Origin of the sequence: Halorubrum saccharovorum DSM 1137, from assembly GCF_000337915.1 — an archaeon.
GTDB lineage: Archaea > Halobacteriota > Halobacteria > Halobacteriales > Haloferacaceae > Halorubrum > Halorubrum saccharovorum.
Map to the genome: position 1 here is coordinate 110,741 of NZ_AOJE01000021.1, position 57,671 is coordinate 168,411.

General features: G+C 67.9%; 39 protein-coding genes and 1 tRNA gene (2 of these 40 running past the window's edge). 25 read left to right on the top strand and 15 right to left on the bottom strand.

Annotated elements, in window-relative coordinates:
- Positions 1–518 carry the 5' portion of an ABC transporter ATP-binding protein gene (locus C471_RS07285; RefSeq protein ID WP_004047590.1) on the bottom strand. It extends 484 nt beyond the left edge of the window, so 518 of the gene's 1,002 nt are visible here — the first part of the coding sequence; the start codon lies at positions 516–518; its stop codon lies off the left edge, out of view.
- A gap of 306 nt (positions 519–824) precedes the next feature.
- On the opposite strand from C471_RS07285, the gene C471_RS07290 reads away from it, so the two are divergent.
- The gene (locus C471_RS07290) at positions 825–2,240 is read left to right on the top strand and encodes a GntP family permease (protein ID WP_049909073.1); all 1,416 of its coding nucleotides are present in this window, start codon (positions 825–827) and stop codon (positions 2,238–2,240) included.
- A gap of 95 nt (positions 2,241–2,335) precedes the next feature.
- On the opposite strand, the gene ligA is transcribed toward C471_RS07290, so the two are convergent.
- Positions 2,336–4,486: an NAD-dependent DNA ligase LigA gene (gene ligA / locus C471_RS07295; RefSeq protein WP_004047593.1), complete on the bottom strand. Its 2,151-nt coding sequence runs from the start codon at positions 4,484–4,486 to the stop codon at positions 2,336–2,338.
- Between the two features lie 123 nt (positions 4,487–4,609).
- Positions 4,610–5,785 (bottom strand): metal-dependent hydrolase family protein, encoded by a 1,176-nt coding sequence (locus C471_RS07300; protein ID WP_004047595.1) that lies wholly within the window; start codon positions 5,783–5,785, stop codon positions 4,610–4,612.
- 145 nt (positions 5,786–5,930) lie between these two features.
- Here C471_RS07300 and C471_RS07305 point away from each other — a divergent pair, with 145 nt between their 5' ends.
- Complete coding sequence (locus tag C471_RS07305; RefSeq protein ID WP_004047597.1) at positions 5,931–7,667, top strand: HVO_2922 family protein; 1,737 nt, start codon at positions 5,931–5,933, stop codon at positions 7,665–7,667.
- Between the two features lie 44 nt (positions 7,668–7,711).
- Here the strand turns inward: C471_RS07305 and C471_RS07310 are convergent, their stop codons facing one another.
- Both C471_RS07310 and mdh read right to left on the bottom strand, forming a co-directional pair.
- Entirely contained in the window at positions 7,712–7,999 is a 288-nt protein-coding gene (locus C471_RS07310; RefSeq protein WP_004047600.1) for a glutaredoxin family protein, read from the bottom strand.
- A 324-nt stretch (positions 8,000–8,323) separates the two neighbouring features.
- Complete coding sequence (mdh, locus tag C471_RS07315) at positions 8,324–9,238, bottom strand: malate dehydrogenase (protein ID WP_004047603.1); 915 nt, start codon at positions 9,236–9,238, stop codon at positions 8,324–8,326.
- A 130-nt stretch (positions 9,239–9,368) separates the two neighbouring features.
- Between mdh and C471_RS07320 the strand changes: the two genes are divergently transcribed.
- The 3 genes from C471_RS07320 to C471_RS07330 all read left to right on the top strand — a co-directional run bounded on the left by C471_RS07320 (position 9,369) and on the right by C471_RS07330 (position 13,221).
- On the top strand, positions 9,369–9,962 hold the full coding sequence (locus C471_RS07320; RefSeq protein WP_004047605.1) for a DUF7474 family protein: 594 nt from the start codon (positions 9,369–9,371) through the stop codon (positions 9,960–9,962).
- Entirely contained in the window at positions 9,959–11,296 is a 1,338-nt protein-coding gene (locus C471_RS07325; RefSeq protein WP_004047606.1) for an MFS transporter, read from the top strand. Before C471_RS07320 ends, C471_RS07325 begins: the two co-directional genes overlap by 4 nt.
- 62 nt (positions 11,297–11,358) lie before the next feature.
- On the top strand, positions 11,359–13,221 hold the full coding sequence (locus C471_RS07330; protein WP_004047609.1) for a sensor histidine kinase: 1,863 nt from the start codon (positions 11,359–11,361) through the stop codon (positions 13,219–13,221).
- A gap of 55 nt (positions 13,222–13,276) precedes the next feature.
- On the opposite strand, the gene C471_RS07335 is transcribed toward C471_RS07330, so the two are convergent.
- The 3 genes from C471_RS07335 to C471_RS07345 all read right to left on the bottom strand — a co-directional run bounded on the left by C471_RS07335 (position 13,277) and on the right by C471_RS07345 (position 15,979).
- A complete protein-coding gene (locus C471_RS07335; protein ID WP_004047613.1) occupies positions 13,277–14,020 on the bottom strand; it encodes a DNA polymerase sliding clamp in 744 nt (247 codons plus the stop codon).
- A gap of 61 nt (positions 14,021–14,081) precedes the next feature.
- Positions 14,082–14,438 carry a hypothetical protein gene (locus C471_RS17630; RefSeq protein ID WP_004047614.1) on the bottom strand — a complete coding sequence of 119 codons (357 nt, stop codon included), beginning with the start codon at positions 14,436–14,438 and terminating at the stop codon, positions 14,082–14,084.
- A 140-nt stretch (positions 14,439–14,578) separates the two neighbouring features.
- Positions 14,579–15,979, bottom strand: coding sequence for a phosphoglucomutase/phosphomannomutase family protein (locus C471_RS07345; protein WP_004047617.1), 1,401 nt, complete (start codon positions 15,977–15,979; stop codon positions 14,579–14,581).
- 109 nt (positions 15,980–16,088) lie between these two features.
- Here C471_RS07345 and C471_RS07350 point away from each other — a divergent pair, with 109 nt between their 5' ends.
- From C471_RS07350 to C471_RS07375, 6 genes are all read left to right on the top strand, one after another.
- Positions 16,089–16,637: an NADPH-dependent FMN reductase gene (locus C471_RS07350; RefSeq protein WP_004047619.1), complete on the top strand. Its 549-nt coding sequence runs from the start codon at positions 16,089–16,091 to the stop codon at positions 16,635–16,637.
- A gap of 93 nt (positions 16,638–16,730) precedes the next feature.
- Positions 16,731–17,285, top strand: coding sequence for a Holliday junction resolvase Hjc (gene hjc, locus C471_RS07355; protein WP_004047621.1), 555 nt, complete (start codon positions 16,731–16,733; stop codon positions 17,283–17,285).
- Between the two features lie 94 nt (positions 17,286–17,379).
- Positions 17,380–18,390 (top strand): serine/threonine-protein kinase Rio1, encoded by a 1,011-nt coding sequence (gene rio1, locus C471_RS07360; protein WP_004047623.1) that lies wholly within the window; start codon positions 17,380–17,382, stop codon positions 18,388–18,390.
- A gap of 103 nt (positions 18,391–18,493) precedes the next feature.
- Positions 18,494–19,036 (top strand): KH domain-containing protein, encoded by a 543-nt coding sequence (locus C471_RS07365; RefSeq protein ID WP_004047627.1) that lies wholly within the window; start codon positions 18,494–18,496, stop codon positions 19,034–19,036.
- A 279-nt stretch (positions 19,037–19,315) separates the two neighbouring features.
- On the top strand, positions 19,316–20,968 hold the full coding sequence (thsA, locus tag C471_RS07370; protein ID WP_004047629.1) for a thermosome subunit alpha: 1,653 nt from the start codon (positions 19,316–19,318) through the stop codon (positions 20,966–20,968).
- A gap of 318 nt (positions 20,969–21,286) precedes the next feature.
- Complete coding sequence (locus C471_RS07375) at positions 21,287–21,943, top strand: lactate utilization protein (RefSeq protein WP_004047632.1); 657 nt, start codon at positions 21,287–21,289, stop codon at positions 21,941–21,943.
- Between the two features lie 240 nt (positions 21,944–22,183).
- Here the strand turns inward: C471_RS07375 and C471_RS07380 are convergent.
- Positions 22,184–22,257 (bottom strand) — tRNA-Lys (locus C471_RS07380).
- Between the two features lie 113 nt (positions 22,258–22,370).
- Here C471_RS07380 and C471_RS07385 point away from each other — a divergent pair.
- Positions 22,371–23,762, top strand: a complete 1,392-nt coding sequence (locus tag C471_RS07385; protein ID WP_004047634.1) for a M20/M25/M40 family metallo-hydrolase — start codon at positions 22,371–22,373, stop codon at positions 23,760–23,762.
- On the opposite strand, the gene C471_RS07390 is transcribed toward C471_RS07385, so the two are convergent.
- Complete coding sequence (locus tag C471_RS07390) at positions 23,735–24,403, bottom strand: DUF7119 family protein (RefSeq protein WP_004047637.1); 669 nt, start codon at positions 24,401–24,403, stop codon at positions 23,735–23,737. The genes C471_RS07385 and C471_RS07390 overlap by 28 nt on opposite strands.
- 163 nt (positions 24,404–24,566) lie before the next feature.
- On the opposite strand from C471_RS07390, the gene C471_RS07395 reads away from it, so the two are divergent.
- Entirely contained in the window at positions 24,567–25,736 is a 1,170-nt protein-coding gene (locus C471_RS07395; RefSeq protein ID WP_004047640.1) for an aminopeptidase, read from the top strand.
- Positions 25,737–26,195: 459 nt separating this feature from the next.
- On the opposite strand, the gene pheT is transcribed toward C471_RS07395, so the two are convergent.
- Both pheT and pheS read right to left on the bottom strand, forming a co-directional pair.
- Positions 26,196–27,935 carry a phenylalanine--tRNA ligase subunit beta gene (gene pheT / locus C471_RS07400; protein ID WP_004047642.1) on the bottom strand — a complete coding sequence of 580 codons (1,740 nt, stop codon included), beginning with the start codon at positions 27,933–27,935 and terminating at the stop codon, positions 26,196–26,198.
- Positions 27,935–29,443 (bottom strand): phenylalanine--tRNA ligase subunit alpha, encoded by a 1,509-nt coding sequence (gene pheS, locus C471_RS07405; RefSeq protein ID WP_004047644.1) that lies wholly within the window; start codon positions 29,441–29,443, stop codon positions 27,935–27,937. Before pheS ends, pheT begins: the two co-directional genes overlap by 1 nt.
- Positions 29,444–29,779: 336 nt before the next feature.
- Here pheS and C471_RS07410 point away from each other — a divergent pair, with 336 nt between their 5' ends.
- Positions 29,780–30,085 (top strand): HalOD1 output domain-containing protein, encoded by a 306-nt coding sequence (locus C471_RS07410; protein WP_004047647.1) that lies wholly within the window; start codon positions 29,780–29,782, stop codon positions 30,083–30,085.
- A 27-nt stretch (positions 30,086–30,112) separates the two neighbouring features.
- Here the strand turns inward: C471_RS07410 and C471_RS07415 are convergent, their stop codons facing one another.
- The 3 genes from C471_RS07415 to C471_RS07425 all read right to left on the bottom strand — a co-directional run bounded on the left by C471_RS07415 (position 30,113) and on the right by C471_RS07425 (position 32,365).
- Positions 30,113–30,823 (bottom strand): hypothetical protein, encoded by a 711-nt coding sequence (locus C471_RS07415; protein WP_004047650.1) that lies wholly within the window; start codon positions 30,821–30,823, stop codon positions 30,113–30,115.
- Positions 30,824–30,908: 85 nt separating this feature from the next.
- Positions 30,909–31,559, bottom strand: a complete 651-nt coding sequence (locus C471_RS07420) for a MinD/ParA family ATP-binding protein (protein WP_004047653.1) — start codon at positions 31,557–31,559, stop codon at positions 30,909–30,911.
- Positions 31,556–32,365, bottom strand: a complete 810-nt coding sequence (locus C471_RS07425) for a DUF7857 domain-containing protein (protein WP_004047655.1) — start codon at positions 32,363–32,365, stop codon at positions 31,556–31,558. The genes C471_RS07420 and C471_RS07425 overlap by 4 nt, the downstream gene beginning before the upstream one ends.
- Before the next feature lie 127 nt (positions 32,366–32,492).
- Between C471_RS07425 and C471_RS07430 the strand changes: the two genes are divergently transcribed.
- The 11 genes from C471_RS07430 to C471_RS07480 all read left to right on the top strand — a co-directional run.
- On the top strand, positions 32,493–33,656 hold the full coding sequence (locus tag C471_RS07430) for a hypothetical protein (protein WP_004047657.1): 1,164 nt from the start codon (positions 32,493–32,495) through the stop codon (positions 33,654–33,656).
- A 166-nt stretch (positions 33,657–33,822) separates the two neighbouring features.
- On the top strand, positions 33,823–34,659 hold the full coding sequence (locus tag C471_RS07435) for a hypothetical protein (protein WP_080505550.1): 837 nt from the start codon (positions 33,823–33,825) through the stop codon (positions 34,657–34,659).
- Positions 34,659–38,408, top strand: a complete 3,750-nt coding sequence (locus C471_RS07440; protein WP_004047662.1) for a hypothetical protein — start codon at positions 34,659–34,661, stop codon at positions 38,406–38,408. The genes C471_RS07435 and C471_RS07440 overlap by 1 nt, the downstream gene beginning before the upstream one ends.
- Complete coding sequence (locus C471_RS07445) at positions 38,405–39,025, top strand: BREX protein BrxB domain-containing protein (protein WP_004047664.1); 621 nt, start codon at positions 38,405–38,407, stop codon at positions 39,023–39,025. The genes C471_RS07440 and C471_RS07445 overlap by 4 nt, the downstream gene beginning before the upstream one ends.
- The gene (locus C471_RS07450) at positions 39,022–42,852 is read left to right on the top strand and encodes a hypothetical protein (protein WP_004047666.1); all 3,831 of its coding nucleotides are present in this window, start codon (positions 39,022–39,024) and stop codon (positions 42,850–42,852) included. The genes C471_RS07445 and C471_RS07450 overlap by 4 nt, the downstream gene beginning before the upstream one ends.
- A 91-nt stretch (positions 42,853–42,943) precedes the next feature.
- Positions 42,944–43,939 carry a hypothetical protein gene (locus C471_RS07455; protein ID WP_004047668.1) on the top strand — a complete coding sequence of 332 codons (996 nt, stop codon included), beginning with the start codon at positions 42,944–42,946 and terminating at the stop codon, positions 43,937–43,939.
- 183 nt (positions 43,940–44,122) lie between these two features.
- Positions 44,123–45,490, top strand: coding sequence for a hypothetical protein (locus C471_RS07460; RefSeq protein ID WP_049909075.1), 1,368 nt, complete (start codon positions 44,123–44,125; stop codon positions 45,488–45,490).
- 75 nt (positions 45,491–45,565) lie between these two features.
- Complete coding sequence (gene pglX, locus C471_RS07465; RefSeq protein WP_004047674.1) at positions 45,566–49,774, top strand: BREX-5 system adenine-specific DNA-methyltransferase PglX; 4,209 nt, start codon at positions 45,566–45,568, stop codon at positions 49,772–49,774.
- Between the two features lie 2 nt (positions 49,775–49,776).
- Positions 49,777–51,942: a BREX-5 system phosphatase PglZ gene (pglZ, locus tag C471_RS07470; RefSeq protein ID WP_004047675.1), complete on the top strand. Its 2,166-nt coding sequence runs from the start codon at positions 49,777–49,779 to the stop codon at positions 51,940–51,942.
- Positions 51,943–52,016: 74 nt separating this feature from the next.
- Positions 52,017–56,339 (top strand): BREX-5 system adenine-specific DNA-methyltransferase PglX, encoded by a 4,323-nt coding sequence (gene pglX / locus C471_RS07475; protein WP_049909076.1) that lies wholly within the window; start codon positions 52,017–52,019, stop codon positions 56,337–56,339.
- Positions 56,340–56,433: 94 nt separating this feature from the next.
- A protein-coding gene (locus C471_RS07480; protein WP_004047678.1) for a helicase-related protein crosses the window boundary here: on the top strand, positions 56,434–57,671 show its beginning. Its footprint extends 1,678 nt past the window's final position; the window shows 1,238 of its 2,916 coding nt (coding positions 1–1,238); its start codon is at positions 56,434–56,436; the stop codon falls past the right edge of the window.

A 57,671-nucleotide genomic window follows, 5' to 3' on the forward strand; every position in this document is an offset into this window, starting at 1 on the left:
CGGACGATCTCGCGCATCTCCTTCGCGCCCGCCGGGTCCAGCCCGGAGGACGGCTCGTCGAGGATGAGCAGGTCGGGGTCGCCCGCGAGCGCCATCGCGAGGGCGAGGCGCTGGCGCATCCCCTTCGAGTAGCCGCCGGCCTTGCGGTCGGCGTCGCCGAGGAGCCCCACGCGGTCGAGGAGGTCGTCCGGGTCGTCGTCGGCCTCCTTCGATCGGACCGCGAACTCGACGTGTTGCCGCCCCGTGAGCCGGTCGTACACGGCGAATCCGTCGGGGAGCACCCCGGTCCGCTGGCGGATCGAGACGCCGTCGGCGGTGGCGTCGCGTCCGAGCACGCGCACCGTCCCCTCGGTCGGCCGGACCAGGTCGAGCACCATGTCGATGGTCGTCGACTTGCCGGCGCCGTTCGGGCCGAGGAAACCGTACACCTCACCCTCTTCGACGGTGAGATCAAGGCCGCGAACGGCCGTGACGTCGGCGAACTCCTTCGTCACGCCCCGCAGTTCGATGGCGGTCATACCGCCCCGTTGCCGCGTCGCCGGATAAAGGGTTGCGGGTCGTGACCGCGAGCTGCGAAGGGTTAGCGGGGTGGCGAAGCCGACGGTGACACGAGTCGGGCGCTCGCGGCGCCCGCCGTCTCGAGTGAACTGATTGTTCAGTTGAAGTAAAGAATACGTATTAGATATATGACTATTATGCGGATGTCGACGTCACCGCGCCGTCGAAGATCTCGCGCGTCTCGATGATGCAGAAAAACACTAGACAGAGGCCCGATTTCCCGTCTTCGAAAATTTTAATTATTTATCTACAGCATGTCAGGCAGGATGCTACCAACGCCGCTCCAAGCAACTGTTCAGTTCTCGCACAGTCCACTACTAACATTTATAATTGGGTTGATAATTGTCATCGCGATGCTCGTGTGGTTGGACCTCCCGGCGTTCCTCGGGCTGATCATCTCGGCGTTCTTAGTCGGGGTCGTGAACACGCTCTTCGTCCCAGACTTCACCGCCACGGACGCCGGGAGTCAGGTAGCGACGGCGTTCGGAAACGGAATGGCAGGGATCGGGATACCGATCCTCATGGCGGCGGTCATCGGGAAAGGGATGTTAGAGAGCGGCGCGGCACAACGGATCGTCCGCGGGTTCCAAGGCGTACTCGGCGAGAGCAACTCTGATATCGCGCTGCTCGGGAGCAGTTCGGTGCTGGCGGTCCCCGTCTTCTTCGACAGCGTATTCTACCTCATGGCGCCGCTCGCCCGGTCGATGCGCGCCCGCGTCGGCCGCGACTACACGCTGTTCATCGTCGTCGTCGGCGCGGGCGCCGCGACGACGCACGTGTTCGTCCCGCCCACGCCCGGCCCGCTCGCGGTCGCCGACCAGATCGGGAGCAACCTGTTCACGACGATCGTCATCGGGCTGGTGACCGCGATTCCGGTGGCGATCGCCTCCGGGCTCATCTACGGGCGCTGGATCAACAACCGGCTCGACATTCCGCTCCGGGACACGATGGCGACCTCGACCGAGGAGCTGCAGGAGGTCGCGGACCGGCCGACCAGCGAACTCCCGGGAGTGCTCGAGTCGCTGGCGCCGATCCTGCTGGCGGTCCTGCTGATCGCGTCGTCGACGTTCGCCAACACGTTCCAGGATCTGTTCCCGGTACTGGCCTCGGTGCAGCCGATCACCGACTTCATCGGGAACAAGAACGTCGCGCTGACGATCGCCGCGCTCGCGGCCGCCTACACGTTCTACCGCTACGACTCCATGAGCCAGAGCGAGTGGAGCGACGAGCTCACCGAGGCCCTGAAAAGCGGCGGGAACATCGCCGCGATCACGGCGGCCGGCGGGGCGTTCGGCGCGCTGCTCGCGGCCTCCGGAATCGGTGACTACCTGGCCAACGCGCTTCAGGAAGTGGGGATCGGCCTGCTCGTCACGGCCTGGCTCATCGCCGCGATCGTCCGCGTCGCGCAGGGGTCCGCCACGGCCGCGATGTTGACCGCCGCGGGGATCATGGCGCCGCTCACCGGGCAGCTGACCGTCAACCCGGCCTACCTCGTGATGGTCATCGGCGCGGGCGGGAACATCTTCTCGTGGTTCAACGACTCCGGCTTCTGGCTCGTCAGCGAGATCGGTGGACTGACCAAGCGGGAGACGCTGCAGACCTGGACCGCGCTCACAACGATCATCTCGGTGACCGGCCTCATCACCGTGCTGATCGTCTCCACGATCTTCCCGCTCGTCTGAGGCCAGCGGCTCGGTTCCTTTTTCGAACGCCGACGACAGCGGAGGGAACGACGCCGACAGTGGAGAGAACGACACCGACAGCGGGAGCCTCGGCGCTACGCGTCGCCCTCGGGCGGCCACTCGACCCCCCGCTCCGCGAGGAGGTCGGCGAACTCCGCTTCGTCGATCACGGGGACGCCCTCCGCGTCGGCGTCGTCGCGCTTCGACCGTCCCGGATTCTCGCCGGCGACGAGGTAGTCGGTGTTGCCCGAGACGCTCGACGTGGCGTCGGCGCCGTGGGCCTCCACGTGCGCCTGCGCCTCGCTCCGAGTCGTCGACAGCGACCCGGTGAACACGAACGTCAGGCCGGCGAGCGCGTCGCCGGTCTCGGCCTCGACCGGCTCGGGGTCGACTCCGCGCTCGCGGAGCCCCTCGATCGCCGCTCGGTTCTCGTCGGCGTCGAGGAACGTCCGGATCGATTCGGCCACTTCCGGTCCCACGTCGTCGACGGCGCGGAGCGCCTCCTCGTCGGCGTCGAGGATCGCGTCGAGGTCGCCGAAGTGCGCCGCCAACGCCCGGGCCGTCGTCGCGCCTACGTCGGGGATCCCGAGCCCGGCGAGGAAGTCGTCGAGCGGCGGGTCGCGGGTCGCCTCCAGCTCCGCGATCAGGTTCTCTGCGCTCGTCTCGCCCCACCCCTCCAGCGCGGCGACGTCCCCGACGGTGAGGTCGTACAGGTCGGTCAGGGACTCGACCAGATCCGCCTCGCGGAGCTGTTCGACGCGCTCGGGGCCCAACCCCTCGATATCGAGCGCGTCTCGCCGCGCCCAGTGTTCGATCGTTCGCTCTAACTGCGCCGGACAGCCGAGCCCGCCGGTACAGAACGCGAGCGGCCCGTCACGCTCGACTGGGGCGTCGCATATCGGACACGTCTCGGGGAAGGCGTACGTCCCCTCGGAGCGCTTCTCGACCACCTCGGGGACGTAGGGGATCACGTCGCCGGCGCGGTAGATCCGCACGCGGTCGCCGACGTTCACGCCGAGCGCCTCGATCTCGGCGGGGTTGTGGAGGGTCGCCCGCGAGACGGTGACGCCGCCCACGTCGACCGGACCGAGTTCGGCGACGGGAGTGAGCCGACCCGTGCGGCCCACCTGCACCGTGACGCCTTCCACCGTCGTCGTCGCGGTGCGGGGCGGGAACTTGTACGCGAACGCCCACCGCGGCGCCCGCGACGTCGACCCGAGCGCCTCGCGGTGCGCGCGGTCGTCAACCGAGATGACGACTCCGTCGATCGCGAAGTTCAGGTCCTCGCGGTCGGCCATGAGCCGGTCTCGGTACGCCAGCGCCCCCTCGATGTCGTCGACGCGCTCGACCCGGTCGGTGCGCCGGAGCCCGAACGCGTCGAAGGCGTCGAACTCGGCCCAGTGGGCGTCGGGGCGCTCTACAGATGCCCCCTCTCCGTCGTTTTCCCACCCCAACACGTCGAAGAAGAAGACCTCTAAGGGGCGCTCCGCGACGACCGACGGATCCAGTTGACGGAGGGTCCCGGCCGCGGCGTTGCGGGGGTTCGCGAACGGCTCCTCGCCGCGCTCCATCAGCTCCTCGTTGTACGCCTCGAAGGCGTCGCGTGGCATGTAGGCCTCGCCGCGGACCGAGAGCCGGCTCGGCGGGTCGCCGCGCAGTTTCCCGGGGACTGACCGGATCGTCCGGACCTGTTCGGTCACGTCGTCGCCCTCGGTCCCGTCGCCGCGGGTGGCGGCGCGGGCGTACTCGCCGTCCTCGTACACCACCTCGACGGAGAGCCCGTCGAACTTCGGCTCGCAGACGTACTCGACCGCGTCCGGGTCGAACCCCTGGGCGTCGAGTCCAGTCCGGACGCGATCATCGAACTCGCGGACCGCCTCCGCCTCGGTCGCGTTGTCGATGGAGCGCATCGGCGCGACGTGCTCGACCGTGTCCAGCTCGTCGAGCGGCTCGCCGCCGACGCGGCGCGTGGGAGAGTTCTCGGTCGAGAGGTCGAACGCGTCTTCGAGGTCCTCCAGCCGCGAGAACAGTCGGTCGTACGTCTCGTCGGAGATCAGGGGGTCGGCCTCCACGTAGTACCGGTAGTCGTGCTCGCGGACCGCCGCCCGGAGCAGTGACGCCTGCTCGGCGGCCTCGTCCTCGGAGAGATCCGCGACCGGCTCGAAGTCGGTCGGCGGCGACTCCACGTAGGGGTTCTCGTCCGGGTCCGCGTGCCGGGGCGACGACCCGGAGTGCGCGCTCGTCATCGGCCGATCCTTGCGTCGGCTCGGGTTAAAAGCGACCGTTCGGGGTCGGTCGCGGAGGCGAGCGGTCGTCGGGGTCGGTCGCGGAGGCGAGCGGTCGTCGGGGGTCGGTCGCGGCCGCGCCCACTACGCGACCTGATCGCCCGCGGCGAACACCGCGTCCGGCTCCCGCCACGCCGTCACGTCCTCGGTGGGGTCGGCGTCGAGGACGACGAGGTCGGCGCGGTACCCCCCTTCGATCCGCCCCACGTCGTCGAGCCCGAGCAGGTCGGCGGCGTTGACGGTGGCCGCCTCCAGCGCGCCCTCGGGCGAGAGTCCGTAGTCGACCATGTACTCCAGCTCCCGCGGGATGTCCCCGAAGAAGTTGAAGGGGGTGCCGGCGTCCGTGCCCATCGCGATCGGCACGTCGGCGTCCAGCGCGCGGTCCCACGCGTCGTCGAAGCGGTCGGCGGCGTCTTCGGCCTTCGCGACGGCGTCCTCGGGGATCCCCGCCTCGACGCCGTTATCGGCGATCCCGCGGAGCGCGCTTGCGGTCGGCACCCAGTACGTGCCGCGCTCGGCCATCATCTCGGCGGCCTCGCGGTCCATGAAGGTGCCGTGCTCGATGCTCGTGATCCCGGCCTCGACCGCGTTCTTGATCCCCCGCTCGCCGTGGGCGTGGGCCGCGGTGGGGGTGTCGGTCGGCGCGGCGGCGTCGGTGAACGCCGCGAGCTCGTCGGGCGTCAGCTCCGGGGCACCCGTCACCGCGCCCTCGGTGAGGACGCCGCCGGTCGCCATACACTTGAGCACGTCCGCGCCGGCCTTCAGCTGCTCGCGGGCCGCCTTCCGGACCTCTGCCGGGCCGTCGGCCTCGCGGCCGAACCAGTTGCCGTGGCCGCCGGTCATGATCACGTTGCGGCCGCACGCGAGGACGCGCGGGCCGTCGATCTCGCCGGCGGCGACCGCCTCGCCCGCGTCGAGCGCGAGCGTCCCGCGGCTCCCCAGGTCGCGGACCGTCGTGACCCCCGCTTCGAGGGCGTCTCGGAGGTTGCCGGCCGCCCGGTAGCTCGCGGTGTAGTCGCTGTCGGAGACCGCGGTGGCCACGTCTGGCCGCCCGTCCATCATGACGTGGACGTGCGCGTCGATCAGCCCCGGCGCGACCACCGAACCGCTCGCGTCGGTCTCGGAATCGACCGCGTCCTCGCCGCCGATCTCGGCGACCGCGTCCGGCCCGACCGCGATGATTTCGCCGTCCGCGACCGCCACGTCGGCCTCGCGGGTCCCGTCGACGTCGACCACTCGCCCGCCTCGAATCACGTGCATGTTCTCACGAGGGGGCGTTCGGCTCGTAAACGATCGGGTCGCGGTAGTCCGTCGGAGATCGGCTTTCGAGCCGCGGTGGTTCGCTAGACGTTAGTTCGTGTCACACACCCACACCTATAACCGGCCGGCCGGCGACTTCCGGGTCATGGCAAGTGACAAGCAATCGGGCTCGCCCGGCGGGCTGTACGCTCGACGCATCGGGGCCCCGACGACCGACGACGAAGTGAACGGGTTCTGGCTGTTCGGGTTCGGCGTGCTGCTCGGGCTATCCGGGGTCGTCCTCTTCCTCCTCACCGAACAGGCGACGACCACCCGCGGGATCGGGTACGCGCTCGCGGCGCTGGCGCCGCCGTTCATCATGCTCGGCGCGGTGATCCGCTTCCCGCTCCGTCGAGCGGGGACGTCTCTCGGGTATCTCGGGACGGCGGTCAGCGTCCTCGGCGTGGTCTGGTTCGTGAACATCTTCCCGGACGGCTGGTCCACCGCCACCGGCGAGCCGGCCGTGATCGCCGCGTACGGGCTCGGGCTCGGGCTCATCGGGCTCGCGGGGACGGTCGTCCCGCTGCTGTCCGATCCGGTGTACGAAGACTACGAACGGATGCAGACCGAAACGGCGGCCGCGACGGCCGCGCGCGACGAGACGAGCGCGGAACTGGCGGCGACCCGCGAGGAGCTGGACGAGACGAGCGCGGAGCTGGCGGCGGCCCGCGAGGAGCTGGCGGCGGCCCGATCGGACCGAGAGGCGACCGAATCGGACCTCGCGGCGAGGAGCGAGGAGCTGGCGGAGACCGAATCGGCGCTCGAAGCGGCCCGCGCTGAGACCGCGGCGCTGCGCGAGAGCAAGGCCCGGTTCGAGCTGTTCGAGGACGCGGGCGGGAAGCCGCGCTGGCGGCTCCGCCACCGCAACGGCAACGTCATCGCGACCGCCGGGCAGGGGTACAGCAGCCGCGGCAAGGCCCAGAAGGGGCTCCACAGCGTCAGGCGGAACGCGCTCGGCGCGGGGATCCTCCGGATCGAGACCCCGGTCGCGGAGGCCGAGGCGATCGCCGACGACGACGGGCCCGAGCCCGCGGACGCCGCGGACCCGGACGTGGCCGTCCCGAGCGAGGACGAGGATATCGCGAGCAAGGCGACCTTCGAACTGTTCGAGGACGCCGGCGCCGAGTGGCGCTGGCGGCTCCGCCACGACAACGGGAACGTCATCTCGGACTCCGGCGAGGGGTACGCCTCCAAGTCGAACGCGAAGCGCGCGCTCGGCCGAGTCCGCGAACACGTCGCCGCCGCGGACTACCTCCGGGTCGACCCGGCCGCCTTCGAGATGTTCCGCGACGCGGGCGGCGAGTGGCGCTGGCGGCTCATCCACGAGAACGGCAACGTGCTCGCCGACTCCGGAGAGGGGTACTCCTCCCGGTCGAAGGCCCGGCAGGGGCTCGACAGCGTGCGGTCGAACGCCGCCGACGCGGCCCTCGAAGCGGTCGGTGAAGAGGGCGGCGAAGGGGGCGAGGGCGGGGGCTCGAAGGCGACCTTCGAGCTGTTCGAGGACGCCGCCGGGGAGCACCGCTGGCGGCTCCGCCACCGCAACGGCAACATCGTCGCCGACTCCGGAGAGGGGTACGCCTCCGAGTCGGGCGCGCGGGACGCGATCGAGCGCGTCCGCGAGTACGGGCCCGACGCCGACGTGTTGGAGGTCGGCAACGCCGCCTTCGAGATCTACGAGGACGCGGGCGGCAAGTGGCGCTGGCGGCTCCGCCACCGCAACGGCAACATCGTCGCCGACTCCGGGCAGGGATACGCCTCCCGGTCGAACGCGGTCGAAGGGATCACGACGGTGAAGCGGAACGCCCCCGGCGCGGAGGCGGAGACGGGCGACGCGGGCGAGTAAGTCGACGCCGGTCGGGCGCTTTCCCGTCCTTTTCGAATAGCCGATCAGGCCGCCGCCAAGAGCTTCAGCCGCAGCTCCCGCTCGTCGACCTCGTACTTGAACGCCGGGTGGCCGTCGACGAGCACGTAGGGGACGCGCTCGCCGTACTCCTCGGCCAGTTCGGGGTCCTCGTCGACATCGACCATGTCGAGGTCGATCGCCACGTCGAGGCCGTCGGCGACCTCCTCGATGGTCTCGCGGGCGACCTCGCACAGCGAACAGTTCTCGCGGGTGTACACCGTGACGGGGACGGTCTCCGCGGCGTCCGTTTCCGAGGCGTCCGTCTCGCTCATACCCGGCGGTTGGGTCGGCGAGGCCGAGTCGCTTTCGATCGGTCGGATGCTGAGGGATCGGGGGCGCGGTGACCGCCTCCGAAGCCCCGTCCCGCACAGCGCCTCACGCCTCCCCAGCCTCGTCGAACCGGCGCGCCGCGCCGGTTCGACTCCCTCGCGCGCGCTGTTCGCGCCCGGGGGGCGCTCACAGGCGCGCGCCGCCGCACATCGTATAGAGGTTCTGTACGGTACTCACCGCCGGCACGGAGTTCGAGAGCGTCAGAAAAATCGGGGATTGAGTTCGCGTCGCCGTCGACGGCGACCGGAGCGGATCGAGTCGGTCGCTTACGCGATCTTGTCGTACTGCTCGGAGAGCTTGTCGGCGGCCTCGTCGAGCAGCTCCGACTCGTACTCGTCGAGGTCCCACTCGACGACCTCCTCGACGCCGTTCGATCCGAGCTTCGCCGGCACGCCGAGCGCGGTGTCCTCGTAGCCGAACTCGCCGTCGAGCACGACGGAGCAGGGGAGCACCTCGCCGGTGTCGTTCAGGATGGCCTCGACCGTGTGCGCGACGCCGGTGGCGGGCCCCCACTGCGTGGCGCCCTTGCGGCTGATCACGTCCATCGCCGACTCCTGGAGGTCCTCCAGGATCTCCTCCTTCTCGCCGGCGTCGAAGCTCGGGTCGCGACCGTTCACGCGCACCTTCGAGAAGACGGGGGCCTGCGCGTCGCCGTGCTCGCCGAGGATCGTCGCCTCGACGTTCTTGACGGGGGCGTCGAAGCGCTCGGAGAGGACGTACCGGAAGCGCGCGGAGTCGAGCCGCCCGCCGAAGCCGACCACCTTGTGGCGGTCGCGGTCGCCGGCCTCGTACAGGTGACGGTTGAGCAGGTCCACCGGGTTCGAGGTGGTGACGGTGACGAAGTCGTCGTTGTGCTCGGCGATAGAGGAACCGATGTCCTCCATGATCGGCGCGTTGTCGCCCGCGAGATCGATCCGGGTCTGTCCCTCCTTGCGCGGGATGCCGGCCGTGATGACGACCACGTCCGAGCCGGCGGTGTCCTCGTACTCTCCCTGCCGGACGGTCGTGTTCGAGTCGTAGGCGACGCCGTGGTTCGCGTCGGCGGCCTGTCCGATGGTCGTCTCGCGCTGGTCCGGGATGTCGACGAAGACGAGCTCGTCGACCACGTCCCGCAGCGCGAGGTTGTACCCGGCCGCGGCACCGACAGTCCCCGCCGCACCGATGACGCTCACTTTTGTCATACCGTGTGAAGTCGCGGTCGGGCGGCGAGTAAACGTTTCGGAACCTCACAAGCGTCCGTGCGATTTCCGGCGTCGATCCCGCCGGGCCGTCGCGAAAACCCTAACTCGGGGCGCGACCCACCTCCATTCAGTGCCGACGTTCCGCTACCCGTGTCCCGGCTGTCGGACGACCAACAGCCTCCACGACGCCGACTGCGACTTCGAGGGCGTGAGCTGGCCGACCATCGAGAAGGCGTACACGGACCTCCTCACCGTCCTCACCGCCGAACCCGACGGGATGGCCGAGTCCACGCTCCGCGAGGCGGTTCACGGGGAGTGGAGCGGCCTCCACAAGGCCGCGCTCGGCGCCCTGGAACGCGAACAGCGCGTCGTCGAGGACGGCGACCGGCTCCGGCTGCTCACGGCGGCGGAGTTCAAGGAGCGCGTCTCCGAACCCACCCGCGACCCCATGCGGACCGTCTACGAGCACGGATCCGTCCCCGGCTGCCACGACAACGCCGTCTTCGCGATGGTGGCGTGGTACGAGATGGTCGGGCTCTCGTGGCCCGAGACGCGCGAGAACGTGATCGAGTGGCTCCGCGAGTCCGGCGCGTGGGACCGCGGCGGCTTCGAGGAGTCGACGCCAGAGGAACTCGTCGACGCCAAGCGCCACGTGTACGACGAGGGCTACGGCTGGAAGGAGAAGGGACAGGCCGCGAAGCGCGTCATCGAGCGGCATTTGTGACACATCCGGAGGCGGGGGCCGCGTCGATCGAGGGCGTCAGCGACCCGCGGCGCGCGCTCGCCGTGGTGATCGGCGTCGTCTTCATCGATCTCGTCGGCTTCGGGATCGTGATCCCCATCCTCCCCTTCTACGTGCGGTCGTTCGGTGTCAGCGACGCCTTCATCGGCCTGCTCGCGGCGTCGTACTCGCTCGCGCAGTTCCTCGCCGCGCCCACGCTCGGCCGGCTCTCCGACCGGATCGGGCGCCGGCCGGTCCTGCTCGCGTCGCTCGCGGCCGCCGGGGTCGCGTGGACGACGTTCGGCTACGCCGGCGAGGCGGGGGCGCGCTTCGGGCCCGTCGCCGCGCTCGCGACGCTGTTCGCCTCCCGGACGCTCGCCGGGGCGATGGGCGGCAACATCGCCGCCGCGCAGGCGTACGTCGCCGACATCACGCCGCGGGACCGGCGGGCGGGCGCGCTGGGGCTCATCGGGGCCGCGTTCGGTCTCGGCTTCGCCTTCGGCCCGGCGATCGGCGGACTGCTCGCCGCCGACCCCGTGGTCGCTCGCGCCGACGCCCTGTTTCCGGCGTTCGTCCCGGCGACGGCGTACTCGCTGCCGAGCTTCGCGGCGGCGGGGATGAGCTTCCTCGCGGTCGCCGTCGGGTTCCTCTTCCTGGAGGAGCCGACCCGGACGCGGGCGACCGCAGAAGACGGCAGCCGGCGCACCACCGCCATCGGCCAGTTCCGCGACGCGCTCGCCTCGGCGGCGCTCCGACCCCTGACGGTCGCGTACTTCGTCGTCGCCGTCGCGTTCGCGGGCGTGCAGGTGATGTTCATCCCGTACGTCGCCGACGCGTTCGGCTACGACGCGACGGCCGCGGCGTTCCTGCTCACCTACGTCGGCGTCCTCGGCGCGGTGAACCAGGGCGTCCTCGTCGGGCGGCTCTCGCGGGTCGTCTCCTCGCGGACGCTCGTCGCGGCCGGGTCGGTCGTCCTCGGGATCGCTCTCGTCGCGATCCCCGCGACCGGGCTCGTCGACCGGGTGGCCGACGGCGTCGACCTCGGCGGCCCGGCGTGGCTCACGCTCCCCCTCGTCGCACTGCTCGCCGCGCTCGCGGCGCTCTCGCTCGGGAACGCCCTCGTGAACGTCTCGCTGGCGACGCTCGTCTCCTCGTCGGCCGGAGATTCGGAACAGGGGGCGGCGTTCGGGGTGACGCAGGGCGCGTCGAGCCTCGGGCGGACCGTCGGCCCGCCGCTGATGGCCGTCCTCTACACCGTCGCCGTCGCGTCGCCGTTCCTGATCGGCGCGGTCCTGCTCGTTCCCGTGGCCGTCGCGTTCGGGCGCCGAACCGAGTGACGAGGAGGCGAACCGCCGCCGCACGACACCTTTAGGATCCGGGTCCCCCACGTCACTGACACATGCTCGACGCCGTCCCCGCGTGGCCCGCCCTCGGTTCGCTCGCCGGCGGGGCGGGGGCGATCGGCCTCGCGCTGGCGATCCGCGAACACCGGGGGCGTCCCGGCGTCGACTGGTTCCTCGGCGTGTTCGCCGCGCAGGCGACGTGGTGTTGCTCCTACGGGGTCGGCCTCCTCGTCGCGGACCCGACGCTCCGGGCGGCGCTGGAGGCGACGATGTGGCTCGGCGTCGTCTGGACCGGGATCGCCTTCCTCGGCTTCGCGCTGGAGTACACGGGGCGGAGCGACGTGGTCCGGAGCCGCCTGTTCGCGGCGGTCGTCGGCTTCGGCCTCCTCTCGACCGCGCTCCTCGCCACGAACTCCCTTCACGGGGCGTTCTGGGCCGGGTTCGAGAGCGACCCCGTCTTCGGCGTCGAGACGGTCTCGTACGCGTTCGGTCCCTGGGCGTACCTCGTCGTCGCCGTCGAGACCGTGCTCGTCGCCAGCGCGGTCTTCCTGCTGGTCGACACCCTGCTCAGCTACGGCCCCCTCTATCGGCGAGAGAGCGCCGCGGTCGCGCTGAGCTCGCTTCCCCCCGGATTCGCGCTCGTCGCGTGGACGCTGGAGCTGGGGCCGGTCCCGCAGCTCCAGCTCGCGCCGCTGATGTTCGTCCCGCACATGCTGCTCGACGCGTACGCGTTCGACCGCGCGGAGATGTTCGACCGCAATCCGACGACCAGCCGCGCCGCCGAGCGCACGGCGATCGACGACCTGACCGACCCCATCGTCGCGCTCGCGCTCGACCGACGCGTCGTCCGGCTCAACCCCGCCGCCGAGACGGTGTTGGGCGTCGACGCCGAGACCGCCCGCGACCGCCCGCTCGACGACTTCCTCGACCTGCCGGTCACCGTCGGGACCGGCTCGGGGGGCGACGCCGACTCGGACGGCGACGCCCCCATCGACGCCGACGCCAACTCGGGCACCGGCGGCTCCGATCCCGACGCCGGCGGCTCCCGCGAGACGGTCGAGATCGACTCCGCGGCCGGAACCGGTCGGCGCACCTACGCGGTGTCGACCTCGCGGCTGACGGACCCGAACGGGACCCACGTCGGGTACACGGTCGTCCTCTCGGACATCACCGGGCGGGAGCGACGGCGACAGCAGCTGGAGGTGCTCAACCGGATCCTCCGCCACAACCTCCGCAACGACGCCGGCGTCGTCCGCGGCTACGGCGAGATCCTCCGCGACCGCCTCGACGACGCCGAACTGGTCCGGATGGCCGACGCGGTCGAGCGCCGCGCGGGCGCGCTGGCCGCGCTCGGCGAGAAGGCCGGCACCGTCGAGCGGCTCGTCTCCGACAGGGACGCGAGCGCCGTCGCCGTCGACGAGGTCGTCGCGTCCGCGGTCGCCGACGCCCGAGAGCGCGATCCCGAGGCGACCGTCGAGTCGGAGCTCCCCGAGGGCGACTGGACCACGCGTATCAGAGAGGACGCGCTCCGGGCGATCGTCGAGAACACCGTCGAGAACGCCCTCGACCACCACGACGGCGAGGGAACCGAACGCGAGGACGGTGGCGCGTGGGTTCGGGTGTCGCTCCGGCGGGAGGAGGACGCGGGACGGGAAGGGGAGGCGGACCCGGACGCAGACGACGCGAGCGGCGACGCCCGGTTCGCCCTCGTCGTCGAGGACGACGGTCCCGGCATCCCCGACCACGAGGTCGAGGCGGTCGAGTCCGGCCGCGAGACCGCGCTCGAACACGGGTCGGGGCTCGGCCTCTGGGTCGTCGAGTGGGGCGCCGCGGCGATCGGCGCCGAGGTCGACTACGCCGACCGCGAGCCGCGCGGGACGCGCGTGACGGTGTCGATCCCGGTCGTGGACGAGGCGTGAGTCGGGAGAAAAATCGCGATCTTCGACAGCTCCGGAAACGTCGAATTCGACCGCCTCAGTCGCTCTGAATCCTCGGCGCAAGCATGAACGTAACGTGCCCGAGCCCCTCGGCGAAGCCGTAGTGGAGCTTGACGGGGAACTCTTCGCCGAGCTCGATGGTGACCTCGGCGTCGGAGGGGATCGCCTTGTTCATGTCCTTCAGGTAGTCGAGGCTGAACAGCGAGTCGGCGGGGCCGGCGGTGAGCGCGATGAGGTCCTCGCGGGGGAGCCGGAGGTCGACGTCGTCGGTGTCGCCCTCCGCCTCGATGAAGAACGCCTCGTCGGTCTCGTCGACGCGCAGGCGGATGTGGTCGGAGACCATGTCGGCGGCCTTGATCCCGCGGTCGATCTGGGCGCCCTCGACGACGATCTCGGAGGCCAGATCGAGGTCGGGGATGTCCGGCTCCTGGCGGATGGAGTCGGGGTCGATGAGCGCGAGGGTGTACGAGAGCCCGTCGATCTCGATGTGGAGCTTGCGGGTCTCCTCGTCGAGTTCGAGGTGGATCAGGTCGCCGGAGTTGGCCATGCCGGCGATGTCTTCGAGGCGGGCGAGGTTGACGCCGATGACGCCGCCGTCGGCCTCGTAGGACTCGAACGCCGCGGCTTCGAGGGTGAGGTCGACCATGCCGACGTTGGCGGGGTCGACGGCACGGATGGAGAACTCCTCTTCGTTGAGGCGGATCTTGCACTCGTCGACCAACACGCTCACCGAATCGAGCGCGTCCTGTAGCGTCGACGCGCCCACGATGGCCTTGAACATATACGTTCGGCTAGGGCGGTATCACCTAAAAAGGCACCCGATCGGACCGGCACGGAAACGCTCAAAGTGACCGGATCAGCCGGGCGACGACGACCGCGAGCGTGACGACGATCCGCACCAGTCGGAGACGTTCGATTCGGTATTCGACCGGTTCGGAATCGCGCTCTTCGTCGCTCTCGGACCGGTCGCGTTTCGGCCGATCGCGTCCCGTCTCCTCGGGGGGATCGACGCCGTCGCCGGGGCGGTCGGGTTCGGCTCGATTGGACTCGGCTCGATCGGGTTCGATCTGGTCGGCGTCCCGGTCGGGGTCGTTCTGGTCGGGGTCAGTCCGGTCGGGATCGGTCCGATCGGGATCGGTCGCGCTCGATTCGTCACCCGAGCCGTTCGGTGTCGAGGGTGCGGGGATCTCGTCGTGCATGGAACCACTCGCGGTCGACTCGGCGACCGCACACGACGGTTCGGCGTTAATTTATAAATATTCGAGCCGAACGCAAGGCGGAGCTGAAAGTCGTCAGAAAGGGGGTGCTCTCGGATCTCACGAGGCGAGTCCGCGGGCGCTCAGATCAGTGGGTCGACGATCTCGCGGCCCTCGGCGAGGAGGTCGTCGACCGCCGCTTCGGAGTCGGCCTCGGCGTACACCCGGAGCTTCGGCTCCGTGCCGGAGGGGCGGACGAGCAGCCACGAGCCGTTCTCCAAGAGGAGCTTGAAGCCGTCGAGGGTGACCACCTTCGCGACGCCGTGGCCGGCGACCGAGTCGGGGATGTGCTCTTCGAGTTCGTCGAGGACCGCCTCCTTGCGGTCGTCGGGGCAGTCGAGCGACACCCGCCCGGAGGCGATCGCCCCGTGCTCGTCGAGCAGGCGATCGACCCGGTCGTCGAACGGCTCCGCGGCGTGGGTGCCCGCGGCCAAGAGCGCCATCAGCACGCCGTCCTTCTCGCGGACGTGGCCGCGGAGGGTGAACCCGCCCGACTCCTCGCCGCCGAACAGCGCGTCGCAGTCGCCCATCGCCTCGGCGACCCACTTGAAGCCGACCGGCGTCTCGTACACCTTCTCACCGTGGGCCTCGGCGATGCGGTCGACGAGGAACGTCGTGGAGACGGTCCTGACCGCGGGTCCGGAGTCGTGCTCCAAGAGCCGGTCGTAGCAGGCGGCGTAGAAGAGGTTCGCGTTGAGCACGCCGCGCTCGGGCGTGACGACCGCGATCCGGTCCGCGTCGCCGTCGTTGGCGATCCCCAGGTCCACGTCGCTGTCGGGATCGGTGACGCGGGCGGTCAGTTCCTCGAGGTGCGCGGCCGAGGGCTCGGGCGAGTCGCCGCCGAACGTCACGTCGCGCTCGCAGCGCAGCCTGACGACCTCGGCGCCGGCGGACTCGAGGAGCGCGTCGGTGACGCCGCGCCCGCTCCCGTGCATCGCGTCGTACGCGACCGTCACCCCGTCGAGGTCGACGCCGTCGCCGCCGGTCGCGGCGCCGACGACCTCGCGGGCCGCGTCGGCGTGGTCGCTCACGAGGTCGACGCGAGTGATCTCGCCCCGCTCGCCCTCGGGGAGCAGGTCGGGCTCCGCGAGACGGGCGACGATGTCCTCGGTGTCCTCGGGGAGCGCGGGCGCGCCGTCGTGCGGGATGAACTTCACGCCGTTGTACTCGGGCGGGTTGTGTGAGGCGGTAACCATGCACGCGCCGGCGAGTCCGCGGTCGACGATGGCGTACGCGATCACGGGCGTCGGCGCGTCGCGCTCGGGGAGGAGCACGTCGAAGCCGTTGCCGGCGAGCACCTCGGCGAGGCTCTCGGCGAACCCCTCCGAGGTCTCGCGGGCGTCGTACCCCACCGCGACCGGTTCGTCGCGGCCCGCCGCCGCGAGGTGGTCGGCGACCGCCTGTCCCACGATCCGCACCCGTTCGTCGGTGAAGGTGTCGAGGGTGGCTCGCCACCCGTCCGTGCCGAAGGCAATCTGGTCCATGTCGGCTACCTCGGCGGCGGGGACAATAATGCCCGGTGTCCGCTCTCCGGTCCGATCCGGGCGGCGGCGGGCTCGCCGCGCTTTTGCGCCCGGCACGCGAAGCGAGACCATGACCCGAATCGTCGCGGTGTCCGGCAGCCGTCGGGAGGCGAGCACCACGCGGGCCGCGCTGGCGGTCGCGCTCGACGCCGCGGCGGCCGCCGGCGCCGAGACAGACCTGATCGATCTGGGCGCGGTCGATCTCCCGCTGTACCACCCGGACGAGGACGTGCAGGGCGACAGCGAGGCGCTGAAACGGCGCGTTCGCGAGGCCGACGGCGTGCTCGCCGGCACTCCCGTCTACCGCGGGTCCTACTCCTCGACGTTCAAGAACTTCCACGACTTCTGCGGCTCCGACGAGTACGCGAACACCGCCGTGGGGCTGCTCGCGACCGCCGGCGGCGGCTCGTACGGGGGAACGCTCGAACACCTCCGGTCGACGTTCCGGAACGTCCACGCGTGGACGGTCCCTCACGAGGTCGGGATCGAGGGCGCGTCGAGGGTCGTCGAGACCGGCGACGCCGACGCCGGCCCGCGGATCACCGACGACGAACTCCGGGAGCGCACCGAGCGGCTGGGTCGGGTCGTCGTCGAGCACGCGGAGCGGCTGCGAGGGTGAGGGGATCGGAGCGCCCGCTGGAGGCGGCGGCGGCCACGACGACCCGCCGGGCTTTTGACCGGCTCGCGTCTACGACGGGCATGACCGAACCGGGTGACGACGACCGTGTCCGCTAACCGGAAGGGCGACCGCCGCGAGCGGGAGCTGGTGAACGCCCTCGACGAGGCGGGGTTCGCCGTGATGCGCGCCCCGGCCAGCGGCGCCGCCACGGAGCGGGAGCTGCCGGACGTGCTCGCAGGCGACGGCGAGACGTTCTACGCGATCGAGGCGAAGTCGAGCGCGGGCGACCCGATCTACCTCACCGGCGAGGAGGTGGAGGCGCTGCTGTTCTTCGCGCGGAACTTCGGCGCGAAGGCGCGGATCGCGGTGCGGTTCGACCGCGAGGACTGGTACTTCTTTCACCCCGGCGACCTGTACACCACCGACGCCGGGTCGTACCGCGTCAAGAAGGAGAAAGCGCTGGCCGACGGCACCGACTTCCCCGAGTTCGTCGGCGAGACGGAGAAGGTGACGCTCGGCGAGATCGGCGGCGACGGCGGCGGGGGCGCCGAGGGCGGGCCCGACCCGGAGGCGGAGGAGCGGCGATCGATTCTGGAGGCGGTTCGGGACGGGCACATGCCGGTCGAGGACGCGCTCGACGTGTTGTGACACGCGATCGACGGCTGGCCCGGCGCGGTCGGGGCGGTCGCCGCGCTCCGCGGACCCCCTCGCTTATCCCTCGCGGCGTCGAACGTCGAGGCGAATGAGCGAGGAGTTCGTCCTGCTCGAGCCCGACGATCAGCCCGGCGACGAGTGGGAACAGCTGGACGTCTCCGACACGGAGGCGGACCGGATCGCCCGCCGACAGGACCGGGAGTTCGACGAGTTCCGCAAGCGGATCAAAGACACCGAGCAGTTCAAGCTCCAGGAGTCGGTGTTCGACGACGCGACGCTGGCGGCCATCTACAAGCTCGTGCAGGACGGCTACGTCGACGCCTTCGGGGGACCGGTATCGACCGGGAAGGAGGCGAGCGTCTTCGAGGCGCTCGGCGGGCAGGCGGGCGAGCGTCCGGAACCGGGATCGGCCGCGGCCGGAGGCGGCCCCGAGGGCGTCACGCCCGAGCGCGAGGTCGCCGTGAAGGTGTACCGGATCAACTCATCGAACTTCCGGCACATGCGCGAGTACCTGGAGGGCGACCCGCGGTTCGAGGGCATCGCGAGCGACAAGAAGGCGGTCGTGCTGGCGTGGACCCGCAAGGAGTTGGCGAACCTCGAACGCGCGCGCAAGGCCGGCGTGCGGGTGCCCGAACCCATCGCGGTCCAACGGAACGTCCTCGTGATGGAGCTGGTCGGGCACGCCGAAGACCGGGCACGGCGGCTCAGCGAGGTCGACGTGGAGAACCCCGAGACCGCCTACGAGGTCGTCCGCGAGTACATGCGCCGGCTCTACCGCGCCGGGCTGATCCACGGCGACCTCTCGGAGTACAACATGATCATCCACGAGGGCGAACTGGTGATCATCGACATGGGACAGGCCGTGACGGTGCACCATCCGAACGCCGGCGAGTTCCTCGACCGGGACTGCGAGAACGTGGCGGCCTTCTTCACTCGGGAGGGGATCGACGTCGACCCCGACGACCTCCGCGGGTACGTGACCGAGCCGGAGCCGGAGCCGAGCGGGGAGCCAGAGCCGAGCGGGGAGCCGGAGCCGAGCGGGGAGCCGGTATCGGAGTCGGGCGGGGAGCCGGAATCGGGCGAAGAGTCCGACGAGTAGCTTCGGATATTTCGTCCTCAAGCGCCCGAAGAACACCGTCACACGCCCACACACTCGGTTCCGGCGGAACATATTTAAAAGGCTTCGCCGGGTACTTCCTCGTATGCAACACGTGACGGTTCCGCAGGACCGTATCGGCGTCGTCATCGGCGCCGGCGGCGAGACGATGCGGGAGATCGAAGAGCGGGCGAACGTGCGGCTCGACATCGACTCCGAATCGGGCAGCGTCGCCATCGAGGAGCGCGACGACCCGGTCGCCGCGCTGGTGGCCCCGGACATCATCAAGGCGATCGGTCGCGGCTTCAAGCCGGAGACGGCGCTGTCGATCCTCGACCACGACCTCCGGACGCTCGATCTGATCGATCTGTCCGAGCACACCCGCAACGACAACGACCTCCAGCGCAAGAAGGGACGGATCATCGGGGAGAACGGTCGCACGCGGGAACTGTTGGAGGAGCTGTCGGGCGCGAACGTCGTCGTCTACGGCTCGACCGTGGGCGCGGTGGGACAGCCCGAGGAGCTGGAAGTGGTGCGGCGGGCGGTCGGGATGCTGCTCGACGGGGCGCCGCACGGCGCGGTGTACTCGTACTTGGAGCGGATGTCGAACGAGCTCGACGACGACGTGAGTTTCAACGCGCCGCAGTGAGCGGGTTGGGCGTCGGCGTCGCCGGAGTTCGGTTACAGTCGACTGCCGCTGACAGCTGAGTGGACACCTCCGAGGCCCCAGCCGACCCCGAGCATAGGCGGTCCGCGTCCCAGCGCTCGATCTGGAGTTCTATAAAAAGGCCTGTGTGAACGTACCCCATACAGATTGGTACTCCCCCACAGTGTTGCGTTTTCGCACGACCCGAGCAAAGGATTTATATAGAATCACAATCAATCAATGGTTGTAATGTCACAGCGCCAGCGGATGGGCAATCAGCCCATGATCGTACTTTCCGAGGAGTCGCAGCGTACCTCCGGAAAGGACGCTCAGAACATGAACATCACGGCCGGCAAGGCGGTCGCGGAGTCCGTCCGCACCACGCTCGGCCCGAAAGGGATGGACAAGATGCTCGTCGACTCCGGCGGGTCCGTCGTCGTCACGAACGACGGCGTCACCATCCTGAAGGAGATGGACATCGACCACCCGGCGGCCAACATGATCGTCGAGGTAAGCGAGACGCAGGAGGAGGAAGTCGGTGACGGCACCACCTCCGCCGTCGTCGTCGCCGGTGAGCTCCTCGATCAGGCCGAGGAGCTCCTCGACCAGGACATCCACGCGACCACGCTCGCGCAGGGGTACCGTCAGGCCTCCGAGAAGGCCAAGGAGATCCTCGAAGAGGAGGCCATCGACGTCTCCGAGGACGACTACGACACGCTCGTCGAGATCGCCGAGACGGCGATGACGGGCAAGGGCGCCGAGAACTCCAAGGACCTGCTCGCCGAGCTCGTCGTCGACTCCGTGCTCGCTGTCAAGGACGACGACGGCATCGACACGGAGAACGTCTCCGTCGAGAAGGTCGTCGGCAGCTCCATCGACCAGTCCGAGCTCGTCGAGGGCGTCATCGTCGACAAGGAGCGCGTCGACGAGAACATGCCCTTCGCGGTCGAGGACGCCGACGTGGCGCTGTTCGACGGCGCCATCGAAGTGAAGGAGACGGAGATCGACGCCGAGGTCAACGTCACGGACCCCGACCAGCTCCAGCAGTTCCTCGACCAGGAGGAGGAGCAGCTCCGCGAGATGGTCGACCACCTGACGGAGATCGGCGCCGACGTCGTCTTCGTCGGTGACGGCATCGACGACATGGCCCAGCACTACCTCGCGCAGGAGGGCATCCTCGCCGTCCGCCGCGCGAAGTCCGACGACCTCAAGCGCCTCGCCCGCGCGACCGGCGGCCGCGTCGTCTCCAACCTCGACGACATCGAGACGGACGACCTCGGCTTCGCCGGCTCCGTCGCCCAGAAGGACATCGGCGGCGACGAGCGCATCTTCGTCGAGGACGTCGAAGAGGCGAAGTCCGTCACGCTCATCCTCCGCGGCGGCACCGAGCACGTCGTCGACGAGGTCGAGCGCGCCATCGACGACTCGCTCGGCGTCGTCCGCACGACGCTGCTCGACGGGAAGGTGCTGCCCGGCGGCGGCGCCCCCGAGGCCGAGCTCGCGCTGCAGCTCCGCGACTTCGCCGACTCCGTCGGCGGCCGCGAGCAGCTCGCCGTCGAGGCGTTCGCCGACGCGCTGGAAGTCATCCCGCGCACCCTCGCCGAGAACGCCGGTCTCGACCCCATCGACTCGCTGGTCGACCTCCGCTCCCGCCACGACGGCGGCGAGTTCGGCGCCGGTCTCGACGCCTACACGGGCGACGTGATCGACATGGAGGCCGAGGGCGTCGTGGAGCCGCTCCGCGTCAAGACCCAGGCCATCGAGTCCGCGACCGAGGCGGCCGTCATGATCCTCCGCATCGACGACGTCATCGCGGCCGGCGACCTGAAGGGCGGCGGCTCCGACGACGGCGGCGACGAGGGCGGCCCCGGCGGCGCGCCCGGCGGCATGGGCGGCGGCATGGGCGGCATGGGCGGCATGGGCGGTGCGATGTGACGTTCGGATAGGACACACACTCACCCCCGCGCCAACCGCAACCGCTTCGCTGGACCGACCCGCCGACCGACCGTCGCGCGCCCCTTCGGGCCCGACGACACGCGACTTTTATCGACGACCGACGACGCCCGCGGAGCCGTCGGCTCGTCGCCCGACGGACGGCGATCAGTCGCTCCGGCGACACGAAGATAACACCGGTGTAACCACCCGACACGGGTGTTCGCGAGCCGTTAAGTGTCGTCCGCGCATTCGATCGATCACGAGACGGGCCCGCCGCGAGCGCGCGTGCCGCGGCGCGGTCCGTTCAATTTCCATACAATGTCACAGCAGAAAGCGGACTACGCAGACGACGCCGAGATCGACGAGACGCTGGACCAGCCCGCCGACGACGCGACCGTCGAGGAGACGGTGGCGAACCTCGAAGAGCGCGGTTTCGACGTGATCGTCGTCGACGACGCCGACGAGGCGCTCGACGCGGTGCAGTCGCAGATCCCCGCGGGCGCGTCCGTGATGAACGGTCACTCGACGACGCTCGAGGAGATCGGGTTCGACGACTTCCTCAGCGGGGGCGACCACGAGTGGGAGAGCCTCCCCGATCAGATATGGAGCATCGACGACGACGCCGAGCGACAGACCGCGCGCCGGGAGTCGCAGACGGCCGACTACTTCCTCGGGGGCATCAACGCTATCGCGCAGACGGGCGAGCTCGTCGCCGCCGACCTCTCCGGCAGCCGGATCGGTGCGTACCCGTTCGCCGCCGGCAACGTGGTCATCGTCACGGGCACCAACAAGATCGTCCCGACGCTCGACGACGCGCTCGATCGGCTGGAGTCGGTCGCGTACCCGCTGGAGAACGAGCGCGCGCAGGAGGCGTACGGGGTCGAGTCGGCGGTCGCCAAACAGCTCATCTACCGCCGCGAGACCGAGGAGGGCCGGACGACGATCGTCCTCGTGCGCGAACGACTCGGGTACTGAACCCGGATCACGCGTCGCCGCGCCGGCGGTGACGCGCCACGCGTTCTCCTCTTTCCCCCGGTTTTCACGCCCGTGAGCCGTGGCGCTGTCGCTCGTGGCGTTGATCGCGGCGGTGGCAATGAGATTCGAACCACGCCCAGACGTGCTCGTTCGCTTCGCTCACTGCGCGCGGCTGGTCTCGTTCGAAGCCCTCCCGGCCGGTTCCCTCACCGCCTCGCTGTCGCTCGGCGGTTCGGTGCACGGGCCGGGAGGGATTCGAACCCCCGACCGTCCGGTTAAAAGCCGGACGCTCTCCCTAACTGAGCTACCGGCCCAGACACGAATCCGTACGGCGAGACCACGGATAAACGTTTAGAAACCGCGTGCGGCTGGGGGGGATCGCCCGCCGATCCGAAACGGTTTCTGAGCCGCCGCCGTCCCCGCGAGCATGGACTTCGACATGCGCGCGTTCGCCGCCGACCTCTGTCGGTTCGCCTCGACGGCCGGCGCGGAGGCGGCCGCCGCCGACTTCGTCGAGGGCGAGCTCGACGCGCTGGGGTTCGAGACGTACGCGTGGGACGCCGACCCGGACCTGCTCGCCGATCATCCCTCGTTCCCGGACGACCTCGACGAGTCGGACGTGGCGGGCCGACGGAGCGTCGGGGGCGTGCTCGCGCTCGGCGGGGCCGACGCGGCGACGGACAGCGCCGGCGACGACGACGCCAACGACGCCAACGACGCCGGCGACGACACCCCCACGGTCGTCTTGAACGGCCACATCGACGTGGTCCCCGCCGAGCCCGCCGAGTGGTCGAGCGACCCGTTCGAGCCGGTGTGGAGCGAGGGCGGCGGCGAGGACGAGGGGACCGACGCCCGCGAGACGCTCACCGCCCGCGGCGCCGCGGACATGAAGTCGGGGGTCGCGGCGTGCGTCGGCGCGGCGCTCGACGTGCGAGAGCGCGTGGCCGCCGGCGCGGTCGACCTCCCGGACGCGGGGCTCCGGGTCGTCGTCGAGGCGGTCGCCGGCGAGGAGGACGGCGGGTACGGCGCCGCGACCGCGGCGCTCGCGAACCCGTACCCCTTCGAGCGCGACGCCGCGATCGTCGCGGAGCCGACCGAGCTACGCCCCGTGGTCGCCTGCGAGGGGTCGCTGATGGCGCGGCTGGAGCTGACCGGGCGGAGCGCTCACGCCGCCACGCGCTGGCGCGGCGAGGACGTGCTCCCGCGGTTCGAGGCGATCCGGGAGGCGTTCATGGAGTTGGAGACGGAGCGCGGCGAAACGGTCGATCACCCCCTGTACGGCGAGTTCCCGGTCCCGTGGCCGGTCGTGTGCGGGACGGTCGAGTCCGGCTCGTGGGCGTCGACGGTGCCGGCGACGCTGACCGCCGAGTTCCGGATCGGCGTGGCGCCCGGCGAGACGGTCGACGAGGTGGAGGAGACGTTCCGCGAGCGGCTGGCGGAGGTGGTCGACGAGGACCCGTGGCTCCGCGAGCACCCGCCGACGTTCGAGCGGTTCTCGGTGCAGTTCGAGGCGATCGAGGTCGCCGTCGACGAGCCGATCGTGGAGGCCGCGCGGGCGGGGCTCGTCGAGGCCGGACTGCCGGACGCGGAGCCGACGGGCGCGACCTACGGCGCGGACTCCCGGCATTACGTCGCCGCGGGGATTCCGACGGTCCTGCTCGGGCCGGGGACCATTACGGAGGCACACTACCCGGACGAGACGATCGCGTGGGACGAGGTCGAACGCGGGCGAGAAGCGATCGCGGCGGCGGTCGCGCGGTTCGCGGCGGGGGACGCGCCGGGCTCGCCGAGTTACTCGGCGTCCGACTCGGCGAAGTAGTCGTCGAGCGCCTCGGCGACGAGGTCGCCGGGGTCGAGGTTCCGGTTCGAGGCGCGGCGCCTGAGCTCCACGTAGGCGTCGAGCGGGAGCCCGATCCCGACGTGGCCGAGCTCGACGCCCGCCTCGCGGACCGCGGTCTCGACGTCGCTCCCGTCGTTGACCGCGGAGGCGATCGAGCGCACCTCGCGGACCGTGAGGTCGCCGTCGATGGTCGCCCACGCCAGCAGGTAGCGGTCGGTGCCACCGAGTCGCGCGACGTGTTTCGCCGCGCTCGGCGCGATCCGCCCGCTCGCGACCTGTCTGCGGATCGCCTGCGGGAGGTCGTGGACGCGGGCCCACTTGCGGATGAACGCCACCGAGACGCCGTCGCCGGCGCGTTCGGCGGCCGCCTTGTACGAGCCGACGCCGCGGACGAGCGCGGCGCAGGCGGCCGCCCCCCGCAGCATCAGCACGTGGTCGTCGTCGCCGACGTCGCCGGCCGCGAAGCGCGCGACCGTCTCGGCCGCCTCGGCGACGCTGTCGGGATCGCCGGGGTCGAACCCCACCGCTTCGGCGGCGCGCTCGCCCGTCACCGCCGGATCGGACCGGACCACCGGCTCGCCGACGGGGGAGCGTCTGTCCGCGGGTGACTCCTCGTTCATACCCTTCTCTTCGGGTGCGCGCACATAAGCGACCGGCACCGGGGCAGGTTTCGCTGGCGACGGCGACGGCGGAAACGCCGGGAGCAGCGACGCGCCGGTCCCGCATACCCGCGCGTGCGGCCGACGAGCAGGCCTTTTTACCCGCCGGCCGAGACCCCACGGCATGGACGAACGCGTACGCGAGCACGCCGCCGTGCTCGTCGACTGGAGCGCGCGGGTCGAGGCCGGCGACGACGTCGTCGTGAGCGTCGCCGAGGACGCCCACGAACTCGGCGTCGCGGTCGCCGAGGCGCTCGGCGAGCGGGGCGCGAACGTGACGACGCTGTACGGATCGGCGGAGGTCTCGCGGGCGTATCTGAAAGGCGCCGAGGCGGGATCGGAGGGGGGTGACGGCGACGGCGACGACGGCGACGACGGCGACGGCGCGCCGAGCTTCGACGACGACCCCGCCGTCGAGCGCGCGCTGTTCGAGGCCGCGGACGCCTACCTCCGGATCGGCGGCGGTCGCAACACCACCGCGAGCGCGGACGTGGCGAGCGAGACGCGACAGGCGTACGCGAAAGCGCGGCAGGGCGTGCGCGAGGCGCGGATGGACACGGACTGGGTGTCGACGGTCCACCCCACGCGCTCGCTGGCCCAGCAGGCCGGGATGGCCTACGAGGAGTACCGAGAGTTCGTCTACGACGCCGTGCTCCGCGACTGGGAGGCGCTCGCCGACGAGATGGCGGCGATGAAAGACGCCCTCGATCGCGGCGACGAGGTCCGGATCGTCACCGAGCGCGACGACGCCCCCGACACCGATATCTCGATGTCGATCGCGGGCCGCACCGCGGTCAACTCCGCCGCCTCCGTGGCGTACGACTCTCACAACCTCCCGAGCGGCGAGGTGTTCACCGCGCCTTACGACACCGAGGGCGAGGCCTTTTTCGACGTGCCGATGACGATCGACGCGACCCGCGTCCGGGACGTGCACCTCGTCTTCGAGGACGGTGAGGTCGTCGACTTCTCTGCGGGCGCCGGCGAGGGCGCGCTCGCGAGCGTGCTCGACACCGACGCGGGCGCCCGCCGGCTCGGCGAGCTCGGGATCGGGATGAACCGCGGCATCGATCGCTTCACCGACTCGATCCTCTTCGACGAGAAGATGGGCGACACGGTTCACCTCGCCGTGGGGCGCGCCTACGACGCCTGCCTGCCCGAGGGCGAGTCCGGTAACGACAGCGCGGTCCACGTCGACATGATCAGCGACGTGAGCGAGGACTCCCGACTGGAGATCGACGGCGAGGTCGTCCAGCGCAACGGGACGTTCCGGTGGGAAGACGGGTTCGAGGGCTGATCGAGAGGTGGCGGCGGCAGCAGCGATACGATATTTAAACGACCGCAGGCGGTGCGGTGGCGCGCGCCTGCGAGCGGCCGCCCCCGGCGGCCGCGAGGAGCGCCGCGCGAGGNCTGGAGTCGGCCGACCGGAGCGAAGCGACGGGAGGCCGACGAGGCTGGGGAGGTGTGAGGTGCGGGCGGTGCGGTCGGTGCGGTCGGTGCGGTCGGGTAGGACTCAAAGGGGCAGTCGCGAGGACGACGCTCGGCGACGCAAGCACTGGAAGGAGCGAGCGTAGCGAGCGACTGAAGCGCGTGGTTCGAGAGAGCGAAGCTCTCTCGTCATCACGAAAGGCGCTCTGCGCCTTTCGAACGACAGCGAGCCGCGCGAGTCGTCGCGGCTGGGGCTTTGGAGGTCTTCACCGTCGATCCAGTATCAACGACCTATAAACGCCCGACGGGAAACTTCGAGATCGAGTCCCTATTGGCCTAAAGCGTCGAGGTGGAACTCGAAGGCGGCGACGGGCACCTCCAGGTCGTGTTCGACGAGGACGGCGGGGTGGACCTCGCCGATCACGCCGACCGGCTCGCCGTCGATCACGACTTCGGCGGTCCGACCGTCGATGAAGGAGGGGTGCTCCGTGCGCGGCGTCTCCAGTTCCGCGCCGAAGTCGTCGCACACCGCCTGGAGGCGCCCCTTCGCGGTCTCGTAGGAGGCGTCGCGTCGGGCGACCGCGCCGGCGACGTGACGGCGCTCGGCGACGTTCGTGTCCTCGCGATCGTCGCGCTCGGCCGCGAAGCCGACCTCCGCGATGTCCTGCGGGTACGCGTTGTGGGTGTTGCGTTCGAGCAGCATCAGAAGCGACGGGAGCGCCCACGTCCGGAGCTGGGTGTACTCCTCGCTGTACGGCTCCGTGATCTCGACCGGCTCGCCGGCGCCGAAGGCGTCGGCTCCCGCCCCCAGGTTCATCCGGTCGTAGTTCTCGGTCCCGCTCGTCATGTGGAAGTTGAGCAGGTCCTCGAAGCCGAGCCCGACGAGGCTGGTCCGGACCGCGTCCTCCAGCCGCGAGCGCTCGTGGCGCCCGCCGACTGTCCCCACGTCGGGGTAGCGCGGCTCCAAGTTGTCGAAGCCGTACGCGCGTCCCACGTCGTCGACGAGGTCGAGCGGGTGGAGCACGTCGACGCGGTACGGCGGGATCTCCACCTCGTAGGTCACGTCCTCGTCGAGCGTGTAGGAGGCGTCGAGGCCGGCGCGCTCGAAGCAGTCGACGACCTCCTCGGGCTCGAAGTCGACGCCGAGGAGGGTCTCGATCCGGTCGTGGCTCACCGACTTCTCGTCGGTGTCGAGGTTCGGGCGGACGAGCTCCGCGCCGTACTCGCTCGGGGCGGTCGCGCCGTCGGCGTAGTGCACCTCGACCTCCTCGATCGTCGCGCCGCGGGCGGAGAGCGCGTAACAGATGATGTTGCACATCCGGTCGATCGTCCACTGGTCGGTGCCGGTGAGCTCGACGAACAGCTCGCGCGAGCCCGTCGTCACCTCGGTGCGCTTCCCGTTGATGACCGGCGGGAACGAGAAGAGACCGAGCTCGTCGTAGATCGCGGGGTACCGCTCTAAGTCGTCGACGAGGTCGGCGTACGTCCGCCCCGTGTCGTGTTCGGCGAGCACCTCGTCCGGCGTCAGCTCGTCGTTCGAATCGAGCGGGACGAACGCGTCGCCGTCGGGGTCGACGCCGCGGTAGGTGATCGACGGCTCCGCGCCCTCCTGGAGCGGCGCGCCCTTGACCATCGCCAGGTCGTGGATCCCGATGGCGCCCTTCGCGCGGCCGCGCCCCATCGTCGCGTGGAGCTTCTCCTGCAGCTGGATCAGCGAGTCGAGCGCGCCCTCGTCGAGGTCGACGCCGCGGACCACGGCGCCGGTGACGTACGGGCGCTCGTCCGGGACCGACTCGGCGACCTCGATCGTCCACTCGGGGTCGTTGGTCTCGGGGACGTAGACGCCGCGGTCGTCGCCGTAGTGGTAGCGCAGCGAGCGCGCGACGCCCTCGACGGAGAGCCGGTCGAGCCGGTCGGGCGCGAACTCGAACTGGAGGAGCCCGTCGTCGGTCTCCCCTTCGAACTCCAGGCCGAGCCCGAACAGGTCCTGCTTGAACTCGTCGTCGCTCGTGTCGGTGCGGCCGGTGAGCCCGCGCAGCTCGTCGGTGTCGATGTCGACGACGGGCATCAGTAGCTCACCTCCGCGTCCCGCAGGAACTCGATGTCGGCCAGCGTCCCGTGGAGGTCGCGGATGTCCTCCGCACCGGTGGTGAGCATGGCGAGTCGCTCTAAGGCGAGCCCCCACGCCATCACGTCGCAGTCGACGCCGAGCGGGCCGGTGACCTCCTCGCGGAAGACGCCGGAGTTGCCGATCTCGATCTCCTCGCCCGTCTCGGGGTGTTCCCCGAACAGCTCGAAGGACGGCTCCGTGTACGGGTTGTAGTGCGGTTTAAACCGGATGTCCGTAATTCCGAACTGCCGGTAGAACTCCTCGAAGGTACCCATCAGGTCACGCACCGAGAGGTCCTCGGCCATCACCCACCCCTCGATCTGGAAGAACTCAAGGAGGTGCGTCGGGTCGAGGGTGTCGTTGCGGTACACCTTCTCGACGGAGAAGTAGCGCTGCGGCGGCTCCAGTTCGGCGCCCGCGATCCCGGAGAGATAGCGCATCGACAGCGAGGTGGTGTGGCCCCGCAGGGCGACCTCGCGGGCGAACTCCTGGGACCACGGCGAGTGGTAGCCGTCGCCGTCCTCGCCCCAGCCGTCGCGGTGGGCCGCCTCGACGCGGGCCATCAGTTCGTCCGGAATCCCCTCCATCGGCGGCACGTCCAGCGCGAACCGGTCCCAGTGGGTCCGGGCCGGGTGGTCCTGCGGCATGAACAGGCAGTCGTTGATCCAGAAGTCGCTGTCGGCGTGGGGTCCCTCCATCTCCTGAAACCCCATCCCGACCAGCACGTCCTTCACGCGGTCCGCAGTCCGGCGGAGGACGTGTTTCCGACCGCCCCGCGTCGTCGGCGCGTCGGCCTCGACGTTGTACTCGGAGAACTCCACGTCGCGCCACTCGCCGCTGGCGAGCAGCTCCGGGGTGACCTGTGAGACCGTCTCCGTCGTCTCGACGGCCGTCATCAGGGCGTCGACGCCGTCGTCGGTGAGGGTGACCGCCCGGGTCACCGACTCGCCGCGGTCGACGAGCCCGCGGGAGTCGAGCTGATCGAGCACCGCCTCGTCGACTGCGGGGTCGTCGCCGTCGGCGAGCGCCGCGAGCGCGGCGGCCTCGGGGTCGGCGTCCGGGTCCGCGTCCGGGTCGACGGTTAGCTCGCCGGAGTCGATCGTCCCGAACCCCTTGCGCGCGAAGTTCGAGAGCGCGATGTCGACCTCGGGACCGTCGAGGCCGGCCTCGCCGATGACCCGTCCCATCGAGACCGCGGCCTCGTCCGCGTCGAGCGCGAGCCCGGCGCGGTAGAGCCGCGTTTCGGGGAGTGCGTCGTCGACGTACCGCCGACCCTCGTCGGTGAGGCCGAGGGTCTCGGCGGCGGTCTCGACGACGGACAGGAGCCCCTCGTCGCGGAGATCGAACGCGGCACCGGTGACCGTCTCGGGTTTCAGGCCGGTCTCCGCCGCGATCTCGTCTATCGTCCGTTCGTCCGTCGCGCTCGCGGCCTCGAGGACCGCGAGCTGTCGTTCCGGGAGTCGCATTCGAGTTGTGTGTATAGGCGTCTGGCTGGTTGGTAACGGTTCCGGCACGTCGCCGTCGCAGGGCGACGAACGGGGAGTTCCCGTCGCCGTCGCCGCGACGCCCGCCGATCGGCCCGGTTTCATCGCCCCGACGCGGGGCGGATCCGCCGCGCGCGACTCACGCGAAAACGAACCCGAACGCGTCACCGTCGGCTCCGCGAGCGATACCCGGTCCGGCGCGTTCGAGTGCCATGCAACCGCATGGCGATCGATCGGATATAGGCGTCTCGCCCTCCGAGATATCAGATCAGATAAACGCAAGGATAGGTTTATACATGTATTCGACGCCTAATCAGTATGAGCAGCGCAACGGCGGACTCTCAGAGCCACGATCCGGTCCCGGAGTCGGTTCGCGTCGAGCACGGTGACCCCGGCCGGTCGCCGAGCCGCGCCGTCGTCGAGGCCGTCGCCGGGGCCGCAGGCGTCGAGCCGGTCGAGCTCGCCGACGAGGCCGGGATCGTTCTCTACGATCACTTCGACTTGGACGCGCTGGACAGGCTCGTGGCCAGCCATCCCGGAACCACCATCGACATCTCGCTGTCCGTCCCCGGCTACGAGATCAGCGTCGACGCGACGGCGGTCGTCGCCGAGCCCGCCCGATAGCCCATCGAAGGGGCTCCGAACGGCGTGTCACGCCGCCTCCGACCCTTCTCTCTCCCGCAGTGTCGCGATCCGATCGCCGAGCGGCGGCTGCACCTCGAACCACGTCGACCAGTCGCCGGTCTCCGGTTCGACTCCGCGGATCGCCGCCACGCGCTCGAACGCGTCGGCGACGCGACCCGCGCCGACCGCGTCCGCGGCCCGGTCGTCGGCCGCGTACTGCACCCGCCGCCCGACCCAGAACGCCGCGAGCCCGACCGCGACCAGCGACGCGAACCCCGCGTCGAACGGCACCGTCGCGGTGACGATCGCCGCCAACACGCCGACCACCGCCGCGACCGCGACGGCTCGGAACTCTCCGTAGTACGTCTCGACGCGGCCGGCTTCGGCCGCGAGGAGACCGATCGCGACGTCGTCGTCGATGTCGTCGAGCACCGCCTCCGAGAGGAACAGCACGCGCCGACGGGGCGGACCGCGGACGGCGACATCGATGGGACCGACGCCGTCGCTTCCGGGCTCGCGCCCCGATTCGCCCCCGCCGGCCTCGTCCGCACCGCGGCGCTCGATCGCGATCCGGTCCACGTCGAGCCCGGCCGTCTCTCGGAGGTAGTCGAGGCGGCCGCGCTCGGCGTCGGTCGGCTCCCGGAGGTCGCGGAACCGGTCGGCCGCGTACAGCGGACCGACCTCGACGGCGAGGACCGTCAGAACGGCGACGCCGACGAGCAGGACGGCCGTAAGCATCGTCAGCGAGTCCGTCCCGGAGCGGTAAAAAGGCGCGATTTCGCGGGCCGTCGGGAGAGCGCGGGGCGCCGCGGGCTCGGCCCCGTCAGTCGGGCACCCGCTGGGCGAGTTCGCGGATCGCTTCCGCCGCGGCGCTGTCGGGGGCGGTCTCGACGACCGGTCGCTCCTCGGCGACGGAACGACCGACTCGGGGGTCGGCGGGGACCACCGACGCGGGCGCGCCGAGCGCGTCGGCGATCGCGTCGACCGGCGGCTCCTCGGTCACGCGGTTGACCGCGCAGCCGACGAGTCCGGCGTCGAGCTCGCGGGCGAGCGCTCGGGTCCGGATCGCGTCGGCCAGCGCGAACGCCCGCGGCGACACGACGAGCAGGCAGGCGTCCGCGACCGCGAGCGGGACGCCGGCGTCCGCGCGCCGCCCCGCGGGACAGTCGAGGACGACGGTGCCGCGCTCCCGTTCGAGCGCCGCCACCGCGGCGTCGAGCCGCCGGAGGTCCGCCGCTCGCGCGCCGGCGAGGGTCCGACCGCAGGGAACGATGTCGACCGCGCCGACGCGCAGCGTTTCGATCGGGTCGGCCGCGCCGGCGAGCGCGTCGTGGAGGTCCGGACCGCGGCCGCCTGGGAGGTCGGCCATCCCGAGGTCGGCGTCGACGACGACCGCGTCGAGCGCGGCGGCGACGTTGTACGCGAGCGTCGTCTTCCCGACGCCGCCCTTCCCGCCGGCGACCGCGAGGATCACGCGAGCCGCTCCAGCGCCGCGACCGGCGCGTCGGTCGCCTCCGCGCGCGCCGCGAGCGCTGACGCGCGCTCGCTCAGCTCCCGGAGCCGCGCCGCGTCCGCGGCGACGCGCTCGTCGAGCCCGGAGAGTCCCTCGACGCCGTCGGCCTCCGCGACCGCCTCCGTCGCGGTTGCCAAGTCGGCGTCGGTTAACCGCTCCGCCCGGTCGATCCGTTCCTCGACCGTGTTCAGTCGGGCGTCCACCGCGTCGGACCAGTTCGTCGGTTCCCCCGGCGGCGGTCCGAGAGCGGCAGAGTCGACGGGCGGTTCGTCCGCGTCGACCGCATCGACGACGTCAGCACCGCTTCCGCCGGTGTGGGCCGAATCATCCGAGTCGTCCTCCGGGTCCGGATCGCCGAACCCGATCGCCTCGCCCGCGACCGCGTCCCTCGGCGGGCGGTGGTCGCCGAGCCGCCGAAGGGCCTCGGCCGTCGCCGACGCCGCTCCGTCGTCCCTCCCGCCGAGTCCCGCGTCTCCCGACTCCGCCGTCGGATCGACCGCCGCCACCTCGGCGACCTCGACCGGCGGATCGGCCGGCGGAGCGCGGGCCGCGAAGCCGAACGCCCGCCGTTCCCCGGGGTCGAGACGCAGCGTCACGCCCGATTCGTCCCACCCGTCCTCCGGAACGCCGCCTCGCCGCGGCGGGAGTACGGGGGCGCCGAGCCGGCTCTCGATCCGGACGCGTCGCGGGACGGCGTCGTCGTTGCGCGCGCGACACCGAACCAGCGACACGCCCCCTTCCCGGTCGACGTTCCACCCGAAGTCCATACGCCGGGTGCCGCGGTATCGCACTTAAACTGCGGGCGAGGTGCGAGTGAAATGCGAGGCGGTGACCGGGCGAGCCCGCGAGCGCGGTGGGAGAATCGCTTATTGTCCGCGAGGGTGTGCCACCCGTATGAACGAGCCGGCGGTGTTCGACCGCGTGGTGACCGCGCTCGACGAGCGGAACTACGAGCCGCTGGTCCACGTTCCGGAGGCGCACAGCGACGCGTACGCGGACGTGCTCGACCGCTGTCGCCGCCACGAGATCGCGATTCGCGGGCGGTACCCCGACGTGCTCGGCTTCACCGACGCGAACCGCGTGTTCGCGATCGAGGTGAAGGGGTCGACGAACCTCCTGCGGGGCATCGGACAGGCGCTGACCTACCAGCAGGGCGCGCACGTGTCGTACCTCGCCGGCCACGGCGACGCCGTGCGGCCGCACGCCGATCTGCTCCGCTCGAAGGGGATCGGTGTCATCGGCGTCGACGAGGACGGGGCGACCGCGTGGCGCTCGCCCCCGAGCGCGGAGTCGACCGCGGAGGCCGCGGACATCGAGGGGCAGCTGTCCCTCCGGCTCCGCGGCAACGAGTTCGGCGGCGACATCACGACGCTGAGCCTCGCGCAGCCCTTGAACTACTTCGCGCCGGTCGTCGCCCTCGACCGGTACGGCCCCCTCGCACGCGACGAGATCGTCGACGCGATCGCCGACGAGTACGGGTTCGGCGCCGGCGGCGAGACCGTCGCGAGCGCGCGCACCCTCGGACTGGTCTCGGCGGGGTCGCCCCACGAACTGACCGATCAGGGGGAGCTGGCCGCGACGGTGCTTCGCGGGCACGGGATCGAGGACCTCGACGACCTGCGCCTGACGAAGGAGGACGTCGGTCGGCGCACCGTCGCCGAGGTCCACCCGCCGCTCGCGGTCCTCCTCCGGAACTCCTTCGTCAGACACCCCGAGTTCGGGCTGCTGCTCGACGCGCTCCGGAAGGAGGGACCGCGAGTCCACTTCCTCGATCTCGTCGAGCGGCTGGTCCGCGAGTACCCGAACGTCTTCCTGAGCGCGTTCTGCACGACTCGCGGCGCGGCCCGCGCCCGAGAGCTGATCGAGCGCGGTGAGACGGCCCGACTCTACCGGGAACGAGGCGTCTGGACGGACGTGATCCGCACCAACGTCCTGTTCAACTTCGTCCAGCAGCTGAAACACGTCGGCGTCCTCGCACCCGACACGCGCAGCCACAGCGGCGCGATCGCCGAGTACGACCCCGACGCGAAGCCGTGGATCGTCGCGGCCGTGGAGTGACGGCCCCGACATCGGAGCGGGGCTCTGAATCGGTCCAAACGGCCGGTACATCTCACTCCACGCCAGGAATCGGAATGTCGCCAGACGGCTCTCGAGTCGCATACCCGCCGAGAACGCGGTTGGTCAATGACAAATAGTAAAGTGGGTCGGTTGAATCCACCATCGTATGAACGCTCTCCCGGACGGCGGAGAGGGACCGTCATCCCTCGCCCACACATTCTCTCCGGAGGAAGTCGATATGGATCTGACCATGTGTGGACTCTTGCCCGCTCGCGCAGAGGAGATCGCCCGGTTATACCGGGAGTATGGAACCTGGAACCAGGTCAAGGACGTCTGGTTCGACGAACGGCGCGGGAACCGAAGTACGAAGGGGAGCTCGCGGAAGATATATCGTATCCTCTCCTCACGGTTCAAAAATGCACCACCGAGCCTCCCCAACCCGAGCGATCTTCCCGCAGCGTTGGACGCCTGTACATCAGCCCGCGACAAAGCCCAAGTGCTCTATCCGTATCTCGTCGCCGACGATGCGCTCGTCCGATACGCCGTCCACGAATACGTCCAACGCCTTTCGGCCGACGGTCCCGGTGCGCTTGACTTCTCGGACGAGACGCTCACGACCGTCCTAAACGAGTTCGAGTACGCCGACGGGACGGCGTTCGACTACGCCGACTCGACGACGGAGCGGTGGTGCAGGGGCTTCCGTTCGGTCATGCGTGAGATCGGGGTTTTAGAGGGTCGGCAAGCGGTCGTCGGTACTCCGCCGTCTCTCGGCGACATTCCGCTTCTCGTCGCCACGGGCTACTCGTTCGAGGCGAGCGAGGACGCGTGGTTCGAGTCGCCGATCGGTCTTCAGTACCTGTTCCAGCCGACTGCGCGCTGGGAAGAGCTCTACGACAGGGTCGTGGAGACGGAGGCGTGGGAGTTCGTCGAGCTCCACGGCAGCCTTCAGCTGCGGCCAACTGACGAGCCGTACTCGTGGATCACCAGCGAGGGAACGAGATAATGGCTGGCAGGTCGTGGTTCGCAGACCTCCCCGAGGACTTCGAGGAATCGGTGCGTATCGACCGCGAGGATCAGTCCGCAGACGAAAAGCGACACAGGAGACAGGCTATCGAGTCGTATCACGTGACGGTGGACTCCCGGCGCTTTCTCGACGACTTCGTCAACCGACTGCTCGGCGAAGCCGAGGACATGCGAACGGGATCGAACTACTGGCTCTACGGCTACTACGGGAGTGGCAAGAGTCACCTCCTGACCGTTCTGGACGGGCTCCTCGACACCAGATGGCTTCGGAACCGTTCCGAGGCGGTCTGGAGCGATCTCGTCCCGGAGGCGTCGACCAGCGGGGGTCTCTGCGGGCTGCGAGATCAGTGGGAGACCGTTCATTCCGACTACCACGTCATCCCCGTGTCAGTGAACTTGCTGAAGTACCAAGGCCAGAAGCAACGCAGCTTCAGCGAGATCGTCCTTCGCCACGCTCACCGAGATCCGACCCTTACAGGCGTCGATGACAGCGTCTCTACTGGCCTGTCGTCCCAGCTCGACGTCGCGTACTTCGAAGACTGGTACCGGACGACGGAAGCGTGGTCGAAGCGACAGGACCGTGCGGCGGCTGTCGTTGACGCGGTGACGCCCGAGGCGCCGCGGTACGGGTGGGACGCGGCCGAACTCTGGACCGCCGTCCAGCGGTACAGCGCGCTGGCTGATGTCGTGCTTCCAGCCCTGTTCGAAGAGGTGACGGGTACGCGCGACGGCTACACCGACCTCCAGCCGTCGGACATCGACCCGGAAGAGGTCGTCAGTCGGCTGGAATCGCTGCGACAGGCCCGTGAGGAGGAGTTCGGAGAGCCGGTCAAGCTCGTCCTCCTGCTCGACGAAGTGAGCCTCTTCATCGGCACCGACTTCGAGCGCCTGACCGAACTGCAGACGCTCGCCGAAAACGTCGACGACATCGGTGACGGCGACATCCAGCTCGTCGCAACCGCACAGGCGAAGATCGAAGACGTCCAACCGAAGTTCGCGGCTCACGGAGCCGATTTCAGCATCGTCAAAGACCGGTTCCCACACCGGTATCAGCTTCCGAGCAAACACGTCGGCGAGATCGCCGAACGGCGGCTCTTCAAGAAGTCGGAGACGGGCGAGGAGGCGGTACGTCAGGTCCTCGATGACGCCGCTGTGAAACCGTCCGAATCGCTCGTGTACAGCGAGATCAAACAGAACACCAAGCCGCCGCTCGACGCGATCGACGACGAGCGGCTCGTCGAGTTCTATCCATTCCTCCCGTATCACGCGCCGCTGTTCTTGGAGATCCTGTTCAACCTCCGTCGGGAAGCGAGCGACCCAGCGAAATCGATCTTCTCGGGAACGGCACGGGCTATCCTCGCGCTCATGCACGGATTGCTCACCGACTGGGTCGACGAGGGCGAGGACGACCGGATCATTTCGCTCGTCGACTTCTTCGAGCTGATCGAGCCCGAGCTGCGTGAGATCCTCCCGCAGGACATGCGCGTCGTTGAGGGCACCGACGAGACGACCGGCATCGCAGACGAGGTGGCCGACGAGGAACGCGAGCTCCAGGCGTTCGACCTCGACGTCGCGAAGGCGGTGCTCCTGCTTCAACACGTCCACGAGATTGTCCCGCTGAACGAGGGGAACATCGCGGTCGCCGTCATGGACGATTTGAACGGGCAATCGTGGATTAGCACGACGAACCGCGTCGAAGAGTCGCTGGATCGGCTACAGAAGTTCATCCGGCCCACACAGGACGAGAGTGGACCTCGCTATCGGTTCGCGACACAGGGAGAGCGCCTCATCTACGACGAAGCCGAGGCGAACGAAGCAGCCCCAAACTGGGACGCCGTCGTCGAAGCACTGGACGAGCACCTCTGGGATCGCATCGCGCAGGACCTGTCGCTCCCGGAATCAGTCCCATACGGCGAGTCGGGTGACGAGTACCCGGTATCGTACCGTTTCACGCTCGATGGGACGGCGTTCGAAAACGGTCTCACCGCCGAGGACGGGTTAGAGATCGACGTCGCTGTGCAGGGGGTTCGGCCAGATACGGGCCCAGAACAACCGGACGAGAAGACGCTGTACTGGGAGATCGACGACACCGGGCTCGGGGATCTCCGGAACCGGCTGGTCGAGTGGTGGGCGCTTCGGGACGCCATCGCGACGCGCGACGCACCGTCGGCGGTCGAGCGTGACCTCGAGCAGCGCGCAGATTCGGTCCGCAGCAAACTGACAAGCGCGATGGGAAGCGGCTCGTACACCGTGAGAGATCGGACAGACATCGGCGCCCTCGCGAACGCGGTTCGGGTCGCGGTGGACGTCACGTATCCCGACGACTTCCATCCGATGATGCTCCAGGTGGGGGAGAGCCGACTGCGCGAGCTGCGCGAACTCGGCAGCGATGCACCGCTGCCTGCGTGGGCACGAACGATTCAGGTCCCCTTACTGGACCAGACCGGAAGCCGAGGGAAACAGACCATACAGAACAACGTGTTAACGCTCATCCGTCGGCAGCTGAACGACCGCAGTGAGGGGCTCAACATGAATACGGTTCTCGATGGTATCGTCAAACACAAACCGTTCTACGACGAGGCCCGCCCGGCACTCTGTGCACTCATTTGGGGGTTCTGTCGAGACGGGCGACTGCTTCCCGTCGACGAGAGCGGGAACACGCTGGAAGACGAGGCAGTGCTCGACCTCGAACGCCTCTCGACGACGAGACTGAAACTCCTCCCGCGCACGAACATGGGCAAGCTGCTGGAAGAGGGCGGCTTCAAGGAGACGACCGAAACGGTCGCAGACGGGCTCATCCGCCTCCAAGATGCGAACCAACGGCTTCGATCGACGCTGACTGGACTTCGCGAAGACGTGACGCTGGTCGTCGATGGGGACGTTCGAACCGAGGAAGTTACCGAGATGCTCACCGCGTTTGCCGACGAGCTGACCGAGAGAATCGCGACCACCGACGATCGCCTTGCAACCGTGAAATCACAAGACGACAGCATCACAGATGCCATCGACGAGACGAACGAGACACAGGAGTGGGTCAGCGAAGTGACCGATGTCTGGAACCGTCGCCTTTCGACGATCCATCAGCTTGACGCGGTGCTGACGGTCGGGAGTCGCCGGTTCAACTGGGTCGACGACGACGCACAGTCCGCCATCGAATCGCGGTCGGCCGCCGTCTCGTCGTTCGACGGCGAGTGGTGGACGACCGACGGGTGGAGTACGCTCTCCGGGGAGCTCGTTCCCGATCTCACGCCTGAGCTCGACCGGTCCTGGAACGCGTTCGCTGATGAAGACGGCCTGCGTGAACTGGTCGACCGCATTGCAGAGCACACCTGGATCCGCTCGCCGACGAACCTTCCCGTCGGCGTTCTCTACGCCGGATTCGAACGCGAGTACGTCACTCCGATGCGTCAGCTGAAGCAGTGGTACGACACGATCGAGAACGCGATCGCGACGCTGTCGGCCGATGCGGATGCCGATGAGGTCATCGCCGTAACCGACGATATCGCGCAGCTAGAGCCACTCGCCGACGCCGTCGAGTCCGATCTGGCTGAGTTGGCCGTTCGGCTCGACGAACTGTCGGCGATCGTCGGCGATCGGGCCCCCGAGGACGTCGACCAGATCGGTATCGTTCCCGGCGACCGACAGAGCCTGAATCGTCGCTTGGAACGGCTCGTTGAACAGCGAGAGCTTGAAATCGAGGAGACTGACGGCGGGGTGATTCTTCGGTGAGCCAGGGAAGTTCGTCGCCGTACCGCGAATTCAAAGAGAAGCTGCAGACGTTCGCACAGGGACAGCACGGCATTCGGAATCCGTTCGTCATCGCGGCTGTCGACCCGACGGTCGAACACCGGGTCACGGAGCGGCTCGAGACGTGGTCGGCCGGCCAAGCCGAATCGCCGGAGATCCCGAGCGACATCACCGTACAGCCCATCTGGCTCGACGAACTGCTCCCACGGACCGACGTGTACGAACTCCTCGTCGATCTGGGCGCCCCACTGGCTGAGCTCGGCGACGAGCCGTCTCCGGGTGAGCGTATCGAAGCGACGATGCAAGACCGGCTCGCCGACGAGCTCGTACAGCGGATGATCGAACGGGAGCTCGACGAAGCGCAACTGGAGGATCAGAGCCACGTGGTGCTGCTGCTCAACCTGGGCAGTTTGTACCCGTTTACACGCGCGTCGGAACTGCTCGACGAGCTCGACCGACGGAACGTCAAGTCCACGATCGGGATCCCGTTCCCGGGAGACGTCGTCGGCGGAAAGTTGAGCTTCTTCGGCGGCGAATCGCGGCACTACTACCCCGCCCACCAGATTGACGGCCAGATCCAGGGGGTGCATCTCCAGTGACTATCGACGAGCTCTTCCACGGCGACCCGACGCGACAGCTCGAAGAAGTACAGAAAGTCAACGCGCGCGAGCGAGCCGAGACCGACGTTCGAGAGTTCTACGAGACGGACAGCGCCGAACAGGTTCTCAAAACCCTCGGCGAAACCGTCGAGACTCATCCCGGTGAGGCCGCTCGATTCCTCTACATCCACGCGACGTTCGGCTCGGGGAAGACCCACCTCCTGAAGCTGGTCGGTCTCCTCGCCGGCGACGACTCCGAGTTCGCCTCCCTCGGTGACCAACTGGCGGAGCAGTGGCCGGGGTTCGACGAACTCCAACAGTCGATCACCGACTCTCACCTCGACAGTCTCAAGCCGGTGTTCCTCAACCTGCTCGACCGCGACGCGTCGAAAGAGCCCCCGTTGCCGTTCCTCATCTTCGAGGCGATCGGCCGCGAGTTCGGCTATCCGACCGACCCGAACTGGCTGCTCGAGTGGGCCTGGACGCTCGACATGGAGTACGATGGCGTCTGGGAGGCGCTCCGGGAGTTCGAGCACGACGGACGGACGTTCGACGACGTCCTCGCTGAACGCGCCACGCTCCGCAGTTGGCTCTACGACGCGTTGCCGGCGATGGCTGAGACGTCCGGGACGGACCTGAACAGCCGGCCGGGCGTGAAAGCCTCCATCGAGACCGCCGAGGCGGACGTCGAGCCCGAAGCGTTCGATCCCGAAGAGCTCGTCTCGCGGATCGAGGCGGTAACAGACTCGCTCAACGACGGGAGCACGCAGACAGAACTCCTGTTAGGTCTCGACGAGGTCGCGCTTTTCGTCGGCGACAGTCGCCATCGCTACCGGGAGTTCGAAGCGACGATGGAGGCGCTCCAGCGCGGGCCGAATCCGGTCGTCGTCACCACCGGACAGTACTCGCTCCCGGCGACGCGCGCGAGCCTCATCGGAGAGCCGCCCGAAGACCACTGGACGCGCCAACAGGTCCCGCTCGAAGGGGCGGACACGGAGATAATCGTCCGGAAGCGGTGGCTCCAGAAGTCCGATCCCGACGGCAGGGAGCGCGTCGAGTCGCTGGTGGCGTCGATGCCCGATCTTGAACTCCACACCTACTCGACGGTGACGAGCGCGGACCCGGATCCGGTCGAGTCCTACCCGTTCCGCGCGTACGACCTGTCGCTCCTCCGGGCGGTGATGCAGGAACTCATCACGCAGGGGCGGTCGACCGACCGAGACTACATCCAGGGGCGGGCGCTGCTCGTGCTGGTTCGGTCGCTGTTCACGAAGTTCGGGTGGGCGTCGAACGCGGAAGGAGCGCTCGTCACGTGGGACGTGCTGTTCGATCTACTGGTCGAGGAGACGACGTACCTCCCGCTGTGGGTCCAGGAGATGATCGACAACACGCTCGTGCCCACGTTCGACGGCGACGAAGACGCCTGGGAGGTGCGCCTCGCGAAAGGCCTCTATCTGTTGAACCAGACGCCGGCCGTCCCCTCGACGCCCGAGAACCTCGGCCGGCTGATGGTCGGCGACGTCACGGCGTCCGTCGACGAGGTCGTCGAGCGGACCGAGTCGGGGCTGGCGACGCTCGTCGACAAGCAGAAGGCGCTCACCGAGACGACCGACCGGGGCGACGAGGTGTACACGCTCGTCTCCGAGGAACAGGAAGGCATCCTCAGTCGCGCCCAGGACGAGGCCGCGAAGATCTCCCCGCACCAGCTGTCGGCGTGGGTGGAGACGCGACTGCGCGAGAACGACGACTTCTTCCGGAGTGAGGGGAGCCGGCACGAGGTCGACGTCGGCGACGAGCGGCTCGTCCCGCTTCGGTACGACTACTCCGTCCTCGAACCGGTCGACCGGGCGCCGTCTCCGAAGTACGACGCGCTGCGCGTTCGCGTGCTGGCCGACGATCGCGACACCCTCTCCGAACAGGTGGAGACGTGGCAGGACGTGAACGACGGTCGCGACGGCGGCGAACACGTCCTGATCACGATCGACGTTCCCGAGACGATGCTGGAGCGGATTCGCAACGTCATCGGGATGGGGACGGTGCTGGAGGAAGAAACGGAGTCACACGAGGAGCTCGAACGGGAGCACCGCACGGATAAACGTCGCCTCGAAGCGTCGGTGACGGGGATCCTCGAGGACGCGTCGGTGTACACGGTCCACGAACGGCGCGGAGCGCGCTCCGGCGCGCTCGGTGACGCCGTCGGCGACCAAGTCGGAACGGTGTTCGGCTCGTCGCGGAAGACGCTCTCGCGACCGCTCGTCGAGGTCGACGACGCGAAAGCGATGGCGGCGTTCTTCCGCGGCAGCGGTGAGTGGCCGCTTTCGGACGCGGACGCCGCGATGCTCGGCGTCGACACTAGCGCCGGCGAGCTCACCGACACCGGCTGGTGCCGGGAGTTCATCGACGGGTACGAGGCACAGAAGTCGGTCGGGGTCGAGACGATCCTCCAACAGACCCGGACCGCGAACGGCGATTACCGCGGGACGCCGCAAGAATCGATCGCGGCCCTCCTCATCACGCTCGCGACCTCCAACGAAGACGTCGTCCTCAAGCAAGACACGGAGTATCTGAACGACCCGACCACGATCGGCCGTCAGGTCCGGACGAAGGGCGGGCTCTCGTCGCTGACGGTTCGCTTCGAGAAGAAGATCGATCCGAGGAAGGTTCGGGCGCTCGTCGCGACCGTCGGTTCCGGAGACCCGACCGGAGACGGTATCGACGAGTGGCTCGACGAGCTCGGGCGGTGGATCGGCGAGAACAGCGCGACGGTCAAACGCACGTTGAAAGGGGTCTCGAGGGAGTTCGACGTGACGCTGGAGTCCTTCGAGGCGACTGTCGAGCCGGCGCTCCGGGGCGAGGAGCTCACCACGTCCGACCTGGGAAGCGAAGACGACCTCGCGGCGGTGCTCGAAGAGGCCGACACCTTCGCGGACGCCCGCGAACTGTTCGGCGTCGAGGCGGACGGAGCGACGCTCTGGGAGCGCTTCGGCGACGAGCTGAACGCCATGACATCGCTCTATCCGAACGCGTCGATCACCGCCAGCATGCGAGCGACGGCGGAGAGCGACGCCGTCCCGAGCGTCGCGACGGTCGAATCTCGGCTCCAAGACGCCCGGAGCCACCGCACCGACGGAGTCGCCGACCAGTATCGTCGGCTCACGGGAGAGACGACGACCGGGCCCGACCCCGAAGCGATCTGCGGCGATCTCGGCCGCTGGATCCGGTCGAACGAGGACGGCATCCGCGGCGTCCTCGACTCGGCGACCGCCGAATTCGACGGTATCGATCTGACGGAGCTCACGGCGCTGTTCGAGAGCGTCTGGAACGGAGAGACGCCCTCAGAGGACGCTCTCGTCGAGACCGACGCCGTGCGGCAGGCCGAGACGTACGCGACCGTCCGCGAACTGTTCGACGACGCGAACGGTGAGAGCCTCTGGTCCCGGCTCGGCGACGCCGCCGGAGAGCTCCGCTCCGAGCATCCGGAAACGCTGACGCGGGAGTCCGTCGACGCGGCGCTCGCGTCGTCGACACCGCCGGCGCCGGGTCGCGTGGAGAGGCTGCTCGAAGAGGCCGAAGACCCGATTCTCGGGGAGGACGCGTGGGAGCGTCTCAAGCACGCGACCGACGAACTGGACGCGGAACTCCCGAACGCCGACCTCACGCAAACGCTGCGGGCGCGCGTCGACGCCGACGACCGGCCGAGCGAAGCGCGAGCGACGGAGTTACTGAGCGACGCGAACGACCTGCTCGACCGCGTCCGTGCGGTCAACGAGCGGTTGGACGCTCTCGACGACGGGAGTCTCGTGCTGATCGAGGAGCGTCCCGAGTGACGGAGTCGCCGGCTCTGCGCGCGGGCGTTCCCGGACGCGGAGACGGGCGTGACAGGAAACGGCTTTGTGGCGAGTGTGAGTTGGAGCCGGTGTGACCAACCCGCTCTTTTCGACGTACACGCAGGGCGAGAACCGCGTCACGTCGACCCTGCTCGCGGTGCTCGAACACGTCAACAGTCGGCTGGGGGAGGACATCCTGGAGGCGCTCGTCGACGAGTCCGACCTCTCGCTCGTCGCGTTCGACAATCAGGTGACCGGCGTGGAGTCCGTCCCCGACGCGGCGATTCGCGGATCGACCGCCCTCTGGTTCGAAACGAAGACGAGACGGAACGCCGTTCGGCGGGGGCAACTGGAAGGCCACCTCACGGCCCTCGATCGAGACCCGGCAGACCTCCAACGCCTGATCGTGCTCACGCCCGACGAGCGCGTCCCCGACGAGGTCCGGGCGATCGACGACGATCGGCTCGTGTGGGCGAGCTTCGACACGCTCGTCGGCACCGTCGAATCGGTGCTGGAACGCGACGTCGGGAGCGCCGAGGCGAGCATGTACGTCCCGACCGAGCGCGAGGCGTTCCTGCTGCGCGAGCTGACGCGGTTCGTCTACGACGAGGAGCTCGTGAGCGGGAGGGAGGACCGCGTCCTGGTCGTCGGCGCGCGGCGCGCGTGGGACGAGTACCGCGACTACGACCACTACTTCTGTCAGCCGAACCGGTCGTTCAAACCCGTCTCGCACCTCGCCTTCTACAAGGACGGCGAGATCAAGCCGGACGTGCCCCGGGTGACGGGGGGCGTCGAGAGCGTCACCCTCACCGAGGAGGCGGTTCGCGACCATCCGGAGCTCTCGCACGACCACGAGCGGTCCCTGCTCGACGCGGTCGAGAGGATGCGGAACGACGGGTCGGAACGGTACGGAGACACCCAGAAAGTCCTGTTCCTCGAACCGGACCTCGAACTGGATCGGGCGGTCCGGAACGACAAGACGGCCAGCGACTCGAACCGGACGGTCGCGTTCGTGCAGGGTCACCGGTACGTCTCGCTGTCGACGCTGCGGGACGGTCCACAATATACGACTATTCTGGAGGACTAACCCCCCCAATTTATTACTCCAGTCAGCCAATATTTAGGTATGAGTGCGAAGGGACAACTCCAGCGATTCGAAAATCGGGCGCAGTTACTGCGTCATATCGCTGACGAGACCGGCACCGATATCGATACGCTCTGGGATGAATACGAATCCCAGATTGAATAGTACGATACAGTCTCTTTGCCTGTGACTGACGGTTCGGACCTAGACCTTTCTTTTACTATCGAAGCAGAGTCCGCTTCCCTGAGACCGATCGGTGAATTCCGCGTTTTCGATATTGAGGGCCCCGTTGTCTTCGTCGGTGATGCTGCCTATCGGTCTGAAGACTTGCGAGAACTCGAGGTCTCAGACGTTCGTGCAGCACTCGAAGCGTTATCTGCCGATGAGGATTTCCAGACTATCGTGGATAGTTGTCCCACGAACACACCTCTCGTTTACGATGATATTGATTATCTAACTCGCCATCTCCCGACACATGCTCTGGATAAATGTGATAAACTGAGTCGAAGGGAACCGTTCTCGAAGGAATTAATTCTCCTTGTTGCATACGTTGAACGCCAGAATTCACTCATCGGCCATTCAGACAACGTTCTTGAATACTACCTCGACCAACGCGAGGAGATCGTAACGAAACTCAACTCAAATTCAGAAGTCGACGGTGAAATTGAGCGCTCCTTCTTTTCATACCTCCTGCTTGCATCTGCACTCATCGAAGAACTCGCCACCGAAACCGTCCTTAACGAATTCTTCCGAGAGGAGGCTCGCCTCAATACTACCTCTGAACTGGTTCGCAGTATGGGTCACGCAAAGCGTCTGGAGAAACTGTGTGACATTCAGATTCTGAGTGACGGTGACCACAGCGAACTGGTGGACGTGAAGGAACGACGGAACAATCTCGTTCACGACGCACAGAAACGGGCGGGTCTCAACGAACTCGAATCACGGAGAGAAGTCGGTCAGGTCCTCGAAAAGACTGATCGGTGTGCAGCGGTCCTCCTCTCAGTCTCGGGGAAAGACATCGAATCGATAATCGCTCGTCGAGGCACGGTTATATACGTCAATCACGCCCAACGAGATGCGATTGAGGACACAATAACGACGTGGGACCGCGAGCGAGAGCGGGAACTACGAATCTTGCGAAGATGTCGAAGGGCCACGCTCGGGGATCTTCGCTGGGATGTCGAATCGAGTACCACCAGACAGTATGACGTCACCGAAGGGTTCGATTTTGACGGATTCGAAGACGAAGGAGTCTACCAAGTGCTCATGGAGTTCCTGCGGGATGCCTCCGATGCGTTCCTAGACCGGATTGACGCCGACGCGAACGAGAGTAACCTAGACAGGTTCGACTTTGCACTGCTGACGCTCCTTTGCGCTGGACACAGTTACGAAGACATCGCTCGATGGCTGAATACGGACCCGAAATACGTCCAGCGGAAAGAGAATGTCATCGCGTGGAGGGCCTCGGAGTTCGAGAAGACGCGAGTCGGGACGATTCCCCGGCCAGACAAGCCCGTCTGGTCTGTTACGGACGCAACACCGAACCTCCGCTGAACGACCGCGATCGGCGGCATCTCGCCAACATTAAAGAGGCTCGTGAGAGTCGAGTGGAGCATACGTACCTCCCCAATGGCAAGCGATTCTCTCTCTCAGCGGACGGCCCAACTGGACAAGGCGGAGCGCGAGCACCTCGAAGACGTGGTCGCCGAGATGCGCGAGCGCGTCGAAGACAACGTCGCGTTCCAGCTCACCCGGAACGGACTCGACGACGAGCCCGACGACCGCGACGCGCTCGACGAGGACACCAAACGACTCGTCGAGGCGATCCGGCTCGAAGCCGTCGACGGCGAGGACTGGACGGAGGCGGTCGACCAGTACGTCACCGGCGTCGGCTACACCGTCGTCAACCGCCTCGCCGCGCTGCGCTGTATGGAAGTCCGGGAGTTCGTCGACGAGGAGGTCACCGTCTTCAAGCAGAACGGGCTGACGCCCGCCGCCGAGACGCTCGTTCACGAGGAGTTCCTCTTGGAGGAGGAGGCGATTCTGGCGGCCTACCACAACGCCTGCGACGACCTGGCCGAGGAGATCGAGATCCTCTTCGACCGGTCGTCGGCCTACAGCCTGATCGACCCCGACGACGACACCTTCGCGGAACTCTGCGAGATGCTCGATGCGGTCCCCGACGCGGTGTGGCGCGCCGACGACGTGCTCGGCTGGGTGTACGAGTACTACAACCGTCCCGTCGTCGAGGCGCTCGACGCGAAGAACACCCTCGAACCGGCGGACGTGGGGCCCGCCAACCAGTTCTACACGCCCCACTGGGTCGTGCGCATGCTCGCGGACAACTCGCTCGGGAAGCTCTACCTCGAAGCGACCGACCGGGCGGACGCCGTCCCGGCGCCCGACGCCCTCGCTCCCGAGGAGCGCAAGGACCGCCTCGTCACGCCCGAGGACGCCCCCGGCGTCCCCGAGCTCTGCACCTACCTCATTCCGGACGAGGAGCCCGGCGACGCCCCCGAGTTCGACCACCCGCGCGACCTGCGCGTCATCGATCCGGCCTGCGGCAGCGGGCACTTCCTCCTCTACGCGTTCGACATCCTGGAGCGCATCTGGTGGGCCGAGACCGATCTGGACCGCGCGGAGATCCCCGCGAAAATCCTCGAACACAACCTCCACGGCGTCGACATCGATCTGCGCTCCTGTCAGCTCTCGGCGTTCAACCTCTACCTGAAGGCTCGCACGCGGGCCGAGGCGGAGGGCGGCGACTTCGAGATGCCCAACGTCGGGATCGTCTGCGCGGACGCCCGCGTCGCCGAGGTCGAGGAGGCGACCGACGTGCTCGACGCGATCACGGGCGAGGGGACGGACCTGCGGGAGGCCATCGACGACGTGATCGAGACGTTCCAGCACACCGAGGCGCTCGGGAGCCTGCTCGACGTGAGCGGGACCCTCGAAGCGGCGTTCGACGCCGGCAAGACGCAGACCGAACTCGGCGACTACAACCAGGGAGCGCATCAGTCGCTCAACTCCTTTTTAAAGGCGCTTCGCCGAGCCGTCGACGACCAAACGGGCGACTCGTTCGGCGAGCAGAACCTCCGGAGTTTCCTCCACCTGCTGGTGGTGCTGACGCAGGAGTACGATACGGCGCTGATGAATCCGCCGTACGGGATGAGAGGCCGAATGCCTGATGATGTTCAGGAGTACGTCACTGAGCAGTACGATTACTATCCGGAGTACTACGTCAACTTCTTCGAGGCGTGCGAACGGCTCTCGAAGTCAGACGGCCGGATCGGGATGTTGATTCCGTGGTCCTTCATGTTCCGAAAAGTCTTTGAGGAATTTCGGACGGATTTCGTCAGCGAAGACCGGAATTTCGATTTCCTTGCGGAGTTCGGCTACGACATCCTCGACAACGCGACCGTCGGAACAGTCGGAACCGTTCTCCGGGTTGGAACCGCCGGAAACGAGGAGGGGACGTTCATCCGTCTTCACGATGTCGCTAAAGGAGAGAAAGAGGGGAAGTTCCTCTCCGCATCCTTCGAGAACGCGATGGACGGTAAGGTACAGCGGCGCTTCACCAGAGACACGTCAGAGTTTTCGTTGATACCCGGCGCATCGGTGTCGTATTGGGTTCCGAAGAAGCTCCGAGAGCTGTACACAGCGGAAACGTTGCTGGACGCAGACAACGCAGAGATGCCAGATAGGGACAGTGTGGGAGTTGTCAAGCAGGGTCTGGCGACGGGGAACGATGACCGCTTCTTCCGACAGTTCTGGGAGTCGGAGCAGGCCTCAGAACAATTCCCGCCGATCTCGAAGGGAGGAAGCGACGCGTGGTTGCTTCCGCGGATTAGCAGAACCGTTCTCTGGGAGAACGACGGCCAAGAGGTGAAGCGGTACAGTGGATCACGTCCCCAGAACACTCAATTCTACTTCAGTGAGGGCGTGACATTTAACAGCCGAAAACGGAGCGGGCGGAACTTCGGCTATATGCATTCCCAATCAGTCTTTTCCCACGTCGGGACGGCTATTTTCCCCGACGATCTGACGGCGTGGCCCCTAATTGCGTATCTCAACAGTCGGCTGATGACCTACCTGAAACTGGCACAGACGTTCGAACGCAAGTGGGAGGTGAGCACTGTCGCACGCCTTCCAGTGATCGACGCCGTCTTCGAAAACGAAGAAGAGCTTGCAGAGGCGGCAAAAGAGCAGGTCGCTAACGTCGTATCCAAGCGAACTCTCGATTTCACTTCTCCACACTTTTCAGGAACGATGGTCGCTCAGATGGCTGGATATAGTTCCACGGTAGCTTACGATCATCCACACAGGACGATCTTAGACGATGTTCCGTGGACTCAGCCGCCGCAGGTGGATCCGGATGTGAGCTTGGAGGAAATGGCCGATCTGGCAGAAAAACACCTCCAAGAGATTGACAGCGATCTCGAACAGGTTTCGCGACAGACTGATGAAATGCTGTTTGATTATGTTGGCCTCACCGAGGAACAGCAAACTGACGTGTTACAGGAGGTGAGTCTCCGAACGATCGACGATCCGCTTGGTGATAGAGCAGAGATCGACGCCTCCGAATCTTCAGCGATTTCGGCAGAGGAGTTGGCCAAGGACTTCATTCTCCAGTTGACGATGGAGATCGTTAGCGAGTCCGACGACGGCATCATCCCCATCACCGACATCGACGGCGAAGAGGACCTCCTCACCCGCATCGAGGCCGAGTTCGAGCGCGTCTGGGGCGACCACGCCGCCGCCCGCCTCGCCGAAGTCGACGAGGTGCTCGGCAGCCGAAGCGCCGCCGAGGAGGCGTACCCCAACCTCCGAGCCTGGCTCGAAGACGACCTCTTCGACTACCACGTCTCGACGTTCGATCGAACCCCGATCGTCTGGCGGTTCACCACCGAGCGCCTCGTCTCGGACCCCGAGGGCGAGGGCTTCGGCTGTCTGGTCGACTACCACCGCATCGACGCGGGGCTGTTCGACCGCCTGCGGAACCGCTACCTCGAACCGCGGAAGGGCCTGCTGCGCGAGCGCCGATCGGCCGCGAACCGCCGCCGGAGCGACGAGTCGCTGTCGGCGAGCGAGCAGGCCGACGCCGCCGAGGCGTACGCCCGGTGCGAGAGCGGGCTCGAACAGATAACGGTGTTCGAGGACCGACTCGCGACGCTGGCGCAGTCCGACCCCCGATCGCTGTCGGCGGCGACGCGAGAGACCGCCGCGGCGGCCGCCGAGCGCGTCGCCGAGTTCCGCGAGCGAACTGAGGAACGCCTCGAAACCGTCGACGAACTCGCCGCGATGGACGACGTCGACCTCGGCGAGCTGTTCACCGAGAACTTCTACGAGAAGGTCGAGGGGCGACGCGAGGAGTGGATCGACGCGCTGGACGACCTCGAAGCCGCGTTCGACGCCTACGCGGCGGACGCGGATCGGCCGGTGGCGGCGCACCGCTACGACCTGTTCGACTACTACACCGAGGACCTCCTCGGGAGTTCGCACTTCGCGAGCAACGGCATCCTCTACGTGACCTACTACTTCGACAAGCTCGAACGGGCCGATCAGGCCCGCCTCGACGGCGGCGGCGTCTCGCGGAAACGGCGGCTGATCTCGTCGCTCGCGAGCGATCTGGACGCGTACGTCGACCTCGGCGAGTCCGTCGCCGACGACTGCGCGGCGGTCTCGTCGGAGATATCCTCCGACTGGGGCGACCGCGCGCTCGCGGAGGTCACGACCGCCGGCTACCGGCCGACCCGCAAACACGGCGTCGAGATCAACATCGCGCCGCTGGCCGACGCCGAGATCGTGCCGAAGACCGTCGACGAACGGGTGCTGTGACCATGCCCGCGACCAAGACCCTCCCGCAGTGCGCCGAGGACGCCATCGAGACCGCGATCGACGAGGCGGCCGACGACGATCCGGTCGTGCTCTGGTGGGACGACGGCGGCTACCTCCGCGAGGTCGTCGAGAACGCGAGCCGCTCGCTGGGCTGCGCGTTCCGCGCGGCCGAGGGGACCCCCCTGGAGCTCCGCGCCGAGGCGCCCCGCGACCGCACCGTCTGGTACGTCCCGCAGGCGCGCGGCGACGACGTGGACTGGTTCAGAGACGTCGAACACACCGGCGGCGTCGTCGAGGGGCACATCGGTAAGCTCGCGGCGCGCTGCTTCGAGAACGACCGCCTCCAGGCCGCCTCGATCCGCACAGCCTACGAGGAGTCCGCCGAGGGCGACCGCGAGCAGGTCGCGACGACGCTCTTCCGAGCGCTCAACGGCGAGGGCGGTCTCCCGACGCTTCGGGGGCTCCAGACGAAGATCGTCCTCGACGGCCACGACGACCCGGTGCAGTTCGTCCTCGAACACGGCGCCGAGAACCTCCCCGACGACCCCGACGACCTCCTGCAGATCCGCGACCTGCTGGTCGACGACGGCGTCGCGGCCGTCGCGGGCGTCACCGACGAGGACGAGCTCGTGACGCGGACGCGCCGCTGGGCGGTCGCCGAGTGGCTCGTCGAGGAGGGGCTCGACGAGTCGCTGCTCGACGCCGACTACCGACCCGATCCCGGGTCGGGGCTGGGCATCTCCCGGCCCGAGCTCCAGTCGCTGCTGAGCAAGGTCGACACCGGGCGCGCCGGAGAGCTGGCGAGCGTCTACCTCGACCCCGACGCCCGCTTCTGGCACGACGTGTTGCGAACCTACGACGACCCGTGGGAGCTCGCCGACTGCCCGGTCGACGCCTCGCTCGAACACGAGCTGTGGGACGACTGGACGCGCTCCTTCCGCGAGGGCGCGTACGAGACGTGCGCGGCCCGGGCGTCGACGCGCCACCGGCGGCTGGAGACGGTCTACGGCGACGTCCCGTGGACGCGCGTCTGGGAGCAGGCCGTCGAGGTCGCCAACCTCGGGCACGAGCTCGAAACGTGGGAAGAGCGCGGCGACACGACCGACGTCGTCGACCTCTACGGCGACGTCGAGGACGGGACCTGGCAGATCGACAACGCCGTCTACAACCTCATCGTCTCGGGCGACCCCGAGGCCGCCCTTCCCGAAGAGCATCCCGCGACGGCGACGCTCGGCGACCTGCGGGCGTCGCTGACCGAGTCGCGCTATCTCGACTACCTCAGCGACCTCGGCGACCTCGTCGCCGACCAGATCGAGGGGGGCTCGCCGTTCGCCGGCGAAAACCACGCCCACCAGTTCTTCGATCAGGAGCAAGAGCACCTCCAGAGCGGACAGAGCGTGGCGCTGTTCGTCGTCGACGCGCTGCGCTTCGACCTCGCACACGAGCTGGCCGAGTCCGTCCGCCGCGAACTCCCGGGCCTCGAAGTCGACGAGACACCCTGGGTCGGAACGCTCCCCTCGGACACCGAGTTCGGAAAGGCGGCGCTCACGCCCGGCAGCACGTTCAGTTTCAACGTCGAGCTCGACGACGGGGAGCTCGTCCCCCAGCGCAACGGCCGCGCGATCGACAACCGCCAGCGCGAGAAGCTGTTGCGGGAGGACGGCTGGAGCTACATCATGCAGAGCGAGGACGACGCGTCGGGCTGGAGCAGCACCCGCGTCGCCTACTACTGGAACGACCTCGACAAGGCCGGCGAGGAGGAGCTGACCGACTTCGAGGCCGTGTTCAGCGACCGGATCGAGACGATCTCGGATATCATCTGCGAGAAGATCGACCGGGGCGAGTGGGACCGGGCGTACATCCTCGCCGATCACGGTTTCGTCTCCCTCCCGCAAAGCGTCGACATCGACGACATCCACCCGCCGGACGAGGCCGAGAAAGTGACCCGCCGGTGGGTCGCCGGCGAGGACCTCGACGCGGACGCGCCGGGCGTCCTCCTCGACGAGAACGCGCACCTCGGCTACCTCGACGACGACACGAGGATCAGCGCCCTCGCGGACCCGATCCAGCGCTTCCGCAATCAGGGGCTCCCCGACGCCCGCTTCTACCACGGCGGCGTCCTCCCCCAGGAGTTCGTGCTGAACTTCGTCACGATCACGCAGGAGTGACTCCGCCTCTCCCGGGCCCGCTTCGGCAAGGTTGATATGACGGGGGGCGGTCCTAACACACAATTCTCAGCCTCATGTCAGGCGATTCCCTCTCCCAGCGGCAGGCGCAGTTGGACAAGGCGGAGCGCGAACACCTCGAGGACGTGGTCGCCGAGATGCGCGAGCGCGTCGAGGACAACGTCGCGTTCCAGCTCACCCGGAACGGACTCGACGACGAGCCCGACGATGTCGACGCGCTCGACGAGGACACCAAACGGCTCGTCGAGGCGATCCGGCTCGAAGCCGTCGACGGCGAGACGTGGGACGAGGCGGTCGACCAGTACGTCACGGGGGTCGGCTACACCATCGTCAACCGCCTCGCCGCGCTGCGCTGTATGGAGGTCCGGAGCTTCGTCGACGAGGAGGTCACCGTCTTCAAGCAGAACGGGCTGACCCCCGCCGCCGAGACGCTCGTTCACGAGGAGTTCCTCTTGGAAGAGGAGGCCATCCTCGAAGCGTATCACGACGCCTGCGACGACCTGGCCGAGGAGATCGAGATCCTCTTCGACCGGTCGTCCGCGTACAGCCTGATCGACCCCGACGACGACACCTTCGAGGCGCTCTGCGGGATGCTCGATTCGGTCCCCGACGCGGTGTGGCGCGCCGACGACGTGCTCGGCTGGGTGTACGAGTACTACAACGTCGACCTGCTCGACGACCTGCGTCGCAAGGGCGACCGCGAGGGGCTCGAACCCGAGGACGTGCCGCCGGCGAACCAGTTCTACACGCCCCACTGGGTCGTGCGCATGCTCACCGACAACTCGCTCGGGAAGCTCTACCTCGAACACACGGGCGAGCTACAGGAGGTCGTCGACACGCAGGAGGCGTTCTCGCCGGACGAGCGGAAGAACCGCCCCCTGTCACCGGACGAGTCGCCCGATATCGCCGATTTCTGCACCTACCTCGTGCCGAGCGAGGAGGAGGGCGAGCCGACCGACTTCGATCACCCCGAGGAGCTTCGCGTGATCGATCCGGCCTGCGGCAGCGGGCACTTCCTCCTCTACGCCTTCGACGTGCTCGAACGCATCTGGCGCGCCGAGACCGACCTCCCCGACGAGCAGATTCCCCGGAAGATCCTCGAACACAACCTCTACGGCGTCGACCTCGACATGCGCGCGTGTCAGCTCTCGGCGTTCAACCTCTACCTGAAGGGTCGCACTCGCGCGGAGGCCGAGGGCGCCGACGGCTTCGACATGCCCGAGGTCGGGATCGTGTGTGCCGACGCGAGTGTCGCCGAGGTCGACGGCGTCGAGGCGGTGTTCGACGAGGTCGCCGGCGACGATCCCGAGGTCGCGCAGGCGCTCGATCGCATCCTCGACGCCTTCGAGGAGGTTCACGGGCTCGGGAGCCTGCTCGACGTGCGCGGGACGCTCGGCGACCTGTTCGAGGACGACGCCGAGGTCGGCGGCACGCAACTCACGCTCGGCGACGACCCCCGCGAGAGCCACACCCTCGGGCAGGTGCTCCACAGTCTGCGGGAGGCGGTAGAGGAACACCGCGAAACCGACTCGTTCCTCGCGCAGGACCTCCGGAGTTTCGTGCGACTGCTGGACATTCTGGCGCAGGATTACGACGTGGCGCTGATGAATCCGCCGTATGGGTCTCGGAATCGGATGCCGGAAAGCGTGAAAGGGTACATCCGGGAACACTACGACTATCCCGCAGAGTTCTACGTCAATTTCTTCGAAGTTTGCGAGAACATCACTTCCTCTGGCGGCCGTATCGGGATGCTAGTGCCCCAATCCTTTATGCTAAAGAACAAATTCCGAGAGTTCAGGAAGGATTTCATAAACGGTAATAATAACTTCGACTTCTTGGCAGAGTTTGGGTTAGGTATTCTGGACAACGCGACAGTCAGGACCGCGGCAACGGTCACTCGATCAGGTGTTGAGCAATCAGATCCGACGGGGTACTTCCTACGCCTGCATGACCTTCCATCTCACGAGAAGGAGAGTGTATTCAACGATCTAATCACTGGTGCCGAAACTGATGTTACGCGGACCTTCGAGGTTCCACTTAGCGAATTCGCAGATATTCCCGGACATACAATATGCTACTCGACTCCTTCGGAGGTTCGAGAGCTACATGACTCTGAGCTAAAGCTTGACGCCGAGCAGGCCGACATCGAAGGAGAATCTGTCGGCGTCGCTCGTCAAGGAGTGGCTACCGCGGATAACGATCGATTTCTCCGTTTTCACTGGGAATCGTCGGGGCTTAGCGATTATGAGCCCATCGCAAGCGGTGGTAAGGATGCTTGGGTTGCGCCATTGATCTCCGAAACTGTGGAATGGGGAGACAACGGCGAACGAATAAAACGTTCCAGTCAAACGATCCGAACTCCCAATGAATCGCTATACGGGAAGGAGGGTCTGACGTGGACGAGAGTGAAGAAAACCGGGCGAAGATTTGGTTACTATCCTGGTGGACTGTTCAGTGACACGGGGTACCTCTTCGTGCCCGACGAAGAGTATTCGCCGTGGGAGATTATGTCGGTAGTGAACTCGACGCTATACCACTCGTTATTCTTGTCTCTTAGTACAGAGAGAAACTGGAACTCCGGAGACGTTGGAAGAATGCCGTGGTTCAGGAAGTTCGAGAATACTTCTGGCCTCAAAGAGGTGGCAAAAGACCAGTATAAAACGATGATTGAGAGATATCACTCTGATCCAGCCAGTCCATACTACGTCGGGCCAGAGATGCTCCCCCAGGATGTGGCAGATGAATTTTCGTACTCTCATCCACATACTTCAGTGATAGTCGATGGAGTGTCTCCTGAGTACGGAGTCACTGACCCGAGCCAGCCGATTAGCGCTCTTGCGAGAGAGTCTAAACAAAAAGATATCTCTCGGCGGAAGGAACTACTGGAATCTTTTGCAAAAATAAATAAAATCGTGTACGATGCCGTCGATATTTCCAAAGACACGAGGGAAGAGATACTTGAAGAGGTCTATCTGCGAACGTTAGAGTCCCCCGAAGATCGCGAAGTGCCCGATCCTGAATCGGTCCCCGAAGTTCCCGACAACATCGACGAGCAGGTCAAGGACCTCGTCCATCACTTCGCGATGGAGGCCGTCCGCGAGGAGGACGACGGGATCGTTCCGGTGTATGAGACCGACGACCAGCCCGACATGCTCGATCGGATCGTCGAGCGCTTCGAGGACGCCTACGGCGAGCACGCCGCCGATCGGCTGATCGAGGTCGACGAGATCCTCGGGACCGAGTCCGCCAGCGAGGAGGCGTACCCCAACCTCCGGGCGTTCGTCGCCGAGGACCTCTTCGACTACCACGTCGATCGCATGGCGAACACGCCGATCGTCTGGCGGTTCACCACCGAGCGCCTCGTCTCCGACTCGACCGGCGAGGGCTTCGCCTGCTTCGTCGACTACCACGGCATCGACGCCGGGCTGTTCGACCGCCTCTCGAACCGCTACCTCGAACCGCGGAAGGCCGACCTGCGCGAGCGCCGGTCGGCGGCCAACCGCCGCCGGAGCGACGACTCGCTGTCGGCGAGCGAGCAGGCCGACGCCGCGGAGCGGTACGAGCGCTGCGCGAGCGGCCTCGACCAGATCGCCGTCTTCGAAGACGTGCTCCAGGAGTTGGGCAGCACCGACGAGCGCGACTTCGACGACGAGGACCGCGAGCGCGTCGCGGACCTGGCCCCGAAGGTCGCCGCCTTCCGCGAGGAGACCCGCCAGCGCGTCGAGACGCTTGCTGACCTGCGCGAGCGCAAGAGCGACGAGTGGTTCCGAGAGACGTTCTCGAACAACTTCTGGAACGCCGTCGACGAGTGGCGCGACGAGTGGCTCGACGCCCTCGCCGACCTCGAACGCGCCTGCGAGGCGTACGGCCGACCCAGCGACGAGCCGGTCGAAGCGCACCTCGCCGACCTGTTCGACTACTTCTCCTGGCGGCTCAAGGGCTCGGACCACTACTCCAGTACGGGCATCCTCTTTCTGACCTACTACTTCGAGCGCGAGGGCGCCGCCCTCCTCGACGACGAGGGGCACCCGCACGACAACCTGACCGCGGACGAGCGCCTGCTCGCCTCGCTCGCGACCGGCCTCGACGACCCGAGCGTCGTCGACCGGGAGTACCTGGAGGCGATGGCCGACGCGGAGGGCGTCGAGAGCGCCGCCGACCTCCCGCCGCTGGCCGAGTTCAAGGCGCTCGCCGAGGAGATCGACGACCGCTGCCAGGCCGTGGACGAGCGGGTCCCCTCGGACTGGGCCGACCGCGCGCTCGCGGAGGTCACGACCGCCGGCTACCGACCGAACCGCAAACACGGCGTCGAGATCAACATCTCGCCGCTCGCCGACGCCGAGATCGTGCCGAAGACCGTCGACGACCAGGTGTTGTAACGACCGGATCCTCCACTCTCCCAGATACCTCAGATACCCCAGATACCCCAGATACCCCAGATACCCCAGATACCCCAGATACCTCAGATCACCCATGTCACCGACACCAGATCTCGCCCCCGGCGACGCGATCACGCTCAACGGCACCCCGGCGGAAGTCATCACGACGGACGCCGTCGGCGACCTCGACTACCTCCGAGCGTACGTCGAGGGCGACGGCGTGAAGACGGTCTGTCTCGACGACGTCGAGGTCGAGCCGACGCGCGACCGGCTCGCCGCCCTCTCGCCGGCGGCGGCCGATCAGCTGCACCCGGACCACGAGGCGGTCTCGGCCGAGTGGTTCGACCTGCGCTCGCAGGCGCTTCGACTGCAGATCGCCCACGAGCAGGGCCAACTGCTGAGCATCTCGAACTCGCTGGTCCGGCTCGAACCCTACCAGCTCGCCGCGGTCAACTGGGTGATGCAGAAGCTCCGGCAGCGCGCCCTCATCGCCGACGACGTCGGCCTCGGGAAGACCATCGAAGCGGGGCTCATCCTCAAGGAACTCACCGCCCGGAATCGCGCCGACCGCGTCCTGTTCGTCGTTCCCGCCCACCTCCAGAAGAAGTGGATCCGCGACATGGACCGCTTCTTCGACATCGACCTCACGCCCGCCGACAGGCAGTGGGTCGAGGGAGAGCGCCGGCGACTCGGCGAGGCGGCCAACATTTGGGACCAAGACCACCAGCAGATGGTCGCGAGTCAGGCCTTCCTCCGACAGGACGAGTTCCGCTCGGCCCTCGAGGAAGCGTTCTGGGACGTGGCGATAGTCGACGAGGCGCACAAGGCCGCCAAACGGGGCGAGTCCCCCAGTAAGACGTCGAAGATGGTCGAACGGGTCGCCGGCAACTCCGACTCCCTGCTGCTGCTCAGCGCGACGCCACACGACGGGAAGGGCGAGGCGTTCCGCTCGCTCGTCGAGTACATCGATCCCTTCCTCGTCGCCGAGGACCGAGACCTCTCGAAGGAGGCCGTCGATCGCGTGATGATTCGTCGCGGGAAGCAGACGCTGTACGACGACGACGGCGAACGCATTTTCCCAGACCGTGAGGTCAACACCGTTCCCGTGGAGATGACCCACGACGAGCGGCAGTTCTATCGGGCGGTTACCGACTACGTCCAGAACGTCTACAACCGCTCCGAGAAGCTGAACGAGCCCGCGGTCGGGTTCGCGATGGCGCTCATGCAGAAACGGCTGGTCAGCAGTATCGGCGCCATTCGGGCGACGCTGAGCCGTCGCTTGGGCGACCTCGTCGACGAGCAGTCGACCTCCACGAGCCTCTCGGAGGAGGC

Excerpts from the sequence above, each read along its gene's own strand:
- C471_RS07290 (WP_049909073.1), top strand. The coding sequence starts at position 825 with ATGCTACCAACGCCGCTCCAAGCAACTGTTCAGTTCTCGCACAGTCCA.
- ligA (WP_004047593.1), bottom strand. The coding sequence starts at position 4,486 with ATGACGAGCGCGCACTCCGGGTCGTCGCCCCGGCACGCGGACCCGGAC.
- C471_RS07300 (WP_004047595.1), bottom strand. The coding sequence starts at position 5,785 with ATGCACGTGATTCGAGGCGGGCGAGTGGTCGACGTCGACGGGACCCGC.
- C471_RS07305 (WP_004047597.1), top strand. The coding sequence starts at position 5,931 with ATGGCAAGTGACAAGCAATCGGGCTCGCCCGGCGGGCTGTACGCTCGA.
- C471_RS07310 (WP_004047600.1), bottom strand. The coding sequence starts at position 7,999 with ATGAGCGAGACGGACGCCTCGGAAACGGACGCCGCGGAGACCGTCCCC.
- mdh (WP_004047603.1), bottom strand. The coding sequence starts at position 9,238 with ATGACAAAAGTGAGCGTCATCGGTGCGGCGGGGACTGTCGGTGCCGCG.
- C471_RS07330 (WP_004047609.1), top strand. The coding sequence starts at position 11,359 with ATGCTCGACGCCGTCCCCGCGTGGCCCGCCCTCGGTTCGCTCGCCGGC.
- C471_RS07335 (WP_004047613.1), bottom strand. The coding sequence starts at position 14,020 with ATGTTCAAGGCCATCGTGGGCGCGTCGACGCTACAGGACGCGCTCGAT.
- C471_RS17630 (WP_004047614.1), bottom strand. The coding sequence starts at position 14,438 with ATGCACGACGAGATCCCCGCACCCTCGACACCGAACGGCTCGGGTGAC.
- C471_RS07345 (WP_004047617.1), bottom strand. The coding sequence starts at position 15,979 with ATGGACCAGATTGCCTTCGGCACGGACGGGTGGCGAGCCACCCTCGAC.
- C471_RS07350 (WP_004047619.1), top strand. The coding sequence starts at position 16,089 with ATGACCCGAATCGTCGCGGTGTCCGGCAGCCGTCGGGAGGCGAGCACC.
- rio1 (WP_004047623.1), top strand. The coding sequence starts at position 17,380 with ATGAGCGAGGAGTTCGTCCTGCTCGAGCCCGACGATCAGCCCGGCGAC.
- C471_RS07365 (WP_004047627.1), top strand. The coding sequence starts at position 18,494 with ATGCAACACGTGACGGTTCCGCAGGACCGTATCGGCGTCGTCATCGGC.
- thsA (WP_004047629.1), top strand. The coding sequence starts at position 19,316 with ATGATCGTACTTTCCGAGGAGTCGCAGCGTACCTCCGGAAAGGACGCT.
- C471_RS07375 (WP_004047632.1), top strand. The coding sequence starts at position 21,287 with ATGTCACAGCAGAAAGCGGACTACGCAGACGACGCCGAGATCGACGAG.
- C471_RS07385 (WP_004047634.1), top strand. The coding sequence starts at position 22,371 with ATGGACTTCGACATGCGCGCGTTCGCCGCCGACCTCTGTCGGTTCGCC.
- C471_RS07390 (WP_004047637.1), bottom strand. The coding sequence starts at position 24,403 with ATGAACGAGGAGTCACCCGCGGACAGACGCTCCCCCGTCGGCGAGCCG.
- C471_RS07395 (WP_004047640.1), top strand. The coding sequence starts at position 24,567 with ATGGACGAACGCGTACGCGAGCACGCCGCCGTGCTCGTCGACTGGAGC.
- pheT (WP_004047642.1), bottom strand. The coding sequence starts at position 27,935 with ATGCCCGTCGTCGACATCGACACCGACGAGCTGCGCGGGCTCACCGGC.
- pheS (WP_004047644.1), bottom strand. The coding sequence starts at position 29,443 with ATGCGACTCCCGGAACGACAGCTCGCGGTCCTCGAGGCCGCGAGCGCG.
- C471_RS07410 (WP_004047647.1), top strand. The coding sequence starts at position 29,780 with ATGAGCAGCGCAACGGCGGACTCTCAGAGCCACGATCCGGTCCCGGAG.
- C471_RS07415 (WP_004047650.1), bottom strand. The coding sequence starts at position 30,823 with ATGCTTACGGCCGTCCTGCTCGTCGGCGTCGCCGTTCTGACGGTCCTC.
- C471_RS07425 (WP_004047655.1), bottom strand. The coding sequence starts at position 32,365 with ATGGACTTCGGGTGGAACGTCGACCGGGAAGGGGGCGTGTCGCTGGTT.
- C471_RS07430 (WP_004047657.1), top strand. The coding sequence starts at position 32,493 with ATGAACGAGCCGGCGGTGTTCGACCGCGTGGTGACCGCGCTCGACGAG.
- C471_RS07435 (WP_080505550.1), top strand. The coding sequence starts at position 33,823 with ATGAACGCTCTCCCGGACGGCGGAGAGGGACCGTCATCCCTCGCCCAC.
- C471_RS07440 (WP_004047662.1), top strand. The coding sequence starts at position 34,659 with ATGGCTGGCAGGTCGTGGTTCGCAGACCTCCCCGAGGACTTCGAGGAA.
- pglX (WP_004047674.1), top strand. The coding sequence starts at position 45,566 with ATGGCAAGCGATTCTCTCTCTCAGCGGACGGCCCAACTGGACAAGGCG.
- pglZ (WP_004047675.1), top strand. The coding sequence starts at position 49,777 with ATGCCCGCGACCAAGACCCTCCCGCAGTGCGCCGAGGACGCCATCGAG.
- pglX (WP_049909076.1), top strand. The coding sequence starts at position 52,017 with ATGTCAGGCGATTCCCTCTCCCAGCGGCAGGCGCAGTTGGACAAGGCG.